Below are 56,974 nucleotides of genomic sequence, written 5' to 3'. Positions count from 1 at the left end.
GCGCGCCTTGCCGATGCCGTGGAACGCGAATTGGGGATCAGCGTGTCAGTCGGCCTGTCGCACAACAAGTTCCTGGCCAAGCTTGCGTCGGACATGCAGAAACCACGGGGCTTTTCGGTTATCGGCAAGGCGGAGACGGCGCATCTTCTGGCCGGCCGCAAGGTGACGTCGATCTGGGGTGTGGGCTCGGCCACGGCGCGCAGCCTGGCGGCGGACGGCATCGTCATGATCGGGCAATTGCAGGAGATGGAGCTGGAAACTCTCATACGCCGCTACGGCGTCATGGGCCAACGCCTGTGGCGGCTCTCACGCGGGATCGACGACCGGCGCGTCGACCCGACCGGCGAGGCGAAGAGCATCTCCGCCGAGACGACGTTCGACAAGGATCTATCCCGGCCCGAAGAGCTGCTGCCGATCCTGCGCACGCTCTGCGAGCGGGTCGCACACAGGCTGAAGCAGACCGACCTTGCCGGCACGACCGTCGTATTGAAGCTGAAGACGGCAGACTTCCGCACACGGACGCGCAATCGCAAGCTTGCGGACCCGACCCGCCTTGCCGACCGGCTTTTCGCGACAGGGCGCGAGCTTCTGCAGCGTGAGTTGGACGGAACGCGTTTCCGCCTGCTCGGCATCGGCTGCAACGAGTTTGCACCTGCGGTGCACGCAGACCCACCCGACATGCTGGACCCTGGCCTGCAAAAGCGCGCCAAGGCAGAAGCCGCGCTCGATTCGCTGCGTGGGCGCTTCGGCGATCGCTCCATCGAGACCGGCTACACGTTTCGGCCGCAGTCCCGCGCCAAGGATGGCACGTGAACCGAGAGTGAGTATGACGATGACCCGATCCCGCGCGCTGGTAGCATCCGCCGTCCTTTTCGTTGCGCCGCAGGCGCTGGCCGGCGAGGCCGAAATCAAGGCGGCGGTGGATGCTGCGGCACGCACGATCATGCAGCAGCATGACGTGCCGGGACTTGCCATCGCCGTCACCCAAAACGGCGAACGCCATCTCTTCAATTACGGCGTTGCCGCACGCGACTCCGGCCTGCCCGTCACCGACGATACGATTTTCGAGATCGGCTCGGTCAGCAAGACATTCACCGCCGCGCTCGGCGGCGTTGCCATGCACAAGGGGCTGATGAAGGCGGAAGACCCTGCCGGTGGTTTTCTGCCGTGGCTGGGGGATAGCGCGCTGGCCCGGACCCCGGTGATGAACCTTGCCACCTATACGGCCGGCGGCCTGCCTTTGCAGTTTCCAGATAGCGTGACCGACGATGCGTCGATGCAGGCGTGGTTTGCCGGGTCGAAGCCAAAGGGCGCGCCGGGCCACAGCCGCCAATATTCCAACCCCAGCATCGGCCTGTACGGCGCGGCGGTGGCCGCCGCCATGGACGGCGACTTCGCCGCGCTGATGCAGCGGGAGGTTATCCAGCCGCTGGAGCTGCAAAGCACCTTCACCCATGTGCCGGATGAGCGCATGGACGATTACGCATGGGGCCTCAACCGCGATGGCCGGCAGGTGCGCGTCAATCCCGGTGCGCTGGATACGCAGGCCTACGGCATCAAGACGACCGCATCCGATCTTGCGCTGTTTCTGGAAGCCCAGATGGACGCCGGCAGCCTCGACGGCGGGCTGGCGCAGACGCACAAACCGCAGTTCCAGGTCGGGCCGATGCTGCAGGCCTATGGGTGGGAAATCTACGAAGACCCGGCCGATCTGGATGCGCTGCTGGCTGGCAACTCGACCGACATGGCCATGAAGGCGCAGGACGCCCGTCCGCTGGACACCGAGCCGCCCCTGCCCCACGCGCTCTACAACAAGACCGGCTCCACCGCCGGTTTTGGGGCCTATGCCGTATTCCTGCCGGATCGGCAGGCGGGTATCGCCATTCTGGCAAATCGCAACTACCCGAATGCCGACCGCATCCGGGCCGCCCATACGATCCTGCAGGCGATGGGCGCCATCGACTGATGCTCAGCTAAGTTCCACATCCAGAACGCCGGGCGCGGCCTTGATCGCGCCGGCCATCTGCGGCGAAACACGGAACCGGCCGGGCAGCAGCAACTCGACCTCCCGCTCGCCATTGTCCTGCACCAGCACGAGGGAAACCTCGCTGTCGCCGCCGGCCGCCAGATGGCTGCGGAAGCTGGCCAGCGGGCGCGCATCGCGCATGAATATCTTCATGGCCTTCTGCATGCGGGCCGCCTGCACTTCCAGGCTTTCCACCCCCTGCGCCCGCAACGACATGCCCTCGGGCCGCTCCTCCGCCGATACGGAGACGATGACCGATGCCCCAGCCTCCAGCATGTCGCGGAAGTTCACCAGCATTTCGGTAAACAGGACGATCTCGAACTGGCCGGTCGGATCCGACAATTGCACGATGCCGATCTTGCCGCCGGTGCGTGTCTTGCGCTCCTGACGGCTTGTAACCGTACCAGCCACGCGGCCCGCCGTTGCGCCCTTGCGCACCGATGCCGTCAACTCGGCATAGGATTGCACGTTCAACCGCTTCAACGCGGCCTTGTACTCGTCCAGCGGGTGGGCCGACAGATAGAAGCCGATCGACTGGAACTCGCGCAGCAGGCGTTCCGCCGTCGTCCACAAGGGCGCGTCCTTCAAGGTCAGCGGCTCCGGCTCGCCGCTGCCGCCGAACATATCGTGCTGGCCGCTGAGCCGGCCTTCATTGACCATGATCGCATAGGCCGACAGGCGCTCGATGTTACCGCACAGCCGCGCCCGGTCGTGGCCGAAGCAATCCAGCGCGCCGGCGGTGATCAGGCATTCCAGTGTCCGCTTGTTGACGATCTTCGGATCGATCCGGGCGCAGAAATCCTCGAGCGATCGGAAGGGCCCGTTGGCACGCTCGGCAACGATATGGTCCACCGCGTACTCGCCGACACCCTTGATGGCGGCCAGCGAATAGAAGATGCGCCCCTTCTCCACCTCGAAGGGGCGGAACGACGTCTGCACCGACGGCGCCACCACCTCTATGCCGAGGCGTTTGGCATCGTTGCGGAAGTCGTTGAGCTTGTCGGTGTTGTTCATATCCAGCGTCATCGACGCGGCCAGGAACTCAGTCGGGTAATTCGCCTTCAGATAGGCCGTATGATAGGCGACAAGGGCGTAGGCGGCGGCGTGGCTCTTGTTGAAGCCGTAATCGGCAAACTTGGCCAGAAGGTCGAAGATCGTGTTGGCCTGCCCCTTGGGGATGCCACCCTCGATACAGCCTTCCACGAAGCGTTCGCGCTGCTTGTCCATTTCGGCGCGGATCTTCTTGCCCATGGCGCGGCGCAGAAGATCGGCTTCGCCCAGCGTGTAGCCTGCCAGAACCTGGGCGATCTGCATCACCTGTTCCTGGTAGACGATCACGCCCTGCGTCTCGCGCAGGATCGGCTCGATCTTCGGGTGGATGATCTCCACCTCTTCTTCCTTGTGCTTGCGCGCGTTGTAGACCGGGATGTTCTCCATCGGCCCCGGCCGGTACAGCGCCACCAGCGCGATGATATCCTCGAAGCAGTCGGGGCGCATGCCGATGAGCGCCTTGCGCATGCCCACCGATTCCACCTGGAACACGCCGACGGTTTCGCCGCGCGCCAGCATCTCGTAGGTCAGCGTGTCGTCCAGCGGGATGGTGCCAAGATCGATATCCACGCCCTGCCGCGCGATGAGCTGGACCGCGGTCTGCAGGGTCGTCAGCGTCTTCAGGCCCAGAAAGTCGAACTTGACGAGCCCGGCCTGCTCCACCCACTTCATGTTGTACTGCGTCACCGGCATGTCGGAGCGCGGATCGCGGTACATCGGCACAAGTTGCGACAAGGGCCTGTCGCCGATCACGATGCCGGCGGCGTGGGTGGACGCGTGGCGGTAAAGCCCCTCCAGTTTCAGCGCGATGGCGATCAGCCGGTCGACCACCTCTTCCTTTTCGCGCGCTTCCTGAAGGCGCGGCTCTTCCTCCAGCGCCTGCGCCAGCGTCACCGGATTGGCGGGGTTTGCCGGCACGAGCTTGCACAGCTTGTCGACATGGCCGTAGCTCATCTCCAACACGCGGCCGACATCGCGCAGGACAGCGCGCGCCTGCATCGAACCGAAGGTGATGATCTGTGCCACCTGATCGCGCCCGTACTTCGCCTGCACGTAGCGGATCACCTCTTCGCGCCGGTCCTGGCAGAAGTCGATGTCGAAATCCGGCATCGAGACGCGGTCCGGATTGAGGAAGCGCTCGAAGAGCAACGAGAAGCGCAGAGGGTCGAGGTCGGTGATGGTCAACGAATAGGCGACGAGCGAGCCCGCGCCGGAACCGCGCCCCGGCCCCACTGGGATGCCGTTGGCCTTGGCCCATTTGATGAAGTCCGCCACGATCAGGAAGTAGCCCGGAAACTTCATCCTTTCGATGATGGACAGCTCGAAGGCCAGCCGGTCGCGGTAATCCTGCTCGCTCTGCCCGGCCGCCGGCCCGTGCGACTGCAAGCGCCGTTCCAGCCCCTCCTCCGCCTGGCGGCGCAGCTCGGCCGCCTCGGCGTCTATGGCCGATTCCGCCGGCTCGTCCCCGGTGGTGAAACGCGGCAGGATCGGCTTTCGCGTCGTTGGACGGAACGAGCACCGCCTGGCGATCTCGATCGTATTGTCGATCGCCTCCGGCAGGTCGGCAAACAGCGCCGCCATCTGGTCCTGCGTCTTCAGGCAATGGTCGGACGACAGCCGCCGCCTGTCTTCGTGGCTGACCAGCCGGTTGCTGGCGACGGCGATCAGCGCGTCATGGGCGTCGAAATCTTCGGCGCAGAAGAAGAACGGCTCGTTGGTGGCCACCAGCGGCAACCCCATCTCGTAGGCGAGATCGAGTGTCGCCGGCTCGGTCCGCCGGCCGCGTCCGCCATGGCGCTGCAGTTCCACATACAGGCGGTCGCCGAAGGCGCCGCGCAATACTTCCAGCCGCTGGCGGGCCACCGCCATGCGGCCGGCCGCCAGCGCCGTGCCGATAGGCCCGAGAGGGCCGCCCGTCAGGCAGATGATGCCGTCCGCCTTTTCCGCTATCCAGTCGGCCAGCACATGCGGGCGCTGGTCCCCCTCGTGCCGCAGATAGGCCATGGATACGATCTCGACGAGGTTCTCGTAGCCGGCATCGTCCATTGCGATCAGCACAAGCGGCGCGGTCGCATTGTCCTTGTCGCGGGCAGAATCGGCGTCGCCATCCTGAAAATCGACGTCGAGCTGGCAGCCGATGATGGGCTGGATACCAGCCTTGGCGGCTTTCTCCGAGAATTCGAGTGCGCCGAACAGATTGTTTGTGTCGGCGATGCCGATGGCCGGGGCATTGTCGCCCTTGGCATGCTTGACGATCTGGTCGAGCCGCAAGGCGCCTTCCAGCAGCGAATAGGCGCTATGCACCCGGAGGTGGATGAACCTGAGCGGTCGTGCGGGGTTGCCCGTCGATTCGGCCATCGTCGTCTCCTGCGGGTGAAATCCGGGTCGGCGGCGATCCGCCTTCCGTACCGCCCGATATTAGCCCGGACGGGTTTTGGAGTCTTCCCTCGGCGACCTGACCGCCGAGGTCATCCCCGGCAAATATGCCGGGCGCGTGTGTCACAGAGCGTGGATGACAAGCGAGAAGCCAAGCACGAAACCCGAGATCGCCGTCAGAGAGAGAACTTCACGAACGATGGTCATGTCATGATCCTTTCCGTTTTTGTTCGCTATTTGTTCTCTTTTTGATCCCGCCCGTCAAGGCTTAAGCGCTCGGGATGCGTGTTAAGGTTAAGAAGGCTCAGGCAGCGAAGCCGTCGAAAGGCACGATCCGCCCGTCCGCAAGGGTCACGACGCGGTCCATGCGCTTGGCCAACTCGTGGTTGTGCGTAGCGATCAGCGCCGCCACGCCGGACTGCCGCACCAGTGCGGTGAGCGCGTCGAAGACGTAATGCGACGTCACCGGATCGAGATTGCCGGTGGGCTCATCCGCCAACAGGACGTACGGATTGTTGGCCACGGCCCGCGCGATGGCGACGCGCTGCTGCTCGCCGCCGGACAGTTCCGCGGGTCGATGCTCGGCACGCTTGCCGATGCGCAGATAGCCGAGAAGCTGTTCGGCGCGTTCGGCGGCCTTGCGCCGCGGCAGGCCGGCGATCATCTGCGGCAGCATGACGTTTTCGAGCGCCGAGAACTCGGGCAGCAGATGGTGGAACTGGTAGACGAAGCCGATGGCATTGCGCCTTGCGCTCGTCCGCTCGGCGTCGGAAAGCCCGCCGCAGGCCTGCCCGCCAATATACACCTCTCCGCCGTCAGGCCGCTCCAGAAGGCCGGCGATATGCAGCAGCGTCGACTTGCCCGCGCCCGACGGCGCAACAAGGGCCACCATCTCGCCCGGCACCATGGCGAAGTCGGCCTTGTCCAGGATGATGAGCTCGTTTTCGCCCTGCGTGTAGCGGCGCTCGACGGCGTCGAGCCTCAGCATGGTATCGGTCATTCGTAACGCAGCGCCTCTACGGGATCGAGCCGGGATGCCTGCCAGGACGGCAGCAAGGTGGCCAGGAAAGACATGCCGACAGCCATCGCGACCACGGTCACCACCTCTCCCACCTGGACTTCCGCCGGCAGGCGGCTGAGGAAGTAGAACTCCGGATTGAAGATCGTCGTGCCCGATATCCACGAGAAGAACTGGCGCAGATTCTCGATGTTGAGGCAGAACACGACGCCCAGGACCAGCCCCGCCAGCGTACCGGCAACACCGATGGACGCGCCGGTGATCAGGAAGACGCGCATGATCGCCCCCTTGGTGGCGCCCATGGTCCGCAGGATGGCGATGGCGCTGCCCTTGTCCTTCACCAGCATGAACAGGCCGGAGATGATATTCAGCGCGGCAACCAGCACGATCAGCGTCAGGATGATGAACATCACGTTCCGCTCTACCTGCAGGGCCGAGAAGAAGCTGGCGTTCTGCTGCTGCCAGGTCACCGTATAGCCGGGGCGCCCGGCCGCCTGCTCTATCGGCCCCTGAAGGGAAACCACCGCATCGGGGTTGGCAACGAATATCTCGATCTGCTGTGCCTGGTCTTCACTGTTGAAGAAAAGCTGTGCTTCCGACAACGGCATGTAGACATAGGCCGCGTCGTACTCCGACAGGCCGATCTCGAAGATCGCCGAAATCGGATAGGCCTTCACGCGGGGTGTGTTGCCGAAGGGGGTAACATCGCCTTCCGGCGAAACGAGGGTGATCATGTCGCCGGGCGACAGGCCGAGGGATGAGGCCAGACGGCTGCCGACGGCGACGCCGCCGCTGTCGTCGAACCCGTCCAGCGTGCCGCCGCGTATATTGTCAGCGATGGGCGCAAGCTTTTTCAGGTCGGCTTCGCGCACACCCTTCACCAGCGCTCCTGTGCCGGCCGAGTTGGCCCCGCTGGCCAGCACCTGCCCCTGCACCAGCGGCATGGTGAACTGGACACCGGAAACGCCGTCGATGCGCTGCGCCACCGTATCGAAATCGCGCAGCGGCGTATCGATGGGCATCAGGATCACATGGCCGTTGACGCCGAGGATGCGCGTCAGAAGCTCGGTACGGAAACCGTTCATCACCGACATCACAATGATCAGGGCGGCCACGCCCAGCATGATGCCGACAAAGGAGAAACCGGCGATCACCGAGACGCCGGCATCGCGCCGGCGCGCCCGCAGGTACCGCCCCGCGATCATCCATTCGAAGCGCGAGAAAGGGCGCGTGCCGCCGGCCGCGCCCGGCAGATCGCCGGCAGGCACGGTCATGCGGACAGCCGCGCGACGAGGTTGGCCAGCGTTACCGTCTCCCGCTCGCCGGTGGCGCGATGCTTGATCTCCACCTCGCCGGCCTTGGCGCCGCGCGGTCCGACGATGACCTGCAGCGGAAGGCCGATCAGGTCCATCGTGGCGAACTTGGCGCCGGCCCGCGTATCCTGGTCGTCGTAGAGGACGTCGAACCCGGCGCGGCCAAGTTCGCGGTAGAGGCCCTCGCACGCCGTGTCGCAATCGGCGTCGCCCGGCTTCATGTTGATGAGGCCGACATCGAAGGGCGCGACGCCCTTCGGCCAGATGATGCCTGCTTCGTCGTGCGAGGCTTCGATGATGGCGGCCACGAGCCTGCTGGGGCCGATGCCGTAGGAGCCCATGTGCACCGGCGCGTCCTTGCCGTCCGGCCCGGTGACGAAGGCTTTCATCGGCTCGGAATATTTCGTGCCGAAATGGAAGATATGCCCCACCTCGATGCCGCGTGCCGCAACCCGCTCGGCCTCGGGAAGCGCATCCCAGGCGGCCTGGTCGTGCATCTCCTCGGTGGCGGCGTAGGGCGTGGTCCACTCGCGGACGATCTCGGCAAGCTCCGTCTTGTCGGAAAAGTCGACGTCGTGTGCCGGCACCTTCATGTCGAGATAGTCGCGCTGGCAGAACACCTCGCTTTCGCCGGTGGAGGCCAGAATGATGAACTCGTGGCTCAGCTCTCCGCCGATGGGGCCGGTATCGGCCCGCATGGGGATGGCCTTCAGGCCGCAGCGCTCGAAGGTGCGCAGATACGCCACGAACATGCGGTCATAGGCGACCTTCGCCGATTCGTAGTCGACGTCGAAGGAGTAGGCATCCTTCATCAGGAACTCGCGGGAGCGCATGACGCCGAAGCGCGGGCGCACCTCGTCGCGGAACTTCCATTGTACGTGGTACAGGTTGAGCGGCAGATCCTTGTAGGAGCGCACATAGGACCGGAAGATGTCGGTGACCATCTCCTCGTTGGTCGGGCCGAACAGAAGATCGCGCTCGTGCCGATCGGTGATCCGCAGCATCTCCTTGCCGTAATCGTCGTAGCGGCCGCTTTCGCGCCAGAGGTCCGCCGACTGGATCGTCGGCATCAGAATCTCGATCGCACCGGAGCGGTTCTGCTCTTCGCGGATAATGTCGCAGACCTTGTCCAGAACCTTCTTGCCGAGCGGCAGCCACGAATAGAGGCCCGCTGCCTGCTGGCGGATCATGCCGGCCCTGAGCATCAGCCGGTGGGAAACGATCTCGGCTTCCTTCGGTGTCTCTTTGAGGATGGGAAGAAAATAGCTGGAGAGACGCATGATGCCCCGAAAGGTATTGGATGGCCGGAAAAATGAACCGACTTCTTATCCTCAGTTCGAAGGCTTGCAAAGCGCGATCAGAGTAACGCCCCATCGCAATCCGGCTTCGCACAACCCCCTGCCATCTACGAAGGCGATTTGTTCAAAAAAGTGACACGAATCGCAAAATTTCTGATGACAGACATTAAACTCTTGTAATATGGTTTCTCCAATACCAAGGCACCGGAGACGGTGTCGCATTCGCGGTCTAGTCTTGGGAGGACGTGATCTCCGGCGCGCTCAATGCGCTGCCCCGGTTTCAAGACCCGGTGTGAGATCCAGACCTGCAACTAAAATGCGAGGCGAAAGCCTCGCATTTTTTTTGCCCTCGCCTCAGCCGATCATGTGCCCGGAATGATGTGCGGCAGGCTGTTGAAGGTGAAACCGTACACTTCGGTGACAAGGTAGAACGCGGCGAAGATGGCAGCCGAAACGATACTCGTGATGATTGCCTTGAAGCCCAGCCGCGGGTCGGCCGGCGCGCTGTGAGTCGTGCCGAGGACGATGTCCTCGTTCTCGGCCTGAGACTTCACCCCGATGGGCAGAATAGCGAAAAGCACCGTCCACCAGATCACGAAATAGATGGCTACCGCCGTCAGGATACCCATCAGCGGACCTCTTCCAGTTCGATGAGTGTGCCTAGAAAATCGGCAGGGTGCAAAAACAGGACAGGGTTGCCATGGGCACCGATGCGCGGCTTGCCGTCGCCGAGGACACGGGCCCCCTTGGCCACCAGCTCGTCGGCGGCCGCCGCGATATCGTCGACCTCGTAGCAGATGTGATGGATGCCGCCGCGGCTGTTTTTCTGGAGGAAGCCGGCGATGGGCGACGTAGCGTCCAGCGGCTCCATCAACTCGATGCGGGTGTTCGGCAGATCGGCAAAAACCAGCCGCACGCCGTGCTCCGGCAATACCTGCTCGGCAGACAGGGTGGCGCCCAACGTATCGCGATACAACGCGATGGCGGCTGCCAGGTCGGGCACGGCGATGGCGACGTGGTTCAGGCGTCCGATCAACTTATCCCCCGATCACGAAGACCGTCACGAGCGGCTTCTTGCCCCAGGCGTCGTTGGCTTCGCCCCGGATCGCGCGGCGCACGGCTTCACGAACCAGTGCAAAATCCTTGCGGCGCGCCTTGGGAATGCTTTCGACTGCGCCTGCGGCGGCATCCACCAGCGCCTCTTCCATGTCTTCGCCCTCGAAATCCGCTTTCGGCAGGCCGATCATCGACAATTCGGGGTCGCCACGCAATTCCAGCCGCGCGTTGAGCTGGACGACGACCGAGACATGCCCCGCATAGGACAGCTTGCGGCGCTCGCCGATACCCATCTCGTCCTGGGTGCCAACCAGGAAGCCGTCCTTGTAGATGCGCCCGACGGGCACTTCGTCGATCACTTCGGCAAAGCCGGGCGCCAGGCGGACCATCTGCCCGTTGCGCAGCGAGACGACGTTGCGCACGCCGAGGTCGCGGGCAAGCTGGGCATGCGCCTCCAGGTGCTGTGCCTCGCCATGCGCGGGCACCGCGATCGATGGGCGGATCCACTCGTACATCTGGCGCAGTTCGGTGCGGCGCGGATGGCCCGATACGTGGACCAGCTTGTCGTGATCCTCCACCACTTGCACGCCCAGCTCGACCAGATTGTTCTTGATCTCGTTGATGGCCTTCTCGTTGCCGGGAATGGCCCGGGACGAGAAGATGACCATGTCGCCCTTCGAAAGGGCGACGGACGGATGCTCGTCACGCGCAAGGCGGGCCAACGCGGCCCGCGCCTCACCCTGGCTGCCCGTCAGCACGATGACGGCCTTCTCGCGCGGGATGTAGCCGAAATCCTGCTCCGACAGGAACGGCGGCAACTTGTCCATATAGCCGAGCTCGCTGGCGACATCGGCCATACGCTTCATGGACCGGCCCATCAGCAGCACCTGCCGCCCCGCCTCGGCCGAAGCCTCCGCAATGGAGCGGATACGCCCGATATTGGACGAGAAGGTCGTCAGGGCCACACGCCCCTCGGCCGCCTTGATGATTTGCGCGAGGCTGCGGTTGACGTCCTGCTCGCTCGGCGAAACGCCTTCGCGCATGGCGTTGGTGGAATCGCAGATGAGGGCCAGAACGCCCTCGTCGCCGATGGCGCGCAACCGCGCCTCGTCGGTCGGCTTGCCGAGCGCCGGCGTCAGGTCGATCTTCCAGTCGCCGGTATGGACAACGGTGCCGAGCGGCGTGCGGATCGCCAGCGCCACCGGCTCCGGGATGGAGTGCGTCACGTTGACGGCCTCGATCTCGAAGGGGCCGACTTTGAACCGGTCGCCGGCGGAAAAGACGTTCACCGGAACCTTGGCGGCCCCCGCCTCGCCCTCGCGCTTGGCCTCCAGCAACGCCGCGGTGAAGGGCGTTGCATAGACCGGCGCCTTCAGGCGCGGCCACAGATCCAGCAAACCGCCGAAGTGATCTTCGTGCGCATGCGTGATGATAATGGCCTTGAGGTTGTGGCGCTGGCTTTCCAGAAACCGGATATCGGGGAAGATAAGGTCGACCCCGGGCTGTTCCGGCCCGGCAAAGGCGACGCCGCAATCCACGGCGATCCACTCCCGGTTGTTTTCCGGCCCATAGCCGTAAAGGGCGAGATTCATGCCGATCTCGCCGATGCCGCCCAGCGGCACGAATACAAGTTGACTCACGTTTCGTTCACTTCCGTCATGGCGCAGCCATCCTGGCGCGCGTTGTCATTCTGCCCGTTGGACGGCGGGCCACCGAAACTCTCAAAAGCCGGCCGCAGGCGGCCATGGGGGCGCGCGCCAGCTTCGTCAGCGCGCCTTATCGCAGATTATGCCCGCCATGTCCTCCCCCAGCAGGAACACATCGCCGGCCGAGTGCGTCTCGAGCGCGCCATCGTCGCGCTTCAGCACCAGCCGCCCTTCGGGATCCAGCGCATGGAAGATACCGTCGATGGAGCGGTCCGGAAGGTTGACGCGGATCGCCTGCCCCAGCCCGCGCGCATGCTCCAGCCAGCCCGCCCGAATCTCGGAAAAGCCGCGCCCGCCCTTCCATAGCGCAAGAACCGTCTCGACCTCGCCGGCGATGGCGCGGAACACATCTTCGAGATTGCCCGTGAAACCGTGGTCCGACAGCGTGGTCACGCCATAGGGCTGGCCATCGGGAGCAGCCGCGACGTTGATGCCGGCTCCGATAACGACGGCCTGCCGGCCATCGGCCAGCCGCTCGCTTTCGATCAGGATGCCGACGCATTTGCGGCCATCGAGCAGGATGTCATTCGGCCATTTGATGCGGACGGCATCGGGCTCGATACCGCGTAGGGCCGAAAGGGCTCTTGCAAGTCCAAGCGCGATCACCAGCGGCAGTTGCCCGAGACTGGCCAGCGGGGCGGCATCCACCAGCAGCAGGCTGGCATAGAGATTGCCGCGCTCCGAAACCCAGCTCCGCCCCCTACGGCCGCGCCCTTGGGTCTGGCGCAGGGCGGTGACCCAAAGCTGCCCCGGGTCGCCGGCGCGCACGGCTTCCATGGCGATGGAGTTGGTGGAACTCACCTCCTCCAGCGCCAGGCGACGTGCCCGGCGCGATGCAGCGTCAGCCGCTGTCAAAAGAAGGTCCGGGCCGCTGCCTGTGCCGCCGCGAACAGCGGTGCGGCCAGAAAGATGTAGGCCGGGAAGATGAACAGCGTGGCAAGCCCCGTGACCACGCGCAGCTCCGTCGGCATCGCTATGAAGGCTTCCGCCGGCTCGTCCACCCACATCACCTTGACGACGCGTAGATAGTAGAACAAGCCCACGGTGGACGCGACGACGCCGATGATCGCCAGCGGGATCAGGCCGGCGCCGACCGCCGCCATGAACACGTAGTACTTGCCCCAGAAGCCCAGCAACGGAGGCAGACCGGCAAGCGACAGCATCAGCACGGTCATGGCCAGCGCCATCATGGGATGGGTCCGCGACAGGCCCGCGAGATCGTCGACATTCTCCACCATGCCGTCCTTGCGGCGCATGGAAAGGATGACGCCGAACGTGCCGAGCGTCATCGCCATATAGGTGGCCATGTAGATCATCACGCCGGTCACGCCCGCCTCGTCGGCCGCGGCAAGGCCCACCAGCGCGTAGCCCATATGGCCGATCGAGGAATAGGCCATCAGGCGCTTGATGTTGCGCTGGCCGATGGCGGCGAAGGCGCCCAGCACCATCGAGGCGATGGACACGAACACCAGGATCTGCTGCCAGTCGGCGGCGAGCGGCAGGAAGCTCTGCACGGTGAAGCGCGTCAGCAGCGCCATGGCCGCCACCTTGGGCGCGGCCGCGAAGAAGGCGGTCACCGGGGTCGGTGCGCCCTCATAGACGTCCGGCGTCCACATGTGGAAGGGCACGGCCGAAATTTTGAAGGCAAGGCCCGCGATAACGAAGACGAGGCCGACCAGCAGTCCGAAGGACCGGCCCTCGGCCGTCAGGGCCGCCGCGATTTCCACGAAGCCGATCTGCCCGGTGAATCCGTAGACCAGCGAAGCGCCGTACAGCAACATGCCGGACGACAGGGCGCCAAGCACGAAGTACTTTAGCCCGGCCTCGGAGGAGCGGACATTGTCGCGGTTGATCGCGGCGATGACGTATAGCGCCAGCGACTGCAATTCGAGGCCGAGGTAAAGGGCGATGAGATCGCCCGCCGACACCATGACCATCATGCCGACCGTGGCCAGCATGATGAGCACCGGAAACTCGAAACGGTCGAACCGCTCGTTCTTGGCGAAGCTCATGGTCATCAGCACCGCGGCTGCCGAACCCAGCAGCACGAGCACCTTCATGAAGCGGGCAAAGGGATCGACGATCAGCGAACCGCCAAAGGCGACGCCTTCGGGCGTTACCGCCAGAAGCCAGAGCGCGGTTCCGAGGATGACGGCAACCGCCAGCGACATGACCAGCCGCCCGCTGCGCTCGCCGACGAAGGTGCCGACCATCAACAGAACCATGGCGCCGACCGACAGGATCAGCTCCGGCCCCACGATGGGAAGACTTTGGGCGATGAATTCGTGCATCGACATGAGATGTTCGCCTGTCCGTCCTTACTGCACCGAGGCGACCGCCGAAACGGCCTCGATGGCGGAATGATAACCGTTCAGCAACTGCTCTACGGAAGCAGCCGTGACGTTGAAGACCGGCATCGGGTAGACGCCGAAGAAGATGACCAGGGCAACCAGCGGATACAGCATCGCCTTTTCGCGCCGCGACAGGTCGAGGATGTTCTGCAGGTTCTCCTTGTCGAGCGTGCCGAAAACCACCCGGCGGTACACCCAGAGGGCATAGGCCGCCGACAGGATCACGCCCGTCGCCGCGAAGATCGCAACCCAGCTATTTGCCTGGTACACGCCGATCAGCGTCAAAAACTCGCCGACGAAGCCGCTGGTGCCCGGCAGGCCGACATTGGCCATGGTCAGGATCAGGAACACCGTCGCATAGGCCGGCATGCGGTTGACGAGACCGCCATAGGCGGAAATCTCGCGGGTGTGCATGCGGTCATAGATGACACCGACGCACAGGAACAGCGCGCCCGAGATCAGGCCGTGCGACAGCATCTGGAAGATCGCGCCCTCCACGCCCTGCGCATTGCCGGCGAAGATGCCCATGGTCACGAAGCCCATATGGGCTACCGACGAATAGGCGATCAGCTTCTTGATGTCGTCCTGCATCAGCGCCACGAGCGACGTGTAGATGATCGCGATCACCGACAGCGTATAGACGAGCGGCGCAAAATCGGCCGAGGCCAGCGGAAACATCGGCAGCGAGAAGCGTATGAAGCCATAGCCGCCGAGTTTCAGCAGGATGCCCGCCAGGATGACCGAGCCGGCCGTGGGCGCCTCGACGTGCGCATCGGGCAGCCACGTATGCACCGGCCACATCGGCATCTTCACCGCGAAGGACGCGAAGAAGGCCAGCCAGAGCCATGTCTGCATGCCGGCGGGGAAGTCATGCGCAAGCAGATCCGGGATCGCGGTGCTGCCCGCCGTCCAGTACATCGCCATCAGCGCCACCAGCATCAGCACCGAGCCGAGGAAGGTGTAGAGGAAGAACTTGTAGCTGGCATAGACGCGCCGCTTGCCGCCCCATACGCCGATGATCAGGAACATCGGGATGAGGCTGCCTTCGAAGAAGACATAGAACAGCACGATATCCAGCGCGCAGAAGACGCCGATGACCAGCGTTTCCAGCACAAGGAAGGCGATCATGTAATCCTTGACGCGCGAGGTCACGCTTTCCCAGCTCGCCAGGATGCAGATCGGCATCAGGAAGGTGGTGAGGATGACGAACAGCATCGAGATGCCGTCCACGCCCATATAATAGGAAATCCCGCCGACGCCGAGCCAGTCCGCACGCTCGACGAACTGGAAGCCGGCCTGCGTATCGTCGAAGCCGATCCAGATGCCGAGCGACAGCACGAAGGTGAACAGCGTCGTCAGAAGCGCGACGTTGCGGATGTTGCGCCGCGCCAGCGCGCTGTCGTCGCGGATGAAGAAGATCAGCGCGGCGCCGACGAGCGGCAGGAAGGTGACGGTCGAGAGGATCGGCCAACCGGACATCAGTTCATTCCCCCGAACATCATGAAGGTGACGAGCGCCGCGACGCCGATCAGCATGATGAACGCATAGTGGTAAAGGTAGCCGGTCTGCAGCCGGACGACGCGGTTGGTGACATCGACGACGCGCGCCGAAATGCCGTTGGGTCCGTAGCCGTCGATGATCTTGCCGTCGCCCGTCTTCCAGAGGAAGCGGCCGATGGCCTTGGCCGACCGTACGAAGAGGAAGTCATAGAGCTCGTCGAAGTACCACTTGTTCAAGAGGAACTTGTAGAGCCCCGGATTGCGCGCGGCGATCTGCGCCGGGCGCTGCGGCTGGCGGATATAGAACAGCCAGGCCAGCACGAAGCCGATGACCATCGCGATGGTGGGCGACCAGATCACAAGCCCGGGCACCTCGTGCATCTCGTGCAGGATGTGGTTGTTCGGACCGGTGAAGATCGCGCCGTGCCAGAAGGCGTCGTAGCTGCCGCCCATGAAGAACGGATAGAACACGATGCCCGCCAGGAGCGCGCCGGCCGCCAGCACGAACAGCGGAACCGTCATGATGGGGGGAGACTCGTGCACGTGGTGCATCACTTCGTGGCTGGCGCGCGGCTTGCCGTGGAAGGTCATGAAGATGAGCCGCCAGGAATAGAAGCTCGTCATCAGGGCCGCTACCACCAGCATGATGTAGCCATACATGGCGAAGCTGTTGTGCCCCGCAAAGGCGCTTTCGATGATCGCGTCCTTGGAATAGTAGCCCGCCGTGAAGGGAAAGCCCGTCAGCGCCAGCGTACCGATGACCATCATCCAGTAGGTCAGCGGGATATGCTTGCGCAGGCCGCCCATGTTGCGCATGTCCTGCTCGTCCGAGACGGCGTGGATGACCGAGCCGGCCCCAAGGAACAGAAGCGCCTTGAAAAAGGCGTGCGTGAACAGGTGGAACACCGCCGCGCCATAGGCGCCGACGCCCAGCGCCACGAACATGTAGCCGAGCTGCGAGCACGTGGAATAGGCGATGACGCGCTTGATGTCGTTCTGCACCATGCCGACCGTCGCCGCGAAGAACGCGGTGGTGGCGCCGATGAAGGTCACGAAGGTCAGGGCGCTTGGCGCCAGCTCGAACACCGGCGACATGCGCGCCAGCATGAAGACACCCGCCGTCACCATGGTGGCGGCGTGGATCAGCGCGGAAACGGGGGTCGGGCCTTCCATGGCGTCCGGCAGCCAGGTGTGCAGGCCAAGCTGCGCCGACTTGCCCATGGCGCCCATGAACAGAAGCAGGCAGATGACGGTCATCGCCCCGCCATAGGTGAAGCCCCAGCTTCCGAAATGGAACATGATGTCGGTGGCTGCCGGCGTCGCAGTGGCTGCTGCGGCGGCTTCCGCACCATGCTCCGCAACCGGACCGGCCATGCCGATGGCGTTGGTGAAGATGGTGTCGAGCTGCACCGAGCCGAAGACGACGAACAGGCCGAAGATGCCCAGCAGAAAGCCGAAGTCGCCGACGCGGTTGACCACGAAGGCCTTCATTGCCGCCTTGTTGGCCGAGGGCTTCTTGTACCAGAAGCCGATCAGCAGGTACGAGGCCAGACCGACGCCTTCCCAGCCGAAGAACATCTGCACCAGATTGTTGGCCGTCACCAGCATCAGCATGGCGAAGGTGAACAGCGACAGATAGGCAAAGAAGCGCGGGCGGTGCGGATCGTGGTGCATGTACCCGATGGAATAGACATGCACGAGCGCCGAAACGGTGTTGATCACCACCAGCATGATGAGCGTCAGCCGATCGATGCGCAGCGACCAGTCGAAGCTCAGCGAGCCCGACTGCACCCATTGCAGCAACGTGATGCGGATGGGCTCGCCGTCGCCCATGCCGAAAGTGATGAAGCCCACCCACGACAGCGTGGCTGCCAGGATGACCAGCCCGCTGGTGACGTATTCGGATGCCTTGGCCCCGATCGCGCGGCCGAAGAGGCCGGCGATGAGAAAGCCCAGAAGCGGCAGTAGGACGATTGCCTGATACATGTGTGGTGCCCGCCTCAGCCTTTCATCGTGCTGACGTCATCCACGGCGATGGAGCCGCGGTTACGGAAGAAGGTGACCAGGATCGCCAGGCCGATTGCGGCCTCCGCGGCCGCGACCGTCAGGATGAACAGCGCGAACACCTGGCCGGCCAGATCGTTGAGAAAGGCCGAGAACGCCACGAGATTGATGTTGACCGAAAGCAGGATCAGCTCGATCGACATCAGGATCGTGATGATGTTCTTGCGGTTCATGAAAATGCCGAACACCCCGATAACGAAGAGGATGGCGCCGACAGTGAGATAATGTCCGAGACCGACTTCCATTGTACTGTCCTCAGATTCCCTTGCCGCTCTCGACCTTGCGGATTTCGATGGATGTCTCCGGGGTGCGGCGCACCTGCTCCGGGATCGACTGCCGCTTGATGCCTTCCTTGTGACGCAGCGTCAGCACGATCGCACCGATCATGGCGACGAACAGCACCAGGCCGGCCATCTGGAAGAAGAAGATGTAGCGGGTGTAAAGAACCTGCCCGAGCGCCTCGATGTTGGACACCTGATCGATCGGCGGGATCGGCATCACCGTGTTGCCGGCAAGCTCGGGGTTGAAGTAGCTGCCCGTCACCGCGATCACCAGCTGCGCCAGGATGATAAGGCCCACCAGCGCGCCGATAGGCGCATATTTCAACGCCCCGCGCTTCACCTGCCCGATGTCGAGATCGAGCATCATGACGACGAACAGGAACAGGATCGCCACCGCGCCGACATAGACGACGATGAGGATCAGCGCCAGGAACTCCGCCCCGGTCAGCAGGAACAGCCCTGCCGCGCTCACGAAGGTGAGGATCAGGAAGAGCACCGAGTGAACCGGGTTGCGGGAAAACACAACCATGAGCGCGGCGCCGACGGTGATCAGCGCGAATATGTAGAAGAAGAGTGCCTGAAGGCCCAGCATCCTCGGGCTCCTTTGGTCGTCCGGCGGAACCACGCCGTAGCGGCGCGGCATCGAGTTTCAAATCTTGTGCGCGAAAGGGGCGGCTTACCGCCCTTCCCGCTCAGCGGTATGGCGCATCGATGGCGATGTTGCGGGCGATCTCCCGCTCCCAGCGGTCGCCGTTCGCCAAAAGCTTTTCCTTGTCGTAGTAGAGCTCTTCGCGCGTTTCGGTCGAGAACTCGAAATTCGGCCCTTCCACGATGGCGTCGACAGGGCACGCCTCCTGGCAGAAGCCGCAATAGATGCACTTCACCATGTCGATGTCGTAGCGCACCGTGCGGCGGGTGCCGTCATTGCGGCGGGGGCCCGCCTCGATGGTGATGGCCTGGGCCGGGCAGATGGCCTCGCAGAGCTTGCAGGCGATGCACCGCTCTTCCCCGTTGGGATAGCGGCGCAAGGCGTGCTCGCCCCGGAAGCGCGCGCTGACCGGGCCCTTCTCGTAGGGGTAGTTCAGCGTCGCCTTGGGCGCGAAGAAATACCGCATCGAAAGGCCGAAAGCCTTCACGAACTCGATCAGGAAAAGCGACTTGATGTTGTGTGCGAGTGCGCTCATGACGCGGCCCACCCCGTGACCTGGAGAACGAAGGCGACGACGACGACCGAAGCCAGCGAGATCGGCAGGAAGACCTTCCAGCCAAGCCGCATCAACTGGTCGTAACGGTAACGCGGCACGAAGGCCTTCACCATCGCGAAGAGGAAGAAGCAGAAGGCGACTTTCAGCAGGAACCAGATGACACCCGGCACCCAGGTGAAGGGCGCGAAGTCGAACGGAGGCAGCCAGCCGCCAAGGAAGAGGATCGTCATCAGCGAGCACATCAGGGTGATGGCCGCGTACTCGCCCAGCATGAACATCATGTACGGGGTGGAGCCGTACTCGACCATGAAGCCTGCAACCAGCTCCGATTCCGCTTCCGGAAGGTCGAAGGGCGGGCGGTTCGTCTCGGCCAAGGCCGAGATGAAGAAGATGACGAACATCGGGAACAGCGCCAGCCAGTGCCAGTCGAGGAAGCTGCCGGGCAAGCCGAGCATGGTTCCAAGGCCCGTATTCTGTGCCAGGACGATATCGGTCAGGTTCAGCGAGCCGACGCAGAGAAGCACCGTCACGATGACGAAGCCGATGGAGACCTCGTAGGACACCATCTGCGCAGCCGAGCGCAGGGCGCCCAGGAACGCGTATTTGGAGTTGGAAGCCCAGCCACCCATGATGACGCCATAAACCTCCAGCGAGGAAATGGCGAAGATGTAGAGAATGCCGATATTGATATTGGCGATCACCCATCCGTCCGCCACAGGCACGACGGCAAAGGTGGCCAGGGCCAGCGTCACCGCGACAAGCGGCGCAAGCAGGAAGACGATCTTGTCGGATGCCGCCGGAACCGTCGGCTCCTTGAGCACGAACTTCAACAGATCCGCGAAGGACTGGAACAGGCCGAAGGGCCCGACGACGTTCGGCCCGCGCCGCATCTGGACGGCAGCCCAGATCTTGCGGTCGGCCAGAAGGATGTAGGCGATCAGGACAAGCAGAACCACCAGGAAGAGGAGGCTCTGTCCCAGGATCACGATGGCCGGCCAGACATAGGTTCCGAAGAATTCCATAACTTAACTCGTCCTACTCGGCCGCTTCGACATGCGCTTCCTGGGCCAGGCGGGAGCATTCCGCCATGATCTTGGAAGCGCGTGCGATCGGATTGGTCAGGTAGAAATCGGAAACGGCGGCCGTGAAGGCGCCCCCTCCGAGATTGGCCGATGCTGCATCGGCAAGCTTTGCCAGAACCGACTGATCGGCAACGATCTTTTCTTCCCGGGAAAGGTGCGGATGGGCCGCGTGAAGGTCGGCGCGCAGCGCATTGAGGGAGTCGTATGGCAGCGTCCGGCCCAGCACCGCGGACAGTGCGCGGAAGATGGCCCAATCCTCGCGCGCATCGCCGGGCGGGAAAGCAGCCCTCTGCCCAACCTGCACGCGCCCCTCGAGGTTGACGTAGGTGCCCGACTTTTCCGTGTAGGCAGCCGCCGGCAGGATGACGTCGGCGCGGTGCGCGCCGCGGTCGCCATGCGTGCCGATGTAGACGACGAAGGGGCCCGCCGCCACATCGATTTCGTCCGCGCCGAGATTGAACAGGATGTCGACGCCGCCGGATGCCATCTCGGCCGCCTTGCGACCGCCCTTGCCCGGCACGAAGCCGATATCCAGGCCGCCGACGCGCGATGCCGCCGTGGCCAGGACGTTGAAGCCCGCCCATGCGCCGCCGGTTGCCCCGACGTCGCGGGCCAGCGCAGCCGCCGCCGCCAGGACGCCCGCGCCGTTATCGCCCGAAAGCGCACCGGAGCCGACGATGATCATCGGCCGCTCGGCCTTGGACAGGACGTCGTAGAAGGCGCCATTGTCGGACTTCAGGCCCGTCAAGGTATCGACGCCTGCGCCGAGATACGTTGCACCGTAGCGAAGATCGGCATTCTGCCCGATCATGCCGATGGTGAAATTGCCCTGCCGCCAGCGTTTGCGGATGCGCGCGTTGAGAACGGACGCCTCGAACCGCGGATTGACGCCGATCAGCAGAAGCGCGTCGGCTTCCTCGATACCGGTGATACCGCTGTTGAAGACATAGGAAGCGCGGCCATGGGCCGGGTCCAGGGCGACACCATCCTGCCTGCAGTCGAGGTTGGTGCTGCCGAGAGCACCCATCAGGCCCTTGAGGGCCCACATGTCTTCCACGGCGGCGAGATCGCCTGCAATGGCGCCGATGCGCTCGCCCGGAACGCCGTCCAGCCTTGCGCGGATTTCTGCGAAGGCCTCCGGCCAGCTTACGGCCTGAAGCCGTCCGTCGCGGCGGACATAGGGCCGGTCCAGGCGCTGGGTGCGCAGGCCATCCCAGACGAAGCGGGTCTTGTCGGAGATCCACTCCTCGTTGATGTCGTCATTGGCGCGGGGCAGGATGCGCATCACCTCGCGGCCGCGCGTATCCACCCGGATGGCCGAACCGACGGCATCCATCACGTCGACCGACTCGGTCTTGGTCAGTTCCCACGGGCGCGCCTGGAAGGCATAGGGCCGAGAGGTGAGCGCGCCGACCGGGCAAAGGTCGATGACGTTGCCCTGCAACTCGGACGTCATCGCATGTTCGAGATAGGTGGTGATCTCGGCATCCTCGCCACGGCCGATCAGCCCCAGCTCGGAGATGCCGGCAACCTCGGTCGTGAAGCGGACGCAGCGCGTGCAATGGATGCAGCGCGTCATGATCGTCTTGACCAGCGGGCCGATATACTTGTCTTCGACGGCGCGCTTGTTTTCGCGGTAGCGCGAGGAATCGACGCCGAAGGCCATCGCCTGGTCCTGCAGGTCGCATTCGCCGCCCTGGTCGCAGATCGGGCAATCCAGCGGATGGTTGATGAGGAGAAACTCCATCACCCCTTCGCGCGCCTTCTTGACCATCGGCGTATTGGTGAAGATTTCCGGCGTTTCGCCGTTCGGCCCGGGGCGCAGGTCGCGCACGCCCATGGCGCAGGACGCGGCAGGCTTGGGCGGCCCACCCTTCACTTCCACCAGACACATGCGGCAATTGCCGGCGACCGACAGCCGCTCGTGGAAGCAGAAGCGTGGAATTTCCGCACCCGCCTCTTCCGCCGCCTGCAGCAGCGTATAGTGGTCGGGTACTTCGATTTCCGTTCCGTCGACTTTGATCTTTGCCATCTGCTTCTTCTCAAGTCCCGAGCCGTTGCCGGCAATCCGACGGGGCTGCGCGATCGCCGCCCCCAAACGCCATGCTACTCAGCCGCTTCAAGGATCGGGCTTGGACCCCTTTCGGCATTACGGGTAAATTCGTCGATACGCCGCTCGATCTCCGGCCGGAAATTGCGGATCAGCCCCTGGATGGGCCATGCCGCCGCGTCGCCGAGCGCACAGATCGTGTGGCCTTCCACCTGCTTGGTGATGTCGAGCAGCATGTCGATCTCGCGCTTCTGCGCGTTGCCGACGACCATCCGTTCCATCAGCCGCCACATCCAGCCGGTGCCCTCGCGGCACGGCGTGCACTGGCCGCAGCTTTCGTGCTTGAAGAAATAGGACAGCCGCGCAATGGCCCGCACGATATCGGTGCTGCGATCCATCACGATGACGGCGGCAGTACCGAACGAGGATTTGACGCCGCGCAATCCATCGAAATCCATCGGGCAGTCGATGATGTCCTCGGCCTTCACGACAGGACAGGACGCGCCCCCCGGAATGACGGCCAGAAGGTTGTCCCAGCCACCACGGACGCCGCCGGCATGCTTTTCGATGAGCTCGCGGAAGGTGATGCCCATCGCCTCTTCCACGGTGCAGGGCCGCTCGACATGGCCCGAAACCATGAACAGCTTGGTGCCGACATTGTTCGGACGGCCGATGCCGGCGAACCAGGCGCCGCCGCGCCGCAGGATCGTGGGGGCCACGGCCACGGACTCGACGTTGTTGACGGTCGTCGGGCAGCCGTACAGGCCCATATTGGCCGGGAAAGGCGGCTTCAGCCGTGGCTGGCCCTTCTTGCCCTCGAGGCTCTCCAAAAGGGCGGTCTCTTCGCCGCAGATATAGGCGCCGGCGCCATGATGGACGACGATATCGAAGTCCCAGCCGCATTTGTTGCCAAGGCCCAGAAGCCCGGCGTCATAGCACTCGTCGATCGCGAGCTGCAGCGCCTCGCGCTCGCGGATATATTCGCCGCGAACATAGATGTAGGCCTTGTGCGCGCCCATCGCGAAGCCGGCGATGACGCATCCTTCGATCAGCGTGAACGGATCGTTCCGCATGATCTCGCGATCCTTGCAGGTACCCGGCTCCGACTCATCGGCATTGATGACGAGGTAGTGCGGACGCTCGCCCACTTCCTTGGGCATGAACGACCATTTCAACCCGGTGGGGAAGCCTGCGCCCCCACGGCCGCGAAGGCCGGAGGCTTTCATCTCGTTGATGATCCAGTCCCGGCCCTTGTCGATGATGTCCTTGGTGCCGTCGAAGTGCCCGCGCGCCATGGCGCCTTTCAGGCTCTTGTCGCGCAAGCCGTAGATATTGGTGAAGATTCGGTCCTGATCCTGCAGCATCGTTCAGCCCTCACTCACCCTTCTCGGCCAGCCGCGCGTGGGCCTGCTCGATCCAGCCGCCGCGAACAGCACGCCCGCCAAGCCCCAGCCGCTTGTCGACCCAGGCGAGTTCGCCCTCGGTCCAGCCGGCAACCTGGCCCAGACGATACACGCCGATCTCGTTCAGTGCCGCCTCGATCTTCGGGCCGACGCCATTCAGTATCTTGAGGTCGTCGGCATCGGCCGGCACGTCGGACAGAAGGCCCGCCGGCGCGCCCGGCCCCTCGGCCGCACCAATCGCCGCCGGGGCATCGCCACCGTCGACGGCGGCTTTGCCTGCATCGGATTCCTTGCGGGCAGCACCGGTTTCGCCCTGCTGCGTACCGCCGGTCGTGCCACCGCCGCCATTGGTGGCCGGGTCGGCGCTCGCGGCCTCTTCGACAGCGGGGCTGGTCTTTGCCGAATCCGGCGCCGGGCCCTTGATGGTCGGGTCCGTCTCTTCGGCATGGGTGTCGACACGCGCTGCCTCGGATGGAGCAACGCTTGCCCCCTCGCCCGTCGCCGCCGAACCGGAGGCCGGGCCGGACGGCTTTGCATCGCCGATATCGGCATCGTCGTCGAAGCTGTTCAATGTCGTCGCGCCGCCGATCGGGGCAGACAGGTGCCTGTCGATCTGCGGACCGACCGGCACCGAAGCGCCATCGCCCGCAGCGAAGGCGTCGATGATCTCTTCCAGCCGCTCGGGCGTCAGGTCTTCGTAGGTATCCTTGAAAATCATGACCATCGGAGCGTTGACGCAGGCGCCAAGGCACTCGACCTCTTCCCAGGACAGGGTGCCGTCGGCATTGGGCTGGAACTGGTCGGGATGGATGCGGCGCTTGCACACATCCTTCAGCGCGTCGGATCCCCGCAGCATGCAGGGCGTGGTGCCGCACACCTGGATATGCGCCCGCGTGCCCACCGGGGCCAACTGGAACTGGGTATAGAAGGTCGCAACCTCGAGAACCCGGATCAGCGGCATCGACAGCCTGACGGCGACATGCTCGATCGCGGCCTTCGTGACCCAGCCTTCCTGCTCCTGCGCGCGCATCAGCAGCGGGATCACCGCCGACTGCTGCCGGCCTTCGGGATACTTGCGGATCGTCTTTTCCGCCCAGCCCTCGTTCTCCGAGGAGAAGGAGAAACTCTGGGGTTGGACGGAATCTTCCGCGAGACGCCTGACGGACATCGGACCTCTACTTCAGAACGGTTACAACGTTCCATGTTGCGGCGCGTTCTATCATAGAACGCGCAAAACGCCAGCGGTCGAGACCGCATGGCCGGGTATGAAAACAGGCCGCCGCACGGATCCGCGCGGCAGTCGGCGAAGCTGTCAGCGATCGACCTCGCCGAAGACGATATCGCAAGAGCCGAGAATGGCCGACACGTCGGCCAGCATGTGCTTGCGGCACAGGAAATCCATAGCCTGAAGATGCGAGAAGCCGGGGGCCTTGATCTTGCAGCGGTAGGGCTTGTTGGTTCCGTCTGCCACCAGATACACGCCGAACTCGCCCTTGGGCGCTTCGACGGCCGCGAAAACCTCGCCTTCGGGCACGTGGAAGCCCTCGGTATAAAGCTTGAAGTGATGGATGAGCGCTTCCATCGAGCGCTTCATCTCGCCACGCTTGGGCGGCACCAGCTTGCCGTCGACGGCCGATACCGGCCCAACGCGGTCGCTGCCGGCAAGGCGCTCGATGCACTGCTTCATGATGTAGGTGGACTGGCGCATCTCTTCCATGCGGATGAGGTAGCGGTCGTAGCAATCGCCGTTCTTGCCGATCGGAATGTCGAAATCCATCTCGTCGTAGCATTCATAGGGCTGGCTTTTGCGCAGATCCCATGCCGCGCCCGATCCGCGCACCATGACGCCCGAGAATCCCCACGCCCACGCATCGTCGAGATCCACCACGCCGATGTCGACATTGCGCTGCTTGAAGATGCGGTTGCCGGTCAACAGTTCGTCGATGTCGTCGACGCGCTTGAGGAACGGATCGCACCATGCGCCGATATCGTCCACCAGTTCCGGCGGAATATCCTGATGGACGCCGCCCGGCCGGAAATACGCCGCATGGAGGCGCGCGCCGCAGGCCCTCTCATAGAAGACCATCAGCTTCTCGCGCTCCTCGAAGCCCCAGAGCGGCGGTGTCAGCGCGCCGACGTCCATGGCCTGGGTGGTCACGTTGAGAAGATGCGAAAGGATACGCCCGATCTCGCTGTAGAGAACGCGGATCAACTGCCCGCGCGTCGGCACGGCAACGCCGGCCAGCCGCTCTACGGCCAGGCAGAAGGCATGCTCCTGGTTCATCGGCGCGACATAGTCGAGCCGGTCGAAATAGGGGATCGCCTGCAGGTAGGTCTTGGTTTCGATCAGCTTTTCGGTGCCGCGATGAAGCAGGCCGATATGCGGATCGACCCGCTCGACGACTTCGCCGTCGAGTTCCAGCACCAGTCGCAGCACGCCGTGCGCGGCAGGATGCTGCGGTCCGAAGTTGATATTGAAGTTTCTGACGTCGATCTCAGCCATGTTACGATCCCTGACCCGCCGCGAAGGCGGCCATCACTTCGGCCCCGGTGAGTTTGCGCGTATCGTTGCGGAAGTCGTAGAGCGCCGGCTTCTCGTCGATGAAAATCTCTTCCACAAAGCGGAACGAGCTGATGTCGTCGAATGCCTGCATCGATACCATCGTCTCGCTTCCGTCGCGCAGGCGCCAGAACAGGCTGGTGCCGCACTCCTGGCAGAAGACGCGCTCGCCCCACTCCGAAGACGCGAAGGCCTTGAGGGACGACTCGTCCTCCACCTGCACGCTGTCACCGCATGGAACGGCCATGAACATGCCGGCCGTCCATTTCCGGCACATGCTGCAATGGCAGACATCCATCTCGTGCTTGCGCGGCGTCGCGGTGAAGCGCACCGCTCCACACAGGCAACCACCGGTCAACGCCACGGGGTTGGAGGCAGTCTCGCCCATCTCAGTTCGCCTTCTCGTCGCCGGGAAGGACGTATTCCGGCCCTTCCCACGGGGACAGGAAGTCGAAATTGCGGAACTCCTGGCGCAGCTCCACCGGCTCGTAGACGACGCGCTTCAACTCTTCGTCGTAATGCACTTCGACGAAGCCGGTCAGCGGGAAATCCTTGCGCAGCGGATGCCCCTCGAACCCGTAGTCCGTCAGAAGACGGCGCAGGTCCGGATGGCCCGAGAACAGGATGCCATACATGTCGAAGGCTTCGCGCTCGTACCAGTCGGCGCCGGGAAACACACCGGTAGCCGACGGGACCGATTCATCTTCCTCGAGGCGCAGCTTCACGCGGATGCGCTGGTTATGCCGCGGAGACAGAAGATGATAGACGACCTCGAAGCGCTCTGCGCGCTGCGGGTAATCGACACCGCAAATGTCGGTAAAGTTCTTGAACAGGCAGGACGGATCGTCGCGAAGGAATGTCAGTACGGAAACGATGTCGGCGGGGGCAACCCGCAACGTCAGCTCTCCGAAGGCAACCTTGCTTTCGACGATCCTGTTACCGATCTGCGATTCCGCGAGATATTGGGCCAGCTCTTCCATCGGTCCAGACCCTCAACGCTCGATCGTGCCGGTGCGGCGGATCTTCTTCTGCAGCAGCAGCACGCCATACAGAAGAGCCTCGGCCGTCGGCGGGCAGCCGGGCACGTAGATATCCACGGGCACCACCCGGTCGCAGCCACGCACGACCGAATAGGAGTAGTGATAGTACCCGCCGCCATTGGCGCAGGATCCCATCGAGATCACGTAACGCGGCTCGGGCATCTGGTCGTAGACCTTGCGCAGCGCAGGCGCCATCTTGTTGGTCAGCGTGCCCGCCACGATCATCACGTCGGACTGGCGCGGGCTGGCGCGCGGCGCAAAGCCGAAGCGCTCGGCGTCGTAGCGCGGCATCGACATCTGCATCATCTCGACAGCGCAGCAGGCCAGGCCGAACGTCATCCACATCAGGGAGCCGGTTCGTGCCCATTGAACGAGGTCTTCGGTCGAGGTGACCAGGAAGCCCTTGTCCGCAAGCTCGTTGTTGACGTCCGTCACGAAGGGATCGGACGCCGGGGCGACGGTCAGGTTGGACCGTTCGAGAACGCCGGAGGAACTGTCGTTCAATCCCATTCGAGGGCGCCTTTCTTCCATTCATAGACAAAGCCGACGGTCAGCACGCCGAGGAATACCATCATGGACCAGAAGCCGGCCCATCCGAGGTCGCCGAACGAAGCCGCCCACGGGAACAGGAAGGCCACTTCCAGGTCGAAGATGATGAACAGGATCGAGACCAGGTAGAAGCGGACGTCGAACTTCATGCGCGAGTCGTCGAAGGCGTTGAAGCCGCACTCGTAGGCGGACAGCTTCTCGTCGTCCGGCGCCTTGAACGCCAGCAGGAACGGCGACACCAAGAGGGCGACTCCGATCAGCAGCGCCACGCCCACGAAGATGACGATCGGCAAATAAGAGGCGAGAAGTTCGTTCAACGGGATCAACCTTCCGAACCGCGACCGCAGGGAGCACTCAAGGCTCCGTACGACACAAGCATTTCGACGCTGACGTCTGACATATGCGGATGCGATGCCGATTCAACCGCCTGGTCGATCCCGCACCGCAGCGCGATGGCGGACGATTAGACCCTTCCTAAACTTGGCGCAAGTGACAGAGTCATCAAGCTTTTGGATCATGTCGACGCAGCGGTCGAATAGGCTTCCTTCCGCGACGCATCGCGATCGTGGAGACGGAATAAAGGGAGGGTCTTGGGAAGAGAAAATGGCGCGAGTGACGGGGCTCGAACCCGCGACCTCCGGCGTGACAGGCCGGCACTCTAACCGACTGAGCTACACCCGCGCTTTGCGCCGTCGACTGCTTGTGTCGGCGGCGTGAGCGGTCGTTTAAGGGACCCCTGCCCCCCTGTCAAGCGGATCGCGAACCGTTCGAAACATTCTTCCGCCGACGACGACATTTCAATGACTTAGGATGGGACGTCGATCGGGTGCCCACCGACGAATCGAAGCGCGCGAACGAATCGTCGTGCGGCTTCTGCGGGCCGGAAAAGATCGGCTTGCAAATCAGCGGACGAACCGGTAGGCAGTCGCTCCAGACGCAGCCTTACCGGGCGCGCGGGCGATTAGCTCAGTTGGTAGAGCGCCTCGTTTACACCGAGGATGTCGGGAGTTCGAGTCTCTCATCGCCCACCATCCGCCTCTTCCGGCGTCTGATTCCACTTCGACTAGTCCGCAGCTCGTTCCCACCGCGATACCATGTCGCGCGGGTGCGCCCATTGAGCTTACATGGCGGCGCCGTGGCTGCGGCCTGCGTGCGCCGCAGCACGCCCTATGGCGCCATCGCTAAGGCGCGCCCTGCCCTGGAGTCGGGCCGCGCTCAAGGAAGGTGGACAGGGTTATGTAACTGCGGACAGACCGGACGCCCTCCAGGCTTTGAATTTCCATCAGGAAACTCTCCAGCCCTTCGGTATCGGCGGCACGCACCTTGATCAGCACGCAGCCGTCGCCCGCCACGGTGTGCAACTCTTCAACCTCGGGCCGATCCGCAAACTTCAGCAACTGCCGCGTTGCGCTGTAGCTGCTCGTATCGACCACCAGAAAGGTCAACAGCGTGCGGCCGAGCTTGCAGCCATCCAGCACGGCGACCGTGCCCTTGATGACGCCGTCCCGCTTCAGGCGCTTCACCCTGTCATGCACGGCGGGCGCGGAGAGATTCACGATCCCGCTGAGTTCCGCATAGCTGCGAGAGGCATCCTCCGCCAGGGCGCCTAATATCTTTCGGTCGATCCGGTCCAGCTCGGCGGGATGATGCCGAACCTGCCGAATGACATCTGTTTCTTTATCGGATACGCTCATAATGGCTTTCTATCCAGATGATATGTCTCCTATCTCCGTTACAACCGAACACGGTTCGGCGTCCAGCTCGCTTTAACGGAGACATTCATGCCAGTCGCACTCTTCGCGCTGGCGATCGGCGCATTCGGCATCGGACTGACCGAATTCGTCGTCGCCGGAATCCTGCCCCAGATCGCCCGGGATTTTGGCGTGGGAATTCCTCAAGCCGGCCTGATGGCCACCATCTATGCCCTGGGCGTGTTCGTCGGCGCCCCGATCCTGACGGTGCTGGGATCGCGCGTCCCGCGAAAGACGATGCTGATCGTGCTGTCGATCATCTTCACCCTCGGCAATGTCGTGACCGCTCTGGCGCCGAACCTGACCGTTGCGCTTGCGGGCCGCGTGCTGACGGCCTTCAATCACGGCACCTTCTTCGGCATCGGCTCCATCATCGCCGCATCGCTGGTGGCAAAGGACAAGCAGGCCAGCGCCATTGCGTTCATGTTCTCCGGCCTGACCTTCGCCAATCTCTTCGGCGTACCCGCCGGAACGTGGCTGGCGCAAATGTACGACTGGCGGCTGGCGTTCTGGCTGGCGGCCGGGATCGGTGTCGCGACTATGCTGAGCGTGGCGATACTCGTGCCGACGATCAAGGCCGGCAAGGCCATAGAACTGAAATCAGAACTGCGGGCCTTCGTCGACCCGCAGGTTTTGCTTGCCATGGCGATCACCGTCTTCGGCCCTGCCGCGTTCTTCACCTCCATCACATACATCGCGCCGATGACGATGGAATTGGCCGGGTTTACGGAGGCCGGCGTCGCGCGGATCATGATTCTGTTCGGCCTGGGCCTGGCCGTTGGCAACTGGTTTGGCGGGCGCTTTGCCGACCGGTCCCTGTTCGGAACTCTGTTCGTTACGCTGGCCGCGCAGGCTGCCGTTCTATTCGTCTTCTGGCTGAAGGCGGACAATGGCGTCGTTGCCTGCGTCTCGGTCTTCCTGATGGCGGCGTTCGGTTTCGCCACCTGCTCCCCCATCCAGAAGCTGGTGATGGATCGGGCCGCCAGCGCCGGCGCTCCGACGATGGCCGCATCGGTGAATATCGGGATGTTCAATCTGGGCAACGCCATCGGCGCGTGGCTTGGCGGGGCCACCATCGCAGCCGGGCTGGGCCTTGCCTCGCCAAACTGGGCAGGCGCCGTGCTGTCGCTGATCGCCCTTTCGCTGGCGGTGATCGCCTGGGCCACGGCACAGGCGCCCGACTACGCGGCACGGGTCGAGACAAACTCGGGACGCTGCAACGCGTAAGAGCCGATGGGGTTTCGTGCCGATCCGGCAATCCGGAGCGGACACGGAAAAGGGGTGGACGCCAAAGGCACCCACCCCTTTTGGCCGGCCTTAGGGCCGGCAAAACTTTCGCAGTCGCAGCTTAGCGATTGTTGACTGCATCCTTCAGGCCCTTGCCGGGCGTGAACTTCGGCACGTTGCGTGCCGGAATGTCGACTTCCGCGCCCGTGGACGGGTTGCGGCCCTTGCTGGCTTCGCGACGCGAAACCGAGAAGGTGCCAAAGCCGACGAGACGCAGGTCGTCACCGCCCGAGAGCGCACCCTCGATCGAGGTGAAGACGGCGTCGACCGCTTCGGTCGCCTGTGCCTTGCTGAGACCGGCCTTTTCAGCCACGGCCGAAACGAGTTCATTCTTGTTCATCAGTATCCTCCTGACTACGGCGCACCGCACCGGTTGGGTGCAGACGATGGTCAAAAGCGCCACATCATTCAAGCTATGCAAGCCCCGAAAGCCCGGAAAACTGGCCTTTTCGCACAAAAAATGCCGCCCGAAGGCGGCATTTTTCCACTTTGTGTCGCAAATGCGGCCTAGTGAGCCGTTGTTGCGGCCGTATCGTCGGCATTATCGACCGCCGGAAGGGGGTGGGCCGACTCATCCCAATCGATAGGTTCGGGCTGGCGCACCAGCGCATGCTTGAGCACCTCGCCGATGCGGGACACAGGCACGATCTCCAGATTGTTCTTCACATTATCTGGAATATCGACCAGATCCTTGGCGTTGTCCTCCGGGATCAGGACCTTCTTGATCCCGCCCCGCAGCGCGGCCAGAAGCTTTTCCTTGAGCCCGCCGATTGGCAGCACGCGACCGCGCAACGTGATCTCGCCCGTCATGGCGATATCGCGGCGCACCGGAATGCCCGTCATCACCGAGATGATGGACGTTGCCATCGCCACGCCGGCCGACGGACCATCCTTGGGCGTTGCACCTTCCGGTACGTGCACGTGGATGTCGCGACGGTCGAAGAGCGGCGGCTCGATCCCGTAATCGACCGCACGGCTGCGCACATAGGATGCGGCAGCGGAGATCGATTCCTTCATCACGTCGCGCAGGTTGCCCGTCACCGTCATGCGGCCCTTGCCGGGCATCATGACGCCTTCGATGGTCAACAGCTCGCCGCCAACCTCCGTCCAGGCCAGACCGGTCACGACGCCGATCTGATCGTCGGCCTCAACCTCGCCATAGCGGTAGCGCGGCACACCGAGATAGTCGGAGATGTTCGCGGCCGTCACGTCCACCCGCTTGGTTTCACCCTTCAGGATCAGGGTCACCGCCTTACGGGCGAGCGTCATGACCTCCCGCTCATAGGAGCGCACACCGGCCTCACGGGTGTAGCGGCGGGCGATCTCGTGGAGAGCGTCGTCGCTGACCGAGAACTCGTTCGGCTGCAGGGCGTGGTCGCGGATGGCCTTGGGCAGCAGATGCCGCTTGGCGATCTCGACCTTCTCGTCCTCGGTGTAGCCCGCGATGCGGATGATCTCCATCCGGTCCATCAGCGGCCCGGGGATGTTGAGCGTGTTGGCCGTCGTCACGAACATCACCGACGACAGGTCGAACTCGACCTCCAAGTAATGATCCATGAAGGTGGAGTTCTGCTCCGGATCCAGCACCTCGAGCAGCGCCGAAGACGGATCGCCCCGATAATCCTGGCCGAGCTTGTCGATCTCGTCGAGCAGGAACAGCGGATTGGCCTTCTTCGCCTTCTTCATCGACTGCACGACCTTGCCGGGCATGGAGCCGATATAGGTGCGCCTGTGGCCGCGGATCTCGGCCTCGTCACGGACGCCGCCCAGGGCCACACGCACATACTCACGGCCCGTCGCCTTGGCGATGGACTTGGCAAGCGACGTCTTGCCGACGCCCGGAGGCCCGACGAGGCACAGGATGGGCCCCTTCAACTTGGTCTGACGGCTCTGCACCGCGAGATACTCGACGATGCGCTCCTTGACCTTGTCGAGGCCGTAATGCTCTGCGTCTAGCAGGGCCTCGGCCTTCTTGAGGTCGATCTTGGCGCGCGAGAACTTGCCCCAGGGCAGACCCAGCAGCCAATCCAGATAGTTGCGGACAACCGTCGCCTCGGCCGACATCGGGCTCATCTGCCGCAGCTTCTTCAGCTCGGCATTGGCCTTCTCCTTGGCCTCCTTCGAAAGGCGCGTCTTCTTGATGCGCTCCTCGATCTCGGCCATCTCGTCGCGGCCTTCCTCGCCGTCGCCGAGCTCCTTCTGGATGGCCTTCATCTGCTCGTTCAGATAGTACTCGCGCTGCGTCTTCTCCATCTGCCGCTTGACGCGAGAGCGGATGCGCTTTTCCACCTGCAGGACGGAAATCTCCGACTCCATGAAGGAGAGCGCCTTTTCAAGCCGCTCGCGCGTGCCGACCAGGGTCAGCATCTCCTGCTTTTCGGAGATCTTGATGGCCAGATGCGAAGCGACCGTATCGGCCAGCTTGGAATAATCGTCGATCTGGCCAGCCGCACCAACGACTTCCGGCGAGATCTTCTTGTTCAGCTTTACGTAATTCTCGAACTCCGAGATCACCGAGCGCGCCAGCGCCTCGATCTCGACCGGGTCTTCCGCGCGGGGCGGCACGATGCTGGCCACCGCCTCGTGCCAATCGGCACGGTCGGTGAAGCGATCGATATGCGCGCGCGAAATCCCCTCCACCAGAACCTTCACGGTCCCGTCGGGGAGTTTCAGAAGCTGCAGGACATTGGCCAGCGTGCCGATCTCGTAGATGGCGTCGGGCGCCGGGTCTTCGTCGGTCGCATTGCGCTGCGTCGCAAGCAGGATCTGCTTGTCCGCACCCATCACCTCTTCGAGAGCCTTGATGGATTTCTCGCGCCCCACGAACAGCGGCACGATCATGTGCGGGAATACGACGATGTCCCGCAGGGGGAGCACCGGGTACAGGGTCTCGGGAGAGCCGGCTTGTACCGTTTGATCGATGGACATCAACTATCCTTTCTGCGGGCAAAGCCGCCTTGGGCCAGCCTGCCGGGCCTTCGTCGAAGCACCTGGCGCACCGCCCATTACCAATCTCAATGTGGTCTCAAACCCACCGACATTCAAGCATCATGCTGCCTTGCAAAATCGCCTTGCATCGGGGGCATGAAACGCAACAGGCCCGCGCCGCTGGACGCGACGCGGGCCTGCCGGATCAAGGGGGCGCCTCTGCCCGTACAGGGCGGTGGATCGCCGCAAACGTCTGCGTCAGGCGCTGACGTTCTCCTTCTCGTCCTTACGGTCCGCGTAGATGTACAAGGGCCGGGCATTGCCGTCGATGACATCTTCCGAGATGACGACTTCCCGCACGCCTTCCAGCGTCGGCAGGTCGAACATCGTGTCCAGCAGCATGGCTTCCATGATGGAGCGCAGGCCGCGTGCGCCGGTCTTGCGCTCGATGGCCTTGCGGGCGATCGCCTTGAGCGCGTCCTCGTGGAAGGACAGCTCGACATTCTCCATCTCGAACAGCCGCTGATACTGCTTCACCAGCGCGTTCTTGGGCTGCACCAGGATCTGCACGAGAGCGACCTCGTCGAGATCCTCCAGCGTTGCCAGAACGGGCAGACGGCCGACGAATTCGGGGATGAGACCGAACTTCAGCAGATCTTCCGGCTCGACCTGACGGAACAGCTCGCCCGTGCGCCGGTCTTCCGGCGACAGGACGTTGGCGCTGAACCCGATCGACGTCTTTCGGCCCCTGTCCGAAATGATGCGATCCAACCCGGCGAAGGCGCCGCCGCAGATGAACAGGATGTTCGCGGTATCGACCTGGAGGAATTCCTGCTGCGGATGCTTCCGGCCGCCCTGCGGCGGTACGGAGGCGACCGTTCCTTCCATGATCTTCAGAAGGGCCTGCTGCACGCCCTCGCCCGACACGTCGCGCGTGATGGACGGGTTGTCGGACTTGCGGCTGATCTTGTCGATCTCGTCGATATAGACGATGCCGCGCTGTGCCCGCTCGACATTGTAGTCGGCAGACTGGAGCAGCTTGAGGATGATGTTCTCGACATCCTCGCCCACATAGCCGGCTTCCGTCAGCGTGGTGGCGTCGGCCATGGTGAAGGGCACATCCAGGATGCGCGCCAGCGTCTGGGCAAGCAACGTCTTGCCGCAGCCGGTGGGGCCGATCAGCAGGATGTTCGACTTCGCCAATTCGACGTCGTTGTTCTTTGCCGCATGGGCCAGCCGCTTGTAGTGGTTGTGCACCGCCACAGACAGGACCTTCTTCGCGAAGGACTGGCCGATGACGTAATCGTCCAGAACCGCGATGATCTCCTGAGGCGTGGGCACGCCCTCGCGCGACTTCACCATGGAAGATTTGTTCTCTTCCCGGATGATGTCCATGCACAGCTCGACGCATTCGTCGCAGATGAAGACCGTCGGCCCCGCAATGAGCTTGCGGACTTCATGCTGGCTCTTTCCGCAGAAAGAGCAATAGAGCGTGTTCTTGGAGTCGCCGCCGCTGATCTTGCTCATGTTCCGTTCCTTCCGCTCGGGAACCGCCTTTGCGGCGGTTCCGCCGGTGGGCTGCAGAGGAAAGCTATTCGCTTCTCCAGATGCCCACAATATGACCTTCGGGCCCAATCCGTATTCCAATGGGCGAATGTGACAGTTTTGCTCGAACCCAAACTAGCCGGGTCAGCTTGACCGACCCTTGCTTCGCGTTCCGCCGTCACTGCCCGCTGGAAAGTGCGGTCTCGAGCGCATCGCGCGATGAGTAGACCTTGTCGATGAGACCGAAGGCCTGGGCTTCCTCCGCCGTCATGAAATGGTCACGGTCGAGCGTCCGGTCAATGGTCTCGTAATCCTGGCCGGTATGCTCGACGTAAACCTCGTTGAGGCGACGCTTCAGCTTGATGATGTCCTGGGCGTGGCGCTCGATGTCCGACGCCTGGCCCGAGAAGCCGCCCGAGGGCTGGTGCACCATGATGCGCGCGTTCGGCGTCGCGAAGCGCATGTCCTTGTGGCCGGCACACAGAAGCAGCGAACCCATCGAGGCCGCCTGCCCGACGCACAGCGTCGATACGGCAGGCTTGATGAACTGCATCGTGTCGTAGATGGCCATGCCGCTCGTCACCACGCCGCCCGGCGAGTTGATGTAGAGGGCGATTTCCTTCTTGGGGTTTTCCGCCTCGAGGAAGAGGAGCTGCGCGCAGATCAGCGTCGCCATCGAATCCTCGATGGGGCCGGTCACGAAGATGATGCGCTCCTTCAGGAGACGGGAGAAAATGTCATAGGCCCGTTCGCCGCGATTGGTCTGCTCGACCACCATCGGTACCAGGTTCAGCGCGGTTTCGATTGGATGCTTCATGAAATTTGGCTTCCGTCTACGTTGTCGCCGCCCGGCGATCATGACCGGGAAGCCAGAATCACGACGGGGAGCGTCTCCTCCTGTAGATAGGGCCGAAGCTGCACCTTGTGCAAGACGCCCCGCCCCCTGCGCCGGGCCCTGGCATGACGTCCTTGTGAATAGTCGTGATCGCCCCCGGGTTGGACTGGCTGGCGGCAATTCGGCAGCAAGGCGCATTCGAACCGGCAATGAGGGAGGCGATATTGCTGTCGCGAGACTATCGAGACATTATCGCAGGGGGGCTGCTGATGGCAGCCGGCGTGTGGATGGCGCTGTATGCGCAAGGCACGCTCGACCTTGGCAGCGTGCGCCGGATGGGTCCGGGCATGTTCCCCGTCGCCATCGGCATCATTCTGGCGCTGTTCGGCATCGCCATCATGATACCGGCCTTCTTCCGGCAAGGCACATTCGAAGAGATCGAGATCCGCTCCACGCTCGCCGTGCTAAGCAGCATCGCGGCCTTTGCGATGGTGATCCGGCCCTATGGCCTTATCCCGGCCATCGCCGCGCTCGTCGTCGTCGCCACGCTTGCCGAGCGCACCTTCAGGCCGGTGTCCATCCTGGCCAGCATCGTTGTCATGGCGACGCTCGCCTGGCTGATCTTCAAGGCAGGGCTGGGCCTGCCGCTGAACATGGCTCGGTGGCCGCACTGATGGATCAGCTCTACGGTAACGTCGCCCTGGGCCTGTCCACGGCCCTCAGCCTCAACAATCTTTTCTACTGCTTCGTCGGCGTCTTCCTCGGTACCGTCGTCGGGGTCATCCCCGGCCTCGGCGCGCTGGCCGCCATCTCGATGCTGTTTCCCATCACCTTCCATCTCGACGCGACAGCGGCGCTGATTATGCTTGCCGGCATCTGGTACGGCACCAGCTATGGCGGCAACACGGCGTCTATCCTGCTGAATATTCCCGGCACGCCGGCAAATGCAGTCACCTGCCTCGACGGCTATCCGATGACGAAGCAGGGGCGCGGCGGCGTCGCGCTGCTGATGACGACGGTGGCCTCCTTCGTCGGCGGAACCATCGGCATCATCCTGATGATGCTGTTTGCACCCACCATCGCGGCCTATGCCTTGTCCTTCGGGTCGGCCGATTACTTCGCGCTGATGGTGCTGGGGCTCGTCGCCGCCTCGACCATTTCCGACGGCTCCGCAATGAAGGGCCTGGCCATGGTGGTGCTTGGCATCGCCTTCGGCTGCGTTGGCATGGACATCTATTCCGGCGGCCAGCGCTTCACCTTCGGCTGGCTCGAACTTGCCGACGGCATCAGCCTGGTGGCGCTGGCCATGGGCCTGTTCGGCGTATCGGAGATTATCGTCGGCATCCGCAACGTGTCGGCCAACGCCATCGATCGCTCCAGCGTGACGCTGAGGGCGATGAAACCCACGAAAGACGACTGGCGCCGCTCCATCGGCCCCATGGCACGCGGCACCGGCATCGGCTCCTTCTTCGGGACGCTGCCCGGCACGGGCCCCTCGGTTGCTGCCTTCATGGCCTATGCCGTGGAGAAGCGGGTGGCCAAGGACAGGTCGCGTTTCGGCAAGGGCGCCATCGAGGGCATCATGGCTCCCGAATCGGCGAACAATTCCGCCGACCAGACGTCTTTCATCCCGACGCTCGCCTTGGGCATCCCGGGCAGCCCCACCATGGCGTTGATGCTGGGGGCGCTGATCATCCACGGCATAGCGCCGGGCCCGCAGTTGATGACCGAACAGGCCAGCCTGTTCTGGGGCCTGATCATGAGCTTCTGGATCGGCAATCTCTTGCTGGTGGTGCTGAACGTGCCGTTGATCGGCTTGTGGGTACGGCTGCTGCTGATCCCCTATCACCTGCTGTACCCGGCCGTGCTGATGTTCATCTGTATCGGCGTCTACACGGTGAACAACAATCCGTTCGATGTGTGGCTGGTGGTCTTCTTCGGCGGCCTCGGGTACGTCATGCGCCTTCTGGATCTGCCGACAGCCCCGCTGCTGCTGGGCTTCGTGCTCGGCCCGCTGATGGAAGAGCATTTCCGACGCGCCATGCTGATCTCGCGCGGAAATTTGATGACCTTCATTGAGCGGCCGATCAGCGGCACGGTCCTGGCCGTCACCGGACTCATCCTCATCTGGAGCGCCTGGGCGGCCTATGCGGTCTACCGCCGAGAGCGCAGGCTGCAGGCAGCCGAGGCATAAGAGAAAAGGGATAAGGCCCGACACACGGGCCACCCCGCAGACATGAAAAAGGGCCGCTTCGTTTCCGAAGCGGCCCTTTTCGTTGCAGACAGAGGCTTGCGCGACGCCGTCAGGCGGCGGCGCTCGTCTCTTCTTCGTCTTCCTTCATCAGCTCTTCGCGGCTGACGGTCTTGTCCGTCACCTTGACCGAGCCGAGCAGGTGGTCGACGACCTTCTCTTCGTAGATCGGCGCACGCAGGCTCTGGATCGCTTCCGGCGTCTTGCGGAAGTAGTCGTAGACCTGCTGCTCCTGGCCAGGATACTGGCGGACCTGCTCGAACAAAGCGCGCTGCAGCTCTTCGTCAGAAATGGTCACGCCGGCCTTCTCGCCGATCTCGGACAGGACGAGACCCAGACGAACGCGACGCTCGGCCAGCTTGCGATAATCCTCGCGGGCCTTCTCCTCGGTCGTGTCCTCATCCTCGAAGGTCTTGCCGCTCTGCTCGAGCTCGCGGCTGACCTGCGACCAGATGTTGTTGAATTCGGCTTCCACGAGCTTTTCCGGCAGCGGGAAATCGTAATCCTTATCGAGGGCGTCCAGAAGCTGGCGCTTGACCTTCTGGCGCGTCATGGCGCCGAACTGGCTTTCGATCTGGCCACGCACGATCTCGCGCAGCTTCTCGATGGACTCAAGGCCCATCTGCTTGGCGAGCTCGTCGTTCAGCTCCAGCTCGCCGGGGGCGGCGATGGCCTTCACCTTGACGTCGAAGACGGCTTCCTTGCCGGCCAGATGCGCCGCGCCGTAATCTTCGGGGAAGGACACCTTCACCTCGCGCTCGTCACCGGCCTTGGCGCCGATGAGCTGGTCTTCGAAACCGGGGATGAACTGGCCCGAGCCGATGACAAGGTTGGAATCTTCCGCCGAGCCGCCCTGGAAGGCCTCGCCGTCGATCTTGCCGACGAAGTCCATGGTGACGCGGTCGCCGTTTTCGGCCGCACCGTCCTTGTCGGCATAGGTGCGGGCGTTCTCGGCGATGCGCTTGACCTGCTCTTCGACTTCCTCGTCCGCCACCTCGACCACCGGCCGTTCGATGGCGATGTCCGACGTATCCTTGACGTCGAAGGTCGGCAGCGTCTCGTAGCGCAGGGTGAAGCGGAAGTCGGTGCCGCCGCCGAGAACCTTCTCGGCTTCGCCCTCGTCTTCGCTCATCGCGACCTCGGGCTGCATGGCAGACCGTTCGTTGCGGTCGGCAATGACCTTGCGCGGCGTCTCGTTGATGATCTGGTTGACGATCTCGGCCATCAGCGAACGGCCATAGGTCTTGCGCAGGTGGGACACCGGCACCTTGCCGGGCCGGAAGCCCTTGAGGCGCACCTGATCCTTCGCTTCAAACAGCCGGGTCTGGAGCCGTGCCTCGAGGTCCGCGGCCGGCACGACGACTTCGATCTCGCGCGTAAGGCCCTCGGCCTTGGTTTCCGTTACCTGCATTCTAAACCCTTCGATTTCAGGTTGTCCGACGGAAGACCGCCGAAGTCGATTTCAATTCCGATGCGAGAAACTCTAGGAGCTGGTGCGGGTGGAGGGACTCGAACCCCCACACCATAGGCGCTAGAACCTAAATCTAGTGCGTCTACCAATTCCGCCACACCCGCACAGCGCCTTGGCTCATCGCGTAGCGCGCGTCTCTATATCACTGCCAGATTTGACGTCAAACAGGAAACGCCGCAGCGACGCCGTAGCCGGCCGTGTTGCGTTGCACCATCCGCAAGGCTGCTATGCGAAACCGGCTCTGGTGATGCACGGAGCGCTCAGCTACATTCCAACCATCGAAGCAACGGACCACACGGACCTAAAGCTTCAATCGATTTAAACTCTAATACAGTCAAAGGCTGTTGGGTCACATGAACATCGTTCGCTCCTACGCCAGCTGGCGCCGTTACCGCGAAACCTGCACGGAACTGAACCGTCTCTCGCAGCGTGAACTTGCCGATCTTGGCATCTCCCGCGCGGATATTCCTTCCATCGCGAAGGCAGCGACCCGCTGAACTTGAAATTACCAGTTTTCGCCGCGGCTTCTCCTCCCAATAGCCGCTGCGAATAGAACCTGCGAACTCCTCCTCCCAAATCGCAGGTTTCCAAACGACACCCGCCGGTCCTCCCCCGGCGGGTGTTGTCGTTTTCGGGGGTAATGCTGTAGAGCATTCGCCATGGCACACAGACCCATCCACATCGTCGGCGGCGGCCTCGCCGGTTCGGAAGCCGCCTGGCAGATCGCCGAGGCAGGAATTCCCGTCATCCTCCACGAAATGCGCGGCGTGCGCGGCACCGATGCGCACAAGACGGACGACCTCGCAGAGCTCGTCTGCTCCAACTCGTTCCGCTCCGACGACGCCGAGGGCAATGCCGTCGGCGTGCTGCATGCAGAGCTGCGCCTGGCCGGCAGCCTGATCATGCGCGCCGCGGATGCCAACCAGGTTCCCGCCGGCAGCGCCCTCGCCGTCGACCGCGACGGATTCGCCCGCGCGGTGACGCAGGCGCTGGAAGCCCATCCGCTGGTGGAGATTCGCCGCGAAGAAATCACCGGCCTGCCGCCCGCCGAATGGGGCAGCGCCATCGTGGCCACCGGGCCCCTGACCGCCCCGGGCCTGGCAGAGGCGATCGCACGGGAAACCGGGGCGGATTCGCTCGCCTTCTTCGATGCCATCGCGCCCATCGTCCATTTCGAATCGATCGACCTGGACAAGGCCTGGTTTCAAAGCCGCTATGACAAGGTCGGGCCCGGCGGCACCGGCAAGGATTACATCAACTGCCCGCTCGACAAGCCGACCTACGAGGCATTCGTCGCCGCCCTGATAGAGGGCGACAAGACCGAGTTCCGCGAGTGGGAGGGGACACCCTATTTCGACGGCTGCCTGCCCATCGAGGTCATGGCCGAACGCGGGCCGGAGACGCTGCGCCACGGCCCGATGAAGCCGATGGGGCTGACGAACGCGCATCAACCGGACATCAAGGCCTATGCCGTGGTGCAGCTACGGCAGGATAATGCGCTCGGCACGCTCTACAATATGGTCGGATTCCAGACCAAGCTGAAATACGCCGAGCAGGCCCGCATCTTCCGCATGATCCCCGGCCTCGAGGCAGCGGAGTTCGCACGGTTGGGCGGCCTGCATCGCAATACCTATCTGAACTCGCCTGTCGTGCTGGATGGCACGCTGCGCCTCAAGGCGCGGCCCGATCTGCGCTTCGCGGGCCAGATAACCGGATGCGAAGGCTATGTCGAATCGACAAGCGTCGGCCTGATGGCCGGGCGCTTCGCCATTGCGGAGGCTCTTGGCCGCGCGCCAACCCCGCCGCCGGTGACGACCGCCATGGGCGCGCTGCTGAACCATATTACCGGCGGGCATATCAGCACCGACGAAGAGCCCGGCAAACGCTCGTTCCAGCCGATGAACGTCAATTTCGGGTTGTTTCCGCCGATGGAGGCGCCGAAGATCGAGGGCAAGCGCCTTCGAGGCAAGGAAAAGACCGTCGCCAAGAAGAAGGCGATGGCAGCGCGCGCTTTGTCCGACTTCGGCGCGTGGAACGCCGCGCATGCCCTGGCCGAGGCGAGCTAAGCCCGGCCGCTACTCCCAGTCGGCGGCGCGGAGCAGAATGGTCATCCGGCCGACTTGCGGCCGGCCGTCCACCACGCGCAGAAACTTTACATCGTAGAGCAGGGTTTCGCCCGACGCGGCAGTCAACATGCCGCGCGCGGGCACAGAGGGTTGTGCCGCGATCGCCTCGATGATGGGCGCCATCGCAAACCGCACCGGCGCCCCGCCGGAAGGTTCCAGCACGAGATCGCCCCCATCGAAGCGAGCGGCAAAGTCCAGGCTGGCGTTGCCTGCGTCCTGGCCAAGGGCCACATCGGCCAGCGCAAGATCGAACCCCTGTGTCGGCAAGGCCGGCGCGGCCGGCGCGTTATAGTCGCTGAACGAGGCGACCGGGGCCGCCGGTTGCCGGGCCGGCATCTGTGAGGTAACCGCCGCCGCGCCCCAGGGACCGAAAAGCGAGGCTGCCAGCGCAACTGCCGGCAGCCCTAAGAACCAGCGTGGATCGCCGCGCAAAGCCGGCACGATTTGCATGACGCCGAGGATGGCGCAAACCAGGCAGAACAGCGCCGAATAATACAGCTCCAGCGTCCAACTGCGCGCCGACTCGGACGTGATCGCCATCGTGAACAGCACGAGGGGCACGGGCAATGCCAAGGGCCAGAACCGCCGAACGGCGCGCACCGGCATCGGCGCCTGCGTCCCGCCGAACGGCTGCGACAGGAAGCGCACGAAGGCAAGATCCAGCAGAAGAACCGGCACGATCCACACCATGTCGCGCGCAGCCAGGTCTGCGGTCACGACCACCCTGATGGCGTAAAGATGCAGCACCACAAGCGCAGCGATCAGAAGGGGGACCGCCACAAAGGTCAGGAAACCACGGACCAGCCCCTCCAGGCGGGCGGACGGAAGGTTTTTCCCCGCATCCGGAAAAAGACCCAGCGTCGCCATGGGGCCAACCAGCAACAGCGCCGTCGCATAGACATGGGCATAGGTTTCCCAGCCCGGCCCGATGCCGAACAGGAGCCGGAACAGCTCCACCAGCAGCACCATGCCGGATACGAAGGCCAGCACGGCAACGAAGGCAAGGCCGAAAGCAGCAAAGCTGCGCAGCACGAAGGTCCACAGGCCGACCGGCTCAGACCTGCGGATAAACGGCACGGCGAACAAGAAAAGCAGCGATGCCAGTTGGAGAACCCAGGACGCATCCTCGAACGGCTCATGAAACCAGGCGATGCAGCCGGCCACCACGCCCGCCGTGGCCGCGGCGGCTTGCGTAACCGTGCGGGAACGCCCCGCGGCGGACAGGGCCGACGCCACGCCCACCGACCAGAGCACCGCAACGGACAGGGCCGCAAGAATATGGCGCTGCTGGCTGCCGGACAGCGCGCCATAGCCGGCAATCCAGGCATTGGCCAGTATGGCGGCTGCAAGCAGGCATAAGACCGTGAATGGAAACCGCGACACGGCCCCGCCGGCAGCGCTGAGGATGCGCGATGGCAGCGCCGTCAGGAATGCGGCCCGGCCGCCGTGCCGCATGGACACCATGTCTGCCCCTTCCAGAATGCCTGTTCAGGCGCGCATGGCCCGCCAATAGCTCCACAAGCGCTGCATCGCCGCAAACCGGGACTCGACATAGGGCAGACCGCCTCTGCGTTCCACCATGCGCAGGGCTGCCCCATTGGCAAGGGCCGGCAGAAAGGCGGGCCTGATCGCAGGCGGTATTTGCGAAAGGCGGCCTGTTACGGCCTTGAGATGGTCCTGTGCATAGGCCGCCAGCGCCAGCCGCGCGGCCTGCAACCCATCCGGCCCGGACGCCCATCCGGCATGGTCCGCGCCGGCGGCGGATAGAAGATCGCCGGGAACGTAGTTCTGCCCCAGCCGTCGCAACTGGGGCTCGCGGCGCAGAAGTCCGGCGGCAAGCGTTGCAACCCCGGCATGGCCGGCGGCATCCGCAACGACCGTGTCGGGCCTGCCGCCCAGTATCATGGCCGCAAGCATGATGATCGTGGATGCCGTTTCACCGGCATAGGCCTCGAACTCGGCCTGCGCGGGCATGGGGTCGTCGTAGAGGTCGAAGATGCGTGCTTCGAGGTAACGTTCAAAGGCATCGCGCGGCAGGTCGTATCGCTGGATCGTGTCCAGCAGCGCATGCGCAACCGGCGCGCCCTGCCCTTCATCCTGCGGATTTGCCAATCGGTCCCGCCACCATTGCAGGCGGATCTCTCCCGGCAGGGGTTGGCTCACCTGGGCGCGGATGCGCCCCGTCTCGATATCGAAGGCATAGAGAGCCGCCAGCGCATTCCGGCGGTCATCGGGCGCATAGGCCAGCGATACCGCGCGGTCTGCGTCGCTTTCGTCGACCAGCCTGCGGCATTCGGCGAAGTCGGCGGCAAGGCCCTCGTCCAAGGTCAGTCCACCGCGACGAGGGCCGCACCGACCGGTCGCCCCTCGAGAAGCATGATGTTGTAGGTGCGCACCGCCGCCCCGGTCGACATGGCGTCGCAGGACATGCCGGCGGCGTTGAAGCGGGCCGCCAAGGCGGCCGGGACGCGCCTTATGTCGGCCCCGGTACCGAAAAGCATGAAGCGGATTTCCGATTCTTCCAGCGCCTTCAAAAGCCGCTCGCCCGAAAAAGGCGCCTGCGCCGTCCCAGTCCAACCGTAAAGGCCGGACGGCAGGCACAGGAGAGAACCGCGATGCGACATGCCTCCGAAGCGGAAGCCGCCATTGCCGTAAGCGTCGATGGGCACCTGCCGCGGCAGATGCGCATCCCGGGTTTCGGCGGTTTCCTGCGCCAAGCTCAGGCTTCCTTTGCCGCGCCGGCGGAGGCGGACTCGGCCTTGTCCATGGCGGCCTTTTCCGGCCGAAGCTTGAAGTAGATCAGCATCGGGCCGGCGATGAAGACCGACGAGTACACGCCCACGATAACGCCGACGATCATCGGCGCAACGAAGTTGCGGATCACGTCGCCGCCGAAGAAGTACAGCGCGACGAGCGCGAGGATCATGGTGGCGCCCGTCATGATCGTACGGTTCAACGTTTCATTCAGCGACAGGTCGATCAGCGTATCCAGCGGCATCTTTTTGTACTTGCGCAAATTCTCGCGCATGCGGTCGAAGACGACGATGGTGTCGTTGAGCGAGTAGCCGACGATGGTCAGCACCGCGGCGATACTGGTGAGGTTGAACTCGGCCCGCATCAACACGAAGAAGCCGATGGTCATGATCACGTCGTGCGCCGTCGACACGATGGCGCCGATGGCGAACTGCCATTCGAACCGCACCCAGACATAGACCATGATGCCAAACATGGCGCCGAGAATGCCCAGCACGGCTGCGATGGCCAGCTCGTTGGAGACGGATGGACCGACGACTTCCACCCGCTGGAAGTCGTAATCCGCCGACAAGGCAGCGCGCACGGCGTTGATGCTGGTCTGTGGCGTTTCCTGGTCGGCGCTCTGCGCCCCGAAGCGGATCAGCACATCGCGCGCGGAGCCGAACTCCTGCACCTGCGCCTCGCCTTCGATGATGGGCACAAGCGCCGCGCGGATGGCGCCGACATCGGCCTCAGGTCCCTTGGACTGCGCCTCGATGACCGTGCCGCCGGTAAAGTCGATGCCGTAATTGAGACCCATCGTGGCCAAGCCACCCACCGAGGCGATCGACAGGATGAGCGTTATGGCGAAGCCAATGCGACGCACCGCCATGAAGCGCACATTCGTCTTCTCCGGGACGAAGGTGAAGAAGCCGCGATGCACTTCCTTGGGGCGACGATGCTTGACCCAATAGGCGACCAGCCAGCGCGTCAGCGTGATGGCGGTGAAGATGGTGGTGAGGATGCCCAGCGCCAGGGTAACGGCGAAGCCCCGCACCGGACCGGAGCCGAGGAAGAACAACACCGCCGCCGCGATGAGCGACGTTATGTTGGCGTCCATGATCGTGCCGAACGCCTTGTGGAAGCCGGCGTCGATCGACTGGATCACCGAGCGGCCCTGTTTTCGCTCTTCCAGTATTCGCTCGTAGATGAGCACGTTGGAATCCACGGCCATGCCCATGGTGAGCACGATGCCCGCGATGCCCGGCAGTGTCAGCGTTGCCCCCAGGAATGACAGGAGGGCCACCAGCAGGATGATGTTGATGATCAGCGCGATGTTGGCGATGAGGCCGAGAAAGCCATAGGCCGCAAACATGAACACGATCACGAAGATGCCGCCGATAATGCCGGCCATCTGGCCGGCGGCGACGGAATCCGCGCCGAGGCCGGGGCCGACGGTGCGCTCTTCCAGGATGTTCAGATTGGCCGGAAGCGCGCCGGCGCGCAGCAGCACGGAAAGATCGTTGGCCGTCTGCACGGTGAAATTGCCGGAGATCTGTGCCTGCCCGCCCAGGATCGGCTCGCGGATATTGGGCGCCGACAGCACCTTGTCGTCGAGAACGATGGCGAAGGGGCGCCCGACATTCTGCTGGGTCACCGCGCCGAAGCGCTGCGCCCCGCGCGAATCGAAGCGGATGTTGACGACGGCCGCGTTGGTCTGCTGGTCGAAGCCGGCCTGCGCATCCGTCAGGTTTTCACCCGACACCATCACCTGGCGCTGCACCAGAATGGGCATCGCCGGATTGTCTGTGGTGTAGAGCAGCTCCGATCCGGCGGGCGCCGGCTGCTGCCCGGCGGCAACGGCCTCGGCGGAATGCTGCAGATCGACCAGGCGGAAGGTCAGCTGCGCGGTCTGGTTCAACAATGCCTTCAGGCGCGCCGGATCCTGCAGGCCCGGCACCTGCACCATGATTCGATCAACGCCCTGGCGCTGGATGACGGGCTCCGTCGTACCGAGTTCGTCGACGCGGCGGCGCACGACCTCGATCGACTGCGAAACGGCGGTCGACAGACGATGGTTGATTCCCTGCTCGGTCAGGGTCAGGCGGAATGTGCCGGATTGCGGCTCGGCAAGATCGACCTCGGTGATCGTGCCGCCGGCCATCATGCCGGACGAGACCGGGTCGGTCAGGGGGCGCAGCGCGGTGCGTGCCGCGGCAGCCTGCGCCGGATCGCGCAGGCGGAACTCGACGCCGCCATTCACTTCGCGCAGGTCGGTAAAGCCGACATTGCCATTGCGCAGTTGCAACTGCGCGTCGTCGCGCACGGAGTTGAGGCGCGCCGTTACCAGCGATGCACGGTCGATTTCCAGGAGGATGTAGGAGCCGCCCTGAAGGTCGAGACCAAGGGTCATCGGCCTGTCGGGCAGCCAGCCCGGCATGGCCTCCAACTGGCGCTGGGTCAGGATGTTGGGAAGGGCGAAAAGAACGCCCATCGCAACGACCAACCAGATGAGAATGGATTTCCAGCGCGAGAAGTAGAGCATGGCCGTTCCGGGAAAGGGCTTTAAGCCGCCTGCGCGGCGCACACCGTATCAATGATTTGCTGAACGCAAGCGCCCGGGGTCGAAAACCCGGGCTGTTCAGCCGCTTGTGAGGCGGAACAAAGGCTATTTCGTGTTGGCCGCCGCCGGCTCGCCCTTCACGCGGACGTCGCCGATGGTCGACTGAAGCACGCGGATCTTGACCTGCTCGGAAATCTGCACCTCGAGCTCGCCATTGTCGAGAACCTTGGTCACCTTGCCGATGATGCCGCCGCCCGTCACCACCGTATCGCCACGGCGAACATTGCGCAGCATCTCGTCACGCTTCTTCATCTGGCGGCGCTGCGGCCGAATGATGAGGAAGTACATGATGGCGAAGACGGCCACGAAGGGCAGGATGGTGATGAGCAGGCTTTCCGTTCCGCCGGCGGCACCTGCGGTCTGGGCGTAAGCCGGGGATACGAACATGGTAGCTCCTGGTTGATCAGTGTTCGAGGGTCTTTACGAAGTGGCCGCAATATACGAACGGTCGGTCCGAATGCAATAAGGCTGCGTCATAGACCCATCGCGTCGGCGTGATGAGCGCCGCAACCGGGTGCCAGCAGGGAGAGCGCAATCATGGATATCCATCGGCAACAGGATCTCGAATCGACGCTGTCGCGCATCGCGGCCGCGCTGGAGAGGATCGCACCTGCCCCGGACCGCGCCCCCGATCTTTCCACTGCGGACTGTTTCGTGTTCGAGCCGCCGATGACGCTGCGCCCGGTGCGGCAGGTAAGCCGCGTGCCGATATCGCTTCTGACCGGTATCGACCGCGCCCGCGACATCCTGCTAACCAATACGAAGCGCTTTGCCGAAGGCCTGCCCGCCAACAATGCGCTTCTGTGGGGCGCGCGCGGCATGGGCAAATCGTCTCTGGTCAAGGCGGCGCATGCCGAGGTGAACGCCCTGGTGCCGCAAGCCGCCCTGAAGCTGATCGAGATCCACCGCGAGGACATCGATCACCTGCCGGCGTTGATGGGTTTCCTGCGCGAAAGCCCTTACCGGATCGTCCTGTTCTGCGACGACCTGTCGTTCGATCATGACGACACCAGCTACAAATCGCTGAAGGCGGTGCTGGATGGCGGCGTCGAGGGCAGGCCCCGCAACGTCGTCTTCTATTCCACGTCGAATCGCCGGCATCTTCTGCCGCGCTCGATGATGGAGAACGAGCAGTCCACGGCGATCTCGCCCGGCGAGGCCGTCGAAGAGAAGGTCTCCCTGTCCGATCGCTTCGGCCTGTGGATCGGCTTCCATGCCTGCTCGCAGGACGAGTATCTGGCCATGGTGGACGGCTATCTGGCTGCCTATGCGGTTTCGCACGACGCGCAGGATGCAAGGCGCGCCGCGCTGGAATGGTATACGACGCGGGGCAGCCGGTCCGGGCGCGTGGCCTGGCAGTTCGTGCAGGATTACGCGGCAGAGCGCGGGCACGTAATCGATTGACGATCTGCGGACGCAAAAAGGCCCGGCTCGGGACGACGAGCCGGGCCGACACTCCAACTGACGCAGTACGCTACTGGAGGTAGGTCATCGGGTTGACCGGGGACGAGTCCTTGCGCACTTCGAAGTGCAGCATGGGCGCGTCCGTATCGCCGGTCATACCCGCCTTTGCGATATCCTGCCCGCGACGCACATTTGCGCCCCGCTCGACCAGGATTTCATCGGCATGGCCGTAGACGGTGACCAGGCCGTTGTCGTGTTTGACAAGAACCGTCTTGCCGAATTCCTTGAGGCCCTCGCCGGCATAGATGACGACGCCGTTCTCGGCGGCCTTGACGGGCGTGCCGCGCGGCACGGAAATGTTGAGGCCGTCATTGCGGCGGCTGCCGACCTTGTCGCCGAAGCTCTTCACGACCCGGCCCTGCACCGGCCAGCGGAACTGCGAGATGCCGGTGGATTCGGGCGCCAGAGCCGCCGTCTGCTGCTCTGTCTGTTCCTCCACCGTGGTGCTTGCCACGGCGGCCGGCTGGCTCTGCTGCGGCTGGCTGGCTGGCGGCGTCTGCGCCGGCGTTGCGCTGGCCTGCACCGGAGCCGTTTGCACGGGCGTCGTTGCGGGTGCCGCGCTGGGCGTCACGTGCGCCGCCTGCTCCTGCAGTGTGGTAGGCGGCGTGCCCAGCGAAGCGACGCGGGTATTGGCGGCACCGGTGTTGGCGCCGGCGGGAAGCTGCAGCACCTGGCCGATGCGGATATTGTCGGAGCTCAGGCCGTTTGCCGCGCGCAAATCGGCCACGCTGACGCCGGCCCGCCGTGCGATGCCGCCGAGCGAGTCACCGGATTCCACCGTGATCCCGCCACCCGAAGGCGCACGGGATGCGGTCTGGACCGGGGCTGCGCTTTGCGCGGCAGCCGGCGCGGCCGACGGAGGCGGCAGTTCGGAGCGGCTGACGGGCGATCCGGCAGATGGCTGCGGCGTATAGGTGGCGCCGCCGCCCTGCTGGGCCGGATAGGCACCGTATGCGGGCTGCTGCGGCGCCTGGGCATAAGCCGGCTGCTGTGGCGCACTCTGCGGAATGGCTCCCGTGTAGAAGCTGTCCTGCAGGCGTGTCGCGTCACTGCTGCAACCGGCGACGGCTGTTGTGACGGCCAGCAGACCGGCAATGCGCATGAGCTTGCCACGTGTCACTTTCAATTCGCCGAATGTCATTTCCGTCCCCGTGCCAACGCCATCACAGTGGACACATAAGAGCGCGTTAATCTTACCGCGTGGTTAAGCCCGACAATTGATTACGAGGAAATTTGTTCAACTTCGGGAGAGGAGCGTAAAAAACGCGCCTCAGAGGGCCGCTGCCCTGCCCGCCTTCAACGGCTGCCACCACACGGTCCCGACGACCGCGTCCTCCAGCCTGCTGCCCGCCTTTTCATGGCGTACCAGCCGTTGCATGCCGCTGCCCGGCCCGACGGCGCACAGCAGGACCCCGTGCGAGGCGAGTTGCTCCACCAACGGCTTCGGCACGCCCGGCACGGCGGCGTGCACGATGATGCGATCGTAGGGGCCGCCTTCGGCATGGCCGCGTGCGCCGTCATCATGAATGAAGGTGATATTTTCGAAGCCCAGTGCCTTCGCCCGCTCGCTCGCGTCCAGATAGAGGGTGCGATATCGCTCGATCGTGGTGACGCGTGCGCCCAGCCGCGCCAGAAGCGCGCTGCAATAGCCGCTGCCGGTGCCGATCTCCAGAATACGGCTGTCCGGCTGTACTTTCAGCGCCATCAGGCAGCGCACCGTCAGTTCGGCGCTGGGCATCGTCTCTCCGCAGGGCAGCGGAAAGGACTGTGCGGCATAGAGGTCGCCCCGCACGCCCGGCAAAAAGGCGCGCCGTGGCACGGTTTCCAACGCCGACAGCATCCGCCCGTCGGCCCCAAGGCGCGACCGCATGGACAGGAGAAAAGCCGCAAGCTGCTCGCGGTCGGCCTCCGTGCCGGGGCGCGCGCCGCGCGTCTCAGACAAAGAGGTTCTCCATCTCGCGCCGCATCGCGTGGTCGGTGAGGTCCAGTTGCAGCGGCGTCACCGAGATGCGGCCATCGCGAATGGCGCCGATGTCGGAGTGCTCCATGTCGGCCCCCGCCTCGCGCCCGAACTTCAGCCAATAATACGGGAAGCCGCGCCCGTCGCGCCGCTCTTCAAGGCCCAGGCTGTAATCCAGCTTGCCCTGGCGCGTGACGGACACGCCGGCCACCGCCTCGGGCTGCACCGGCGGGAAGTTGACGTTGACCAGCGTTCCCGGACGGAACGGTACGGACAACAGCTTGCGGATCACGTCCGGGGCATGGCGCTCGGCCGTCTCCCACAGGGTTTCCCTGTCGGAGCCGGGCGTGAAGGCCTGGCTGAGTGCGACCGAACGCAAGCCCAGCATGGTGCCTTCGATTGCACCCGCGACCGTGCCCGAATACGTCACGTCGTCGCACAGGTTCTGGCCCGCATTGACGCCGGACAGGACAAGGTCCGGCGGCGCCGGCATCAGATGCTTGGCCGCCATGATGACGCAGTCGGTGGGCGTGCCGGACAAGGCAAACCGCCGTTCGGAGATGCGCCGCAAACGCAGCGGGGAAGACAGCGTCAACGAATGCGACAGCCCGCTCTGGTCCGTTTCCGGGGCGACGATCCACACCTCGTCGGAGAGCTCTGCGGCAATCCGCTCCAGGACGGCCAGTCCCTCGGCGTGGATGCCGTCATCGTTGGTCAGCAGTATTCTCATGAGCCTCAGGCGTCTTTCTCGATCCGTTCCAGGCCGCCCATATAGGGGCGCAATGCTTCAGGAATAATGATGCCGCCATCTGCCGTCTGATAATTTTCCATGACGGCGATGAGCGCGCGCCCGACGGCGGTTCCGGAGCCGTTCAGGGTGTGTACGTAGCGCGGCGGCTGCTTTTCGCCGGATGGGCGGTAGCGCGCCTGCATGCGGCGTGCCTGGAAATCGCCGCAGACGGAGCAGGACGAGATTTCGCGGAACGTGTCCTGCCCGGGCAGCCATACCTCGATGTCGTAGGTCTTGCGGGACGAAAAGCCCATGTCGCCTGTGCACAGCGTGACGACGCGGTAATGCAGGCCAAGCATCTGCAGCACCCGCTCGGCGCACTCGGTCATGCGCTCCAGTTCGGCGCCGGAGTTTTCCGGCGTCGTCACCGAGACGAGTTCGGCCTTGTAGAACTGGTGCTGCCGGAGCATGCCCTTGGTGTCGCGCCCGGCAGAGCCCGCCTCGGAGCGGAAGGACGGCGTCAGGGCCGTCACGCGCAGCGGCAGCGCGGCCTCGTCCAGGATCTGCTCCCGTACGAGGTTGGTCAGCGATACCTCTGCCGTGGGGATCAGCCAGCGGCCGTCGGTCGTATTGAACAGATCTTCCGAGAATTTCGGCAGCTGCCCGGTGCCGAACAGGGCTTCGTCCCGCACCAGCAACGGCGGCGACACTTCCTGGTAGCCGAAATTGCCGGTGGAGTTGTCCAGCATGAACTGGCCGAGTGCACGTTCGAGCCGAGCCAGCTTGCCCCGCAACACGGTAAAGCGGGCCCCCGACATACGGGCCGCCGCCTCGAAATCCATCAGGCCGAGCGCCTCGCCGAGGTCGTAATGCTCCAGCGGGGTGAAGTCGAACACCGGCTTGTCGCCCACGCGGCGCACTTCGACATTGTCGGATTCATCCGTGCCTACCGGCACGTCTTCCAGCGGAATGTTGGGAACCTGCGACAGCACGTCCTGCAGGTTGGCGTCGAGGCGGCGCTCCGTCTCCTCGCCCTCCTGAACCGCGCCCTTGATATCGGCCACTTCGCGCATCAGCGCATCGGCCCGCGCAGCGTCGCCCGCGCCTTTGGCCTTGCCGATTTCCTTGGAGACGTCGTTGCGGCGCCCCTGCAGGTCCTGCAGGCGGCGCAGATGATCGCGCCGCGCCTCGTCGAGACGGAGGATCTCGGCGGACAGCGGCGCCGCGCCCCTGTTCTTCAAAGCCGCGTCGAGAGCCTCGGGATTGTCCCGTATCCACTTGATGTCCAGCATATCGCCCCACCGATCGCCCGATTAATCGAGAAGGTGGAGCCGATGGCCGTCACATCAGCTCTGCGCCTCCCTTTCGGCAAGGCGTTCGGCACGCTTCTTCTCGATCATCCGGGCCGTAATGATGGAAATCTCGTAGAGAATGATGGTCGGTATCGCAAGGCCGATCTGGGACAGCGGATCGGGCGGCGTGATGACCGCCGCGACGATGAAGGCGATGACGATGGCCCATTTGCGCTTCGACGCAAGGCCAGCGGCCGAGACGATGCCCGAGCGCACCAGCAGCGACGACACGACCGGCAACTGGAACACGAGCCCGAAGGCGAAGATGAGCGTCATGATGAGCGACAGGTATTCCGACACGCGCGGCAACAGCGCGATGGTGGCCTGCCCGCCGCCGCCGGCCTGCTGCATGGACAGGAAGAACCACATGACCATCGGCGTGAAGAAGAAATAAACCAGCGCGGCACCGATCAGGAACAGGATGGGCGTCGCGACCAGGAACGGCAGGAAGGCCTCTCGCTCGTCACGGTAGAGGCCCGGCGCCACGAATTTGTAGAGCTGCATGGCGATAAGCGGAAACGCCAGGAAGAGGCCGCCGAAGGCCGCGATCTTGACCTGAGTGAAGAAGAATTCCTGCGGCGCGGTGTAGATGAGTTCGACCTTGCTCGCGTCCAGGCCGGCCCATGCCGTGCCGATCTGGTACGGGATGACGAGCAGGTTGAATATCTGCTTGGCGAAGGCGAAGCAGAACAGGAACGCAATGAAAAACCCGACGAGGCTCCAGATCAGGCGCCGCCGCAGCTCGATCAGATGCTCGATCAGCGGTGCCGAGGAGGCCTCGATCTCTTCCTGCCCGCTCTTCATGCGACCTCTCCGGCATTGCGTCTTTGCTCGCCCGAACCACCAGGCGCCGCATCGGTGGCGGCTGTTGTGAGCGGCGCCGCATCGGTTGCGGCTGCTGTCGGCGGCGTTGCATCAGTGGCGGTGGCCACCGGCGCAGGCTCCGCAATCGGCGATGCCGCCGCCGGCTCGGCAGGCGTAACCGCTGCGGCCGGATCGGCATCGTCCATGGGCCGCGCGCCGGCGTCGGCCGACGGAACCTTGGGCTGCGGGGCCTGCGTCGCCGCCTTGAGGGACGAGCGAATCTCGTCGCCGACCGACTTCATCGGGTTCATGGCCTTGCGGATGTCGTTGCGGGGATCGAGCTTCTTCAGGTCGCTCGCAGCCTTGCGCACATCGTCCATCTCGGCCTCACGCAAAGCATCGTCGAACTGCTTGCGGAAATCGCCCGCCATCCGCCGCAACTGTGTGGTGACGCGGCCGAAGGTTCGGAGCATGCCCGGCAGATCCTTCGGGCCCACCACGACAATAAGGACGACTGCTATGACCAGCAGTTCCAGCCAACCGACTTCAAACATGGGGCGCCTAACGTAGCGGAGTATGCGTGACCGGTCGGCGGGCCGAAGCCCGCCGAAAGCGCGGAATTAGATACGCGTCTTTTCAGCCGTGGTATCGCGGTGGAGGATCTCGCCCTCCTGGTGCTCCAGGTTACGGCGCTCCTGCACCGCTTCGGGCGTGTCCTCGTCGGCCATGCCCTTCTTGAAGCTCTTGATGCCCTTGGCCACGTCGCCCATCAACTCGGGGATCTTGCCACGGCCGAACAGAAGCAAGACGACCGCAAGGACGATCAACCAATGCCAGATGCTGAGACTGCCCATTCTGCTCTCCTGGATGCGATTTCGAATGCCCCGCCGCCCGGCATGGCCTGACAACTTCAAACACCATTATCCATCGCAGATCAACGCGAGATGGTGGCCAACGCGGACATAATCCCTGACGGCGCGATGAAATTCCCGTTTACGGTGCGATCATGGCCAATAAACGACGCAGCGTCAGGCAACTGCCTCGACAAGCCCTTGATATTCCGACCAAACTTCGGCGACGTCGACAGGCGTGGCTGACGGCTGGCCGATCAGCGCCATGGCATGCGCGGCACGGCGTGCCGCCTGCCCCGCCAGCACGGGCACAGCGCCCGCCACGGCGCGCATCTCGGCCATGTCGCCATTGCAATGCAGAACGATATCACAGCCGGCCTCTATCGCCTGCCCTGCCGATTCTGCGATCGGCGCGCGGAGCGCCTTCATCGAGATATCATCTGTCATCAACAGTCCGTCGAACCCTATGGTGCCGCGGATCGTATCCGCGATGACCGTGGGCGACAGCGTTGCAGGCCTTGCCCGGTCGATCGCCTCATAAAGGATATGGGCCGTCATGGCGGCCGGCAGGTCGGACAGGGCCTTGAACGGCCGCATGTCCACGGCCTCCAGCACCGCTCGGTCGGCATGCACATGCGGAAGGTCGTAATGACTGTCCACCTGGACACGGCCATGGCCCGGCAGATGCTTCATGACGGGAAGCACGCCCAGCGACAGCGCGCCCTCTGCCATTGCGCGGCCAAGCGCCGCGACGGCATCCGGATCGGCGGACAGCGCCCTGTCGCCGATAACGCTGTGCGCGCCGTCGAAGGCGACGTCCAGGCACGGGATACAGTCTGCATTGATGCCGTAGCGCCGCAGGTCCGCGGCCAGAAGACGGCCATGCGCCCGCGCGGCGGCAATCCCGGCCTGCCTGTCTTTGTCATAGACACGCCCGAGAGCCTGCCCGGCCGGCAGCGGATGGGCCAAGGGCGGCTTCAGCCGCCGCACCCGTCCGCCTTCCTGGTCGATGAAGATCGGCAGTTCCTGCCCGTCGCCGAACTCCTGCAGGCTGGCGCAAAGAGCCGTCAGTTGCCCGACGCTTTCGACGTTGCGGCCGAACAGGATGAAACCCCACGGGCGCTCATCGGCAAAGAATACGCGCTCGTCCGGCGTCAGCGCGGTTCCGGAGCAGCCGGATATCCAGGCTTTCCTGTGCATCCGCGTCAGCGTGTCACGAAGCATTCGGCCCCGGCGCGCTGCAACCGGCTGCAGACCTGCTCCGCTTCCGCGTAACTCGGCGCTTCGGCCCGGACGCGGTAGAAGGTTCCGCGATTCTCCACTGCCGCACTCTGAATGCTGAGCCGCGACCCGGACAGGATGTTGGCGTAGCGCAGCGAAGCGTCTCGCAGGGCCTGGCGCGCCTGCGCCTCGCTCGGCTGGGCCGAGAGCTGGACATAGAAGCCCGATCCGGTCGGCGCCGCCGGCATCTGGGCTGGCCGGGGCTCCGGCGCCAGCGCCGTCACCGTCGAAGCAGCGGAGGCCGATGGGCCCGGGGTCGCTGCCGGACGGCGCGCGGGCGCCGGCGTCGGCACGACGCTGACTTCCGGCGGCAGGGCCTCGGCGGCGGCTGGCGGCTCCACGGGAAGCGGCTGGGCCGCCGGCATGGAAGTCGGCAAAGAGACCTGGCCGGAGGCAAGCGCATCACGCTCGGCCGTGGCAGAGGCGATCAGCGCGGCCATCGGGTCTTCGTCGGCCGGTGCCTGGCCGGCAGACGGGACGCTTTCGGCTGCTGCTGCCGCCGCCATCGGCGCCGCTGCCCCGACGATGGTTCCGTCCGGGCGCACCTCGACCGTACGCACGCGGCGCGGCTCCAGCACGCCTGTCCGCCCCTCGGCCGATGCGGTGGCACCGTCGCCGTCGCCGTCGCCGGCAAGCGCTGCCATCCGGGCATCGAGATCCTCGTCGTTCAGCGGTATCTGGCTCTGGCCGATGGCCACACCCGGCAATTCGAACGCATCTTCGGCGGAGATATCGACAGGCTCTTCCTCGGAGGTGATCAGCGCCTCCTGCGTCGGAGCCGACGCGCCCTGCCCGGTGGCACGCTGGTAGACGGCCTTGTTCTGATTCGGAATTTCGCGTCCGCCCGGATCTTCCGGCCGTGTCTTGTAGGGCTGGGTATCGGCTGCGACCACCAGCGGCTCGCCGCTGCCGGCTCCGCCGCCGAACAGGCTGTTCCAGGCGACGGCGGCGGCGATGCTGATCAGCGCGACGCCGGCCACACCGGAAACGAAGGTAGCGCCGCGCTTGACGCCGCCCACTGCGGCAGGGCCGGGCCGGCGGTTGCGGCGACGGGC

The 56,974-nt window shown here is 64.1% G+C and carries 51 protein-coding genes and 3 tRNA genes (1 of these 54 cut by a window edge); 9 read left to right on the top strand and 45 right to left on the bottom strand.

Annotated elements, in window-relative coordinates:
• A protein-coding gene (locus AUL31_RS13125; protein WP_143190231.1) for a DNA polymerase IV crosses the window boundary here: on the top strand, positions 1 to 813 show its 3' portion. The gene continues 477 nt to the left of window position 1, outside the view; the window shows 813 of its 1,290 coding nt (coding positions 478-1,290); its start codon lies off the left edge, out of view; it ends in the stop codon at positions 811 to 813.
• A 19-nt stretch (positions 814 to 832) separates the two neighbouring features.
• Positions 833 to 1,966 (top strand): class C beta-lactamase, encoded by a 1,134-nt coding sequence (ampC, locus tag AUL31_RS13120; protein ID WP_244489406.1) that lies wholly within the window; start codon positions 833 to 835, stop codon positions 1,964 to 1,966.
• 3 nt (positions 1,967 to 1,969) lie between these two features.
• On the opposite strand, the gene dnaE is transcribed toward ampC, so the two are convergent.
• From dnaE to AUL31_RS13000, 24 genes are all read right to left on the bottom strand, one after another.
• Positions 1,970 to 5,434 (bottom strand): DNA polymerase III subunit alpha, encoded by a 3,465-nt coding sequence (gene dnaE / locus AUL31_RS13115; RefSeq protein ID WP_060607277.1) that lies wholly within the window; start codon positions 5,432 to 5,434, stop codon positions 1,970 to 1,972.
• A 322-nt stretch (positions 5,435 to 5,756) separates the two neighbouring features.
• Entirely contained in the window at positions 5,757 to 6,452 is a 696-nt protein-coding gene (locus tag AUL31_RS13110; protein ID WP_060607274.1) for an ABC transporter ATP-binding protein, read from the bottom strand.
• Entirely contained in the window at positions 6,449 to 7,744 is a 1,296-nt protein-coding gene (locus tag AUL31_RS13105) for a lipoprotein-releasing ABC transporter permease subunit (protein ID WP_060607271.1), read from the bottom strand. The genes AUL31_RS13110 and AUL31_RS13105 overlap by 4 nt, the downstream gene beginning before the upstream one ends.
• Positions 7,741 to 9,063 (bottom strand): proline--tRNA ligase, encoded by a 1,323-nt coding sequence (proS, locus tag AUL31_RS13100; protein ID WP_060607268.1) that lies wholly within the window; start codon positions 9,061 to 9,063, stop codon positions 7,741 to 7,743. Before proS ends, AUL31_RS13105 begins: the two co-directional genes overlap by 4 nt.
• 380 nt (positions 9,064 to 9,443) lie before the next feature.
• The gene (locus AUL31_RS13095) at positions 9,444 to 9,710 is read right to left on the bottom strand and encodes a DUF1467 family protein (protein WP_060607262.1); all 267 of its coding nucleotides are present in this window, start codon (positions 9,708 to 9,710) and stop codon (positions 9,444 to 9,446) included.
• Positions 9,710 to 10,117, bottom strand: a complete 408-nt coding sequence (gene mce / locus AUL31_RS13090; RefSeq protein ID WP_060607258.1) for a methylmalonyl-CoA epimerase — start codon at positions 10,115 to 10,117, stop codon at positions 9,710 to 9,712. Before mce ends, AUL31_RS13095 begins: the two co-directional genes overlap by 1 nt.
• Position 10,118: 1 nt before the next feature.
• Positions 10,119 to 11,729 (bottom strand): ribonuclease J, encoded by a 1,611-nt coding sequence (locus AUL31_RS13085; protein ID WP_060608040.1) that lies wholly within the window; start codon positions 11,727 to 11,729, stop codon positions 10,119 to 10,121.
• 174 nt (positions 11,730 to 11,903) lie between these two features.
• Positions 11,904 to 12,698, bottom strand: coding sequence for a biotin--[acetyl-CoA-carboxylase] ligase (locus tag AUL31_RS13080; protein ID WP_060607255.1), 795 nt, complete (start codon positions 12,696 to 12,698; stop codon positions 11,904 to 11,906).
• Positions 12,695 to 14,134 (bottom strand): NADH-quinone oxidoreductase subunit NuoN, encoded by a 1,440-nt coding sequence (nuoN, locus tag AUL31_RS13075; protein WP_060608036.1) that lies wholly within the window; start codon positions 14,132 to 14,134, stop codon positions 12,695 to 12,697. The genes AUL31_RS13080 and nuoN overlap by 4 nt, the downstream gene beginning before the upstream one ends.
• Positions 14,135 to 14,161: 27 nt before the next feature.
• Positions 14,162 to 15,673, bottom strand: a complete 1,512-nt coding sequence (locus tag AUL31_RS13070) for an NADH-quinone oxidoreductase subunit M (protein ID WP_060607252.1) — start codon at positions 15,671 to 15,673, stop codon at positions 14,162 to 14,164.
• On the bottom strand, positions 15,673 to 17,679 hold the full coding sequence (gene nuoL, locus AUL31_RS13065; RefSeq protein WP_060607249.1) for an NADH-quinone oxidoreductase subunit L: 2,007 nt from the start codon (positions 17,677 to 17,679) through the stop codon (positions 15,673 to 15,675). The genes AUL31_RS13070 and nuoL overlap by 1 nt, the downstream gene beginning before the upstream one ends.
• A gap of 14 nt (positions 17,680 to 17,693) precedes the next feature.
• The gene (nuoK, locus tag AUL31_RS13060) at positions 17,694 to 18,002 is read right to left on the bottom strand and encodes an NADH-quinone oxidoreductase subunit NuoK (RefSeq protein WP_039190122.1); all 309 of its coding nucleotides are present in this window, start codon (positions 18,000 to 18,002) and stop codon (positions 17,694 to 17,696) included.
• A 10-nt stretch (positions 18,003 to 18,012) separates the two neighbouring features.
• Complete coding sequence (locus AUL31_RS13055; RefSeq protein ID WP_039191124.1) at positions 18,013 to 18,627, bottom strand: NADH-quinone oxidoreductase subunit J; 615 nt, start codon at positions 18,625 to 18,627, stop codon at positions 18,013 to 18,015.
• A gap of 103 nt (positions 18,628 to 18,730) precedes the next feature.
• Positions 18,731 to 19,222, bottom strand: coding sequence for an NADH-quinone oxidoreductase subunit NuoI (nuoI, locus tag AUL31_RS13050; RefSeq protein ID WP_039190120.1), 492 nt, complete (start codon positions 19,220 to 19,222; stop codon positions 18,731 to 18,733).
• Positions 19,219 to 20,265: an NADH-quinone oxidoreductase subunit NuoH gene (nuoH, locus tag AUL31_RS13045; protein WP_060607246.1), complete on the bottom strand. Its 1,047-nt coding sequence runs from the start codon at positions 20,263 to 20,265 to the stop codon at positions 19,219 to 19,221. Before nuoH ends, nuoI begins: the two co-directional genes overlap by 4 nt.
• A gap of 13 nt (positions 20,266 to 20,278) precedes the next feature.
• Positions 20,279 to 22,357 (bottom strand): NADH-quinone oxidoreductase subunit NuoG, encoded by a 2,079-nt coding sequence (nuoG, locus tag AUL31_RS13040; RefSeq protein WP_060608033.1) that lies wholly within the window; start codon positions 22,355 to 22,357, stop codon positions 20,279 to 20,281.
• 74 nt (positions 22,358 to 22,431) lie between these two features.
• The gene (gene nuoF, locus AUL31_RS13035; protein ID WP_060607243.1) at positions 22,432 to 23,739 is read right to left on the bottom strand and encodes an NADH-quinone oxidoreductase subunit NuoF; all 1,308 of its coding nucleotides are present in this window, start codon (positions 23,737 to 23,739) and stop codon (positions 22,432 to 22,434) included.
• 10 nt (positions 23,740 to 23,749) lie between these two features.
• The gene (gene nuoE, locus AUL31_RS13030; protein WP_060607240.1) at positions 23,750 to 24,946 is read right to left on the bottom strand and encodes an NADH-quinone oxidoreductase subunit NuoE; all 1,197 of its coding nucleotides are present in this window, start codon (positions 24,944 to 24,946) and stop codon (positions 23,750 to 23,752) included.
• Positions 24,947 to 25,090: 144 nt separating this feature from the next.
• Entirely contained in the window at positions 25,091 to 26,281 is a 1,191-nt protein-coding gene (locus AUL31_RS13025; RefSeq protein WP_060607236.1) for an NADH-quinone oxidoreductase subunit D, read from the bottom strand.
• A gap of 1 nt (position 26,282) precedes the next feature.
• The gene (locus AUL31_RS13020) at positions 26,283 to 26,726 is read right to left on the bottom strand and encodes a GFA family protein (RefSeq protein ID WP_060607232.1); all 444 of its coding nucleotides are present in this window, start codon (positions 26,724 to 26,726) and stop codon (positions 26,283 to 26,285) included.
• 1 nt (position 26,727) lies between these two features.
• A complete protein-coding gene (locus tag AUL31_RS13015) occupies positions 26,728 to 27,318 on the bottom strand; it encodes an NADH-quinone oxidoreductase subunit C (protein ID WP_060607229.1) in 591 nt (196 codons plus the stop codon).
• Between the two features lie 12 nt (positions 27,319 to 27,330).
• A complete protein-coding gene (locus AUL31_RS13010; protein ID WP_060607225.1) occupies positions 27,331 to 27,888 on the bottom strand; it encodes a NuoB/complex I 20 kDa subunit family protein in 558 nt (185 codons plus the stop codon).
• Complete coding sequence (locus AUL31_RS13005; RefSeq protein ID WP_060607222.1) at positions 27,879 to 28,244, bottom strand: NADH-quinone oxidoreductase subunit A; 366 nt, start codon at positions 28,242 to 28,244, stop codon at positions 27,879 to 27,881. The genes AUL31_RS13010 and AUL31_RS13005 overlap by 10 nt, the downstream gene beginning before the upstream one ends.
• A 287-nt stretch (positions 28,245 to 28,531) precedes the next feature.
• Positions 28,532 to 28,608: transfer RNA gene (locus AUL31_RS13000), tRNA-Asp, on the bottom strand.
• 274 nt (positions 28,609 to 28,882) lie between these two features.
• On the opposite strand from AUL31_RS13000, the gene AUL31_RS12995 reads away from it, so the two are divergent.
• Positions 28,883 to 28,958 (top strand) — tRNA-Val (locus tag AUL31_RS12995).
• 150 nt (positions 28,959 to 29,108) lie between these two features.
• Here AUL31_RS12995 and AUL31_RS12990 read toward each other — a convergent pair.
• Positions 29,109 to 29,621, bottom strand: a complete 513-nt coding sequence (locus tag AUL31_RS12990) for an Lrp/AsnC family transcriptional regulator (protein WP_060607219.1) — start codon at positions 29,619 to 29,621, stop codon at positions 29,109 to 29,111.
• Positions 29,622 to 29,708: 87 nt separating this feature from the next.
• Between AUL31_RS12990 and AUL31_RS12985 the strand changes: the two genes are divergently transcribed.
• On the top strand, positions 29,709 to 30,905 hold the full coding sequence (locus AUL31_RS12985) for an MFS transporter (RefSeq protein WP_060607216.1): 1,197 nt from the start codon (positions 29,709 to 29,711) through the stop codon (positions 30,903 to 30,905).
• A 121-nt stretch (positions 30,906 to 31,026) separates the two neighbouring features.
• On the opposite strand, the gene hupB is transcribed toward AUL31_RS12985, so the two are convergent.
• The 4 genes from hupB to AUL31_RS12965 form a co-directional block, all read right to left on the bottom strand.
• Complete coding sequence (hupB, locus tag AUL31_RS12980) at positions 31,027 to 31,335, bottom strand: DNA-binding protein HupB (RefSeq protein ID WP_280137914.1); 309 nt, start codon at positions 31,333 to 31,335, stop codon at positions 31,027 to 31,029.
• A 137-nt stretch (positions 31,336 to 31,472) separates the two neighbouring features.
• On the bottom strand, positions 31,473 to 33,893 hold the full coding sequence (gene lon / locus AUL31_RS12975) for an endopeptidase La (RefSeq protein ID WP_060607209.1): 2,421 nt from the start codon (positions 33,891 to 33,893) through the stop codon (positions 31,473 to 31,475).
• Positions 33,894 to 34,151: 258 nt separating this feature from the next.
• A complete protein-coding gene (gene clpX, locus AUL31_RS12970) occupies positions 34,152 to 35,420 on the bottom strand; it encodes an ATP-dependent Clp protease ATP-binding subunit ClpX (RefSeq protein ID WP_039191114.1) in 1,269 nt (422 codons plus the stop codon).
• Between the two features lie 196 nt (positions 35,421 to 35,616).
• A complete protein-coding gene (locus tag AUL31_RS12965; RefSeq protein WP_060607206.1) occupies positions 35,617 to 36,255 on the bottom strand; it encodes an ATP-dependent Clp protease proteolytic subunit in 639 nt (212 codons plus the stop codon).
• A 227-nt stretch (positions 36,256 to 36,482) separates the two neighbouring features.
• Here AUL31_RS12965 and AUL31_RS12960 point away from each other — a divergent pair, with 227 nt between their 5' ends.
• Together AUL31_RS12960 and AUL31_RS12955 are read left to right on the top strand one after the other, a co-directional pair.
• Entirely contained in the window at positions 36,483 to 36,947 is a 465-nt protein-coding gene (locus AUL31_RS12960; RefSeq protein ID WP_280137912.1) for a tripartite tricarboxylate transporter TctB family protein, read from the top strand.
• The gene (locus tag AUL31_RS12955) at positions 36,947 to 38,467 is read left to right on the top strand and encodes a tripartite tricarboxylate transporter permease (protein WP_060607203.1); all 1,521 of its coding nucleotides are present in this window, start codon (positions 36,947 to 36,949) and stop codon (positions 38,465 to 38,467) included. The genes AUL31_RS12960 and AUL31_RS12955 overlap by 1 nt, the downstream gene beginning before the upstream one ends.
• 109 nt (positions 38,468 to 38,576) lie before the next feature.
• Here AUL31_RS12955 and tig read toward each other — a convergent pair whose 3' ends face one another.
• Complete coding sequence (gene tig, locus AUL31_RS12950) at positions 38,577 to 39,935, bottom strand: trigger factor (RefSeq protein ID WP_060607200.1); 1,359 nt, start codon at positions 39,933 to 39,935, stop codon at positions 38,577 to 38,579.
• An 80-nt stretch (positions 39,936 to 40,015) separates the two neighbouring features.
• Positions 40,016 to 40,099: transfer RNA gene (locus tag AUL31_RS12945), tRNA-Leu, on the bottom strand.
• Between the two features lie 249 nt (positions 40,100 to 40,348).
• On the opposite strand from AUL31_RS12945, the gene AUL31_RS20015 reads away from it, so the two are divergent.
• Entirely contained in the window at positions 40,349 to 40,492 is a 144-nt protein-coding gene (locus tag AUL31_RS20015) for a DUF1127 domain-containing protein (RefSeq protein WP_073469294.1), read from the top strand.
• 162 nt (positions 40,493 to 40,654) lie between these two features.
• Complete coding sequence (trmFO, locus tag AUL31_RS12940) at positions 40,655 to 42,061, top strand: methylenetetrahydrofolate--tRNA-(uracil(54)-C(5))-methyltransferase (FADH(2)-oxidizing) TrmFO (RefSeq protein WP_060607196.1); 1,407 nt, start codon at positions 40,655 to 40,657, stop codon at positions 42,059 to 42,061.
• Between the two features lie 9 nt (positions 42,062 to 42,070).
• Here the strand turns inward: trmFO and AUL31_RS12935 are convergent, their stop codons facing one another.
• The 5 genes from AUL31_RS12935 to yajC form a co-directional block, all read right to left on the bottom strand.
• A complete protein-coding gene (locus AUL31_RS12935; protein WP_060607192.1) occupies positions 42,071 to 43,585 on the bottom strand; it encodes a DUF4153 domain-containing protein in 1,515 nt (504 codons plus the stop codon).
• A gap of 24 nt (positions 43,586 to 43,609) precedes the next feature.
• On the bottom strand, positions 43,610 to 44,446 hold the full coding sequence (locus tag AUL31_RS12930; protein ID WP_060607188.1) for a phytoene/squalene synthase family protein: 837 nt from the start codon (positions 44,444 to 44,446) through the stop codon (positions 43,610 to 43,612).
• Positions 44,447 to 44,448: 2 nt separating this feature from the next.
• On the bottom strand, positions 44,449 to 44,838 hold the full coding sequence (locus AUL31_RS12925) for an Mth938-like domain-containing protein (protein WP_060607185.1): 390 nt from the start codon (positions 44,836 to 44,838) through the stop codon (positions 44,449 to 44,451).
• Between the two features lie 2 nt (positions 44,839 to 44,840).
• The gene (gene secD / locus AUL31_RS12920) at positions 44,841 to 47,399 is read right to left on the bottom strand and encodes a protein translocase subunit SecD (RefSeq protein ID WP_060607182.1); all 2,559 of its coding nucleotides are present in this window, start codon (positions 47,397 to 47,399) and stop codon (positions 44,841 to 44,843) included.
• A gap of 123 nt (positions 47,400 to 47,522) precedes the next feature.
• Complete coding sequence (gene yajC, locus AUL31_RS12915) at positions 47,523 to 47,864, bottom strand: preprotein translocase subunit YajC (RefSeq protein WP_060607179.1); 342 nt, start codon at positions 47,862 to 47,864, stop codon at positions 47,523 to 47,525.
• 150 nt (positions 47,865 to 48,014) lie between these two features.
• Here yajC and AUL31_RS12910 point away from each other — a divergent pair, with 150 nt between their 5' ends.
• The gene (locus AUL31_RS12910) at positions 48,015 to 48,881 is read left to right on the top strand and encodes an ATP-binding protein (protein ID WP_060607175.1); all 867 of its coding nucleotides are present in this window, start codon (positions 48,015 to 48,017) and stop codon (positions 48,879 to 48,881) included.
• Between the two features lie 70 nt (positions 48,882 to 48,951).
• Here the strand turns inward: AUL31_RS12910 and AUL31_RS12905 are convergent, their stop codons facing one another.
• The 9 genes from AUL31_RS12905 to AUL31_RS12865 all read right to left on the bottom strand — a co-directional run.
• Positions 48,952 to 50,082: a peptidoglycan DD-metalloendopeptidase family protein gene (locus AUL31_RS12905; RefSeq protein WP_060607172.1), complete on the bottom strand. Its 1,131-nt coding sequence runs from the start codon at positions 50,080 to 50,082 to the stop codon at positions 48,952 to 48,954.
• Between the two features lie 129 nt (positions 50,083 to 50,211).
• Entirely contained in the window at positions 50,212 to 50,883 is a 672-nt protein-coding gene (locus tag AUL31_RS12900; protein WP_060607169.1) for a protein-L-isoaspartate(D-aspartate) O-methyltransferase, read from the bottom strand.
• The gene (gene surE / locus AUL31_RS12895; RefSeq protein ID WP_060607164.1) at positions 50,876 to 51,631 is read right to left on the bottom strand and encodes a 5'/3'-nucleotidase SurE; all 756 of its coding nucleotides are present in this window, start codon (positions 51,629 to 51,631) and stop codon (positions 50,876 to 50,878) included. The genes AUL31_RS12900 and surE overlap by 8 nt, the downstream gene beginning before the upstream one ends.
• 5 nt (positions 51,632 to 51,636) lie before the next feature.
• Positions 51,637 to 52,923 (bottom strand): serine--tRNA ligase, encoded by a 1,287-nt coding sequence (gene serS, locus AUL31_RS12890; RefSeq protein ID WP_060607161.1) that lies wholly within the window; start codon positions 52,921 to 52,923, stop codon positions 51,637 to 51,639.
• Positions 52,924 to 52,977: 54 nt separating this feature from the next.
• Entirely contained in the window at positions 52,978 to 53,787 is an 810-nt protein-coding gene (gene tatC, locus AUL31_RS12885; RefSeq protein WP_060607158.1) for a twin-arginine translocase subunit TatC, read from the bottom strand.
• A complete protein-coding gene (gene tatB, locus AUL31_RS12880; RefSeq protein WP_073469296.1) occupies positions 53,784 to 54,341 on the bottom strand; it encodes a Sec-independent protein translocase protein TatB in 558 nt (185 codons plus the stop codon). Before tatB ends, tatC begins: the two co-directional genes overlap by 4 nt.
• Before the next feature lie 66 nt (positions 54,342 to 54,407).
• Positions 54,408 to 54,641, bottom strand: a complete 234-nt coding sequence (locus AUL31_RS12875; RefSeq protein WP_060607153.1) for a twin-arginine translocase TatA/TatE family subunit — start codon at positions 54,639 to 54,641, stop codon at positions 54,408 to 54,410.
• Between the two features lie 174 nt (positions 54,642 to 54,815).
• Positions 54,816 to 55,862, bottom strand: coding sequence for a beta-N-acetylhexosaminidase (nagZ, locus tag AUL31_RS12870; RefSeq protein WP_143190235.1), 1,047 nt, complete (start codon positions 55,860 to 55,862; stop codon positions 54,816 to 54,818).
• The coding region (locus tag AUL31_RS12865; RefSeq protein WP_192842526.1) for an SPOR domain-containing protein at positions 55,844 to 56,974 on the bottom strand (1,131 nt) is incomplete at its 5' end. The genes nagZ and AUL31_RS12865, both read right to left, overlap by 19 nt.

Origin of the sequence: Aureimonas altamirensis (genome assembly GCF_001463885.1) — a bacterium.
GTDB lineage: Bacteria > Pseudomonadota > Alphaproteobacteria > Rhizobiales > Rhizobiaceae > Aureimonas > Aureimonas altamirensis.
Note: the sequence above shows the minus strand (reverse complement) of the source record. Positions and strands in the feature narration are given on the sequence as shown.

Excerpts from the sequence above, each read along its gene's own strand:
- nuoE (WP_060607240.1), bottom strand. The coding sequence starts at position 24,946 with ATGTCCGTCAGGCGTCTCGCGGAAGATTCCGTCCAACCCCAGAGTTTC.
- AUL31_RS12905 (WP_060607172.1), bottom strand. The coding sequence starts at position 50,082 with ATGACATTCGGCGAATTGAAAGTGACACGTGGCAAGCTCATGCGCATT.
- nuoN (WP_060608036.1), bottom strand. The coding sequence starts at position 14,134 with ATGCACGAATTCATCGCCCAAAGTCTTCCCATCGTGGGGCCGGAGCTG.
- surE (WP_060607164.1), bottom strand. The coding sequence starts at position 51,631 with ATGAGAATACTGCTGACCAACGATGACGGCATCCACGCCGAGGGACTG.
- AUL31_RS12935 (WP_060607192.1), bottom strand. The coding sequence starts at position 43,585 with ATGGTGTCCATGCGGCACGGCGGCCGGGCCGCATTCCTGACGGCGCTG.
- clpX (WP_039191114.1), bottom strand. The coding sequence starts at position 35,420 with ATGAGCAAGATCAGCGGCGGCGACTCCAAGAACACGCTCTATTGCTCT.
- ampC (WP_244489406.1), top strand. The coding sequence starts at position 833 with ATGACCCGATCCCGCGCGCTGGTAGCATCCGCCGTCCTTTTCGTTGCG.
- proS (WP_060607268.1), bottom strand. The coding sequence starts at position 9,063 with ATGCGTCTCTCCAGCTATTTTCTTCCCATCCTCAAAGAGACACCGAAG.
- AUL31_RS13110 (WP_060607274.1), bottom strand. The coding sequence starts at position 6,452 with ATGACCGATACCATGCTGAGGCTCGACGCCGTCGAGCGCCGCTACACG.
- trmFO (WP_060607196.1), top strand. The coding sequence starts at position 40,655 with ATGGCACACAGACCCATCCACATCGTCGGCGGCGGCCTCGCCGGTTCG.
- AUL31_RS12985 (WP_060607216.1), top strand. The coding sequence starts at position 29,709 with ATGCCAGTCGCACTCTTCGCGCTGGCGATCGGCGCATTCGGCATCGGA.
- tig (WP_060607200.1), bottom strand. The coding sequence starts at position 39,935 with ATGCAGGTAACGGAAACCAAGGCCGAGGGCCTTACGCGCGAGATCGAA.
- AUL31_RS13085 (WP_060608040.1), bottom strand. The coding sequence starts at position 11,729 with ATGAATCTCGCCCTTTACGGCTATGGGCCGGAAAACAACCGGGAGTGG.
- nuoL (WP_060607249.1), bottom strand. The coding sequence starts at position 17,679 with ATGTATCAGGCAATCGTCCTACTGCCGCTTCTGGGCTTTCTCATCGCC.
- AUL31_RS12960 (WP_280137912.1), top strand. The coding sequence starts at position 36,483 with ATGAGGGAGGCGATATTGCTGTCGCGAGACTATCGAGACATTATCGCA.
- nuoG (WP_060608033.1), bottom strand. The coding sequence starts at position 22,357 with ATGGCAAAGATCAAAGTCGACGGAACGGAAATCGAAGTACCCGACCAC.
- yajC (WP_060607179.1), bottom strand. The coding sequence starts at position 47,864 with ATGTTCGTATCCCCGGCTTACGCCCAGACCGCAGGTGCCGCCGGCGGA.
- AUL31_RS13010 (WP_060607225.1), bottom strand. The coding sequence starts at position 27,888 with ATGGGATTGAACGACAGTTCCTCCGGCGTTCTCGAACGGTCCAACCTG.
- AUL31_RS13070 (WP_060607252.1), bottom strand. The coding sequence starts at position 15,673 with ATGTCCGGTTGGCCGATCCTCTCGACCGTCACCTTCCTGCCGCTCGTC.
- AUL31_RS12990 (WP_060607219.1), bottom strand. The coding sequence starts at position 29,621 with ATGAGCGTATCCGATAAAGAAACAGATGTCATTCGGCAGGTTCGGCAT.
- AUL31_RS12910 (WP_060607175.1), top strand. The coding sequence starts at position 48,015 with ATGGATATCCATCGGCAACAGGATCTCGAATCGACGCTGTCGCGCATC.
- AUL31_RS13095 (WP_060607262.1), bottom strand. The coding sequence starts at position 9,710 with ATGGGTATCCTGACGGCGGTAGCCATCTATTTCGTGATCTGGTGGACG.
- AUL31_RS12875 (WP_060607153.1), bottom strand. The coding sequence starts at position 54,641 with ATGGGCAGTCTCAGCATCTGGCATTGGTTGATCGTCCTTGCGGTCGTC.
- AUL31_RS13105 (WP_060607271.1), bottom strand. The coding sequence starts at position 7,744 with ATGACCGTGCCTGCCGGCGATCTGCCGGGCGCGGCCGGCGGCACGCGC.
- nuoF (WP_060607243.1), bottom strand. The coding sequence starts at position 23,739 with ATGCTGCAGGATCAGGACCGAATCTTCACCAATATCTACGGCTTGCGC.
- AUL31_RS13015 (WP_060607229.1), bottom strand. The coding sequence starts at position 27,318 with ATGGAAGAGCTGGCCCAATATCTCGCGGAATCGCAGATCGGTAACAGG.
- serS (WP_060607161.1), bottom strand. The coding sequence starts at position 52,923 with ATGCTGGACATCAAGTGGATACGGGACAATCCCGAGGCTCTCGACGCG.
- tatC (WP_060607158.1), bottom strand. The coding sequence starts at position 53,787 with ATGAAGAGCGGGCAGGAAGAGATCGAGGCCTCCTCGGCACCGCTGATC.
- nuoH (WP_060607246.1), bottom strand. The coding sequence starts at position 20,265 with ATGGAATTCTTCGGAACCTATGTCTGGCCGGCCATCGTGATCCTGGGA.
- lon (WP_060607209.1), bottom strand. The coding sequence starts at position 33,893 with ATGTCCATCGATCAAACGGTACAAGCCGGCTCTCCCGAGACCCTGTAC.
- dnaE (WP_060607277.1), bottom strand. The coding sequence starts at position 5,434 with ATGGCCGAATCGACGGGCAACCCCGCACGACCGCTCAGGTTCATCCAC.
- nuoK (WP_039190122.1), bottom strand. The coding sequence starts at position 18,002 with ATGGAAGTCGGTCTCGGACATTATCTCACTGTCGGCGCCATCCTCTTC.
- AUL31_RS12955 (WP_060607203.1), top strand. The coding sequence starts at position 36,947 with ATGGATCAGCTCTACGGTAACGTCGCCCTGGGCCTGTCCACGGCCCTC.
- AUL31_RS13025 (WP_060607236.1), bottom strand. The coding sequence starts at position 26,281 with ATGGCTGAGATCGACGTCAGAAACTTCAATATCAACTTCGGACCGCAG.
- AUL31_RS20015 (WP_073469294.1), top strand. The coding sequence starts at position 40,349 with ATGAACATCGTTCGCTCCTACGCCAGCTGGCGCCGTTACCGCGAAACC.
- AUL31_RS13020 (WP_060607232.1), bottom strand. The coding sequence starts at position 26,726 with ATGGGCGAGACTGCCTCCAACCCCGTGGCGTTGACCGGTGGTTGCCTG.
- secD (WP_060607182.1), bottom strand. The coding sequence starts at position 47,399 with ATGCTCTACTTCTCGCGCTGGAAATCCATTCTCATCTGGTTGGTCGTT.
- tatB (WP_073469296.1), bottom strand. The coding sequence starts at position 54,341 with ATGTTTGAAGTCGGTTGGCTGGAACTGCTGGTCATAGCAGTCGTCCTT.
- AUL31_RS12965 (WP_060607206.1), bottom strand. The coding sequence starts at position 36,255 with ATGAAGCATCCAATCGAAACCGCGCTGAACCTGGTACCGATGGTGGTC.
- nuoI (WP_039190120.1), bottom strand. The coding sequence starts at position 19,222 with ATGAGCGCACTCGCACACAACATCAAGTCGCTTTTCCTGATCGAGTTC.
- nagZ (WP_143190235.1), bottom strand. The coding sequence starts at position 55,862 with ATGCTTCGTGACACGCTGACGCGGATGCACAGGAAAGCCTGGATATCC.